The organism is Thalassotalea litorea, assembly GCF_005843925.1.
Taxonomy (GTDB): domain Bacteria; phylum Pseudomonadota; class Gammaproteobacteria; order Enterobacterales; family Alteromonadaceae; genus Thalassotalea_A; species Thalassotalea_A litorea_A.
In genome coordinates, this window is record NZ_VCBC01000006.1 from 115,344 (window position 1) to 173,014 (window position 57,671).

At 44.6% G+C, this 57,671-nt stretch carries 42 protein-coding genes (2 of these 42 cut by a window edge); 32 read left to right on the forward strand and 10 right to left on the reverse strand.

Annotated elements, in window-relative coordinates; genetic code table 11:
- From FE810_RS07400 to FE810_RS07410, 3 genes are all read left to right on the forward strand, one after another.
- Positions 1-617: the 3' portion of a LutB/LldF family L-lactate oxidation iron-sulfur protein gene (locus FE810_RS07400; protein ID WP_138319398.1), read on the forward strand. Its footprint begins 850 nt before the window's first position; 617 of the gene's 1,467 nt are visible here — the last part of the coding sequence; its start codon lies beyond the left edge, outside the window; the stop codon is at positions 615-617.
- Between the two features lie 8 nt (positions 618-625).
- Entirely contained in the window at positions 626-1,318 is a 693-nt protein-coding gene (locus FE810_RS07405) for a LutC/YkgG family protein (protein WP_212744484.1), read from the forward strand.
- 73 nt (positions 1,319-1,391) lie between these two features.
- A complete protein-coding gene (locus tag FE810_RS07410; protein WP_138319400.1) occupies positions 1,392-2,813 on the forward strand; it encodes an FGGY-family carbohydrate kinase in 1,422 nt (473 codons plus the stop codon).
- 121 nt (positions 2,814-2,934) lie between these two features.
- Here the strand turns inward: FE810_RS07410 and FE810_RS07415 are convergent, their stop codons facing one another.
- Entirely contained in the window at positions 2,935-3,771 is an 837-nt protein-coding gene (locus FE810_RS07415) for a DeoR/GlpR family DNA-binding transcription regulator (protein WP_246036972.1), read from the reverse strand.
- Between the two features lie 444 nt (positions 3,772-4,215).
- Here FE810_RS07415 and FE810_RS07420 point away from each other — a divergent pair, with 444 nt between their 5' ends.
- The 19 genes from FE810_RS07420 (at position 4,216) to FE810_RS07510 (ending at position 29,213) form a co-directional block, all read left to right on the forward strand.
- Positions 4,216-5,130, forward strand: a complete 915-nt coding sequence (locus FE810_RS07420) for a sugar kinase (protein WP_138319401.1) — start codon at positions 4,216-4,218, stop codon at positions 5,128-5,130.
- Complete coding sequence (locus tag FE810_RS07425; protein ID WP_138319402.1) at positions 5,130-6,119, forward strand: TRAP transporter substrate-binding protein; 990 nt, start codon at positions 5,130-5,132, stop codon at positions 6,117-6,119. The genes FE810_RS07420 and FE810_RS07425 overlap by 1 nt, the downstream gene beginning before the upstream one ends.
- Positions 6,116-6,652, forward strand: a complete 537-nt coding sequence (locus tag FE810_RS07430) for a TRAP transporter small permease (protein ID WP_138319403.1) — start codon at positions 6,116-6,118, stop codon at positions 6,650-6,652. The genes FE810_RS07425 and FE810_RS07430 overlap by 4 nt, the downstream gene beginning before the upstream one ends.
- On the forward strand, positions 6,645-7,937 hold the full coding sequence (locus FE810_RS07435; protein WP_138319404.1) for a TRAP transporter large permease: 1,293 nt from the start codon (positions 6,645-6,647) through the stop codon (positions 7,935-7,937). Before FE810_RS07430 ends, FE810_RS07435 begins: the two co-directional genes overlap by 8 nt.
- A 31-nt stretch (positions 7,938-7,968) precedes the next feature.
- Positions 7,969-8,742 (forward strand): 2-dehydro-3-deoxy-D-gluconate 5-dehydrogenase KduD, encoded by a 774-nt coding sequence (kduD, locus tag FE810_RS07440; protein ID WP_138319405.1) that lies wholly within the window; start codon positions 7,969-7,971, stop codon positions 8,740-8,742.
- A 44-nt stretch (positions 8,743-8,786) separates the two neighbouring features.
- Positions 8,787-9,617 (forward strand): 5-dehydro-4-deoxy-D-glucuronate isomerase, encoded by an 831-nt coding sequence (gene kduI, locus FE810_RS07445; protein ID WP_138319406.1) that lies wholly within the window; start codon positions 8,787-8,789, stop codon positions 9,615-9,617.
- A gap of 138 nt (positions 9,618-9,755) precedes the next feature.
- Positions 9,756-10,988: an NAD(P) transhydrogenase subunit alpha gene (locus tag FE810_RS07450; protein ID WP_138319407.1), complete on the forward strand. Its 1,233-nt coding sequence runs from the start codon at positions 9,756-9,758 to the stop codon at positions 10,986-10,988.
- Positions 10,985-11,260 carry an NAD(P) transhydrogenase subunit alpha part 2 gene (locus tag FE810_RS07455; RefSeq protein ID WP_138319408.1) on the forward strand — a complete coding sequence of 92 codons (276 nt, stop codon included), beginning with the start codon at positions 10,985-10,987 and terminating at the stop codon, positions 11,258-11,260. Before FE810_RS07450 ends, FE810_RS07455 begins: the two co-directional genes overlap by 4 nt.
- Before the next feature lie 9 nt (positions 11,261-11,269).
- Positions 11,270-12,640, forward strand: coding sequence for an NAD(P)(+) transhydrogenase (Re/Si-specific) subunit beta (locus FE810_RS07460; RefSeq protein ID WP_138319409.1), 1,371 nt, complete (start codon positions 11,270-11,272; stop codon positions 12,638-12,640).
- Between the two features lie 209 nt (positions 12,641-12,849).
- Positions 12,850-15,042 carry a bifunctional rhamnulose-1-phosphate aldolase/short-chain dehydrogenase gene (locus FE810_RS07465; protein ID WP_138319410.1) on the forward strand — a complete coding sequence of 731 codons (2,193 nt, stop codon included), beginning with the start codon at positions 12,850-12,852 and terminating at the stop codon, positions 15,040-15,042.
- Between the two features lie 26 nt (positions 15,043-15,068).
- The gene (gene rhaI, locus FE810_RS07470) at positions 15,069-16,361 is read left to right on the forward strand and encodes an L-rhamnose catabolism isomerase (protein WP_138319411.1); all 1,293 of its coding nucleotides are present in this window, start codon (positions 15,069-15,071) and stop codon (positions 16,359-16,361) included.
- Between the two features lie 97 nt (positions 16,362-16,458).
- The gene (fbaA, locus tag FE810_RS07475; RefSeq protein ID WP_171022293.1) at positions 16,459-17,535 is read left to right on the forward strand and encodes a class II fructose-bisphosphate aldolase; all 1,077 of its coding nucleotides are present in this window, start codon (positions 16,459-16,461) and stop codon (positions 17,533-17,535) included.
- 195 nt (positions 17,536-17,730) lie between these two features.
- Complete coding sequence (locus tag FE810_RS07480; protein ID WP_138319412.1) at positions 17,731-19,140, forward strand: sulfatase-like hydrolase/transferase; 1,410 nt, start codon at positions 17,731-17,733, stop codon at positions 19,138-19,140.
- A gap of 16 nt (positions 19,141-19,156) precedes the next feature.
- A complete protein-coding gene (locus FE810_RS07485) occupies positions 19,157-20,626 on the forward strand; it encodes a BNR-4 repeat-containing protein (protein ID WP_138319413.1) in 1,470 nt (489 codons plus the stop codon).
- 60 nt (positions 20,627-20,686) lie between these two features.
- Complete coding sequence (locus FE810_RS07490) at positions 20,687-21,913, forward strand: glycoside hydrolase family 88/105 protein (RefSeq protein WP_138319414.1); 1,227 nt, start codon at positions 20,687-20,689, stop codon at positions 21,911-21,913.
- Between the two features lie 112 nt (positions 21,914-22,025).
- Positions 22,026-23,042 (forward strand): ThuA domain-containing protein, encoded by a 1,017-nt coding sequence (locus FE810_RS07495; protein WP_138319415.1) that lies wholly within the window; start codon positions 22,026-22,028, stop codon positions 23,040-23,042.
- A 17-nt stretch (positions 23,043-23,059) separates the two neighbouring features.
- Positions 23,060-25,888, forward strand: coding sequence for a family 78 glycoside hydrolase catalytic domain (locus FE810_RS07500; RefSeq protein WP_138319416.1), 2,829 nt, complete (start codon positions 23,060-23,062; stop codon positions 25,886-25,888).
- Between the two features lie 79 nt (positions 25,889-25,967).
- Positions 25,968-27,410 carry a sulfatase family protein gene (locus FE810_RS07505; RefSeq protein ID WP_246036973.1) on the forward strand — a complete coding sequence of 481 codons (1,443 nt, stop codon included), beginning with the start codon at positions 25,968-25,970 and terminating at the stop codon, positions 27,408-27,410.
- A 90-nt stretch (positions 27,411-27,500) separates the two neighbouring features.
- Positions 27,501-29,213 carry a BNR-4 repeat-containing protein gene (locus tag FE810_RS07510; protein ID WP_138319417.1) on the forward strand — a complete coding sequence of 571 codons (1,713 nt, stop codon included), beginning with the start codon at positions 27,501-27,503 and terminating at the stop codon, positions 29,211-29,213.
- A gap of 118 nt (positions 29,214-29,331) precedes the next feature.
- Here the strand turns inward: FE810_RS07510 and FE810_RS17210 are convergent, their stop codons facing one another.
- Positions 29,332-31,062: a hypothetical protein gene (locus tag FE810_RS17210; protein WP_246036974.1), complete on the reverse strand. Its 1,731-nt coding sequence runs from the start codon at positions 31,060-31,062 to the stop codon at positions 29,332-29,334.
- Positions 31,063-31,176: 114 nt separating this feature from the next.
- Here FE810_RS17210 and FE810_RS07520 point away from each other — a divergent pair, with 114 nt between their 5' ends.
- The 5 genes from FE810_RS07520 (at position 31,177) to prsR (ending at position 40,871) form a co-directional block, all read left to right on the forward strand.
- The gene (locus FE810_RS07520) at positions 31,177-32,940 is read left to right on the forward strand and encodes a sulfatase family protein (RefSeq protein ID WP_246036975.1); all 1,764 of its coding nucleotides are present in this window, start codon (positions 31,177-31,179) and stop codon (positions 32,938-32,940) included.
- 245 nt (positions 32,941-33,185) lie between these two features.
- A complete protein-coding gene (locus FE810_RS07525) occupies positions 33,186-36,368 on the forward strand; it encodes a BNR-4 repeat-containing protein (protein ID WP_138319418.1) in 3,183 nt (1,060 codons plus the stop codon).
- A gap of 183 nt (positions 36,369-36,551) precedes the next feature.
- Positions 36,552-37,331 carry a 3-keto-disaccharide hydrolase gene (locus FE810_RS07530; protein WP_138319419.1) on the forward strand — a complete coding sequence of 260 codons (780 nt, stop codon included), beginning with the start codon at positions 36,552-36,554 and terminating at the stop codon, positions 37,329-37,331.
- 128 nt (positions 37,332-37,459) lie between these two features.
- Positions 37,460-39,535 carry an XrtA/PEP-CTERM system histidine kinase PrsK gene (prsK, locus tag FE810_RS07535; protein ID WP_138319420.1) on the forward strand — a complete coding sequence of 692 codons (2,076 nt, stop codon included), beginning with the start codon at positions 37,460-37,462 and terminating at the stop codon, positions 39,533-39,535.
- Positions 39,513-40,871 (forward strand): PEP-CTERM-box response regulator transcription factor, encoded by a 1,359-nt coding sequence (prsR, locus tag FE810_RS07540; protein WP_138319421.1) that lies wholly within the window; start codon positions 39,513-39,515, stop codon positions 40,869-40,871. The genes prsK and prsR overlap by 23 nt, the downstream gene beginning before the upstream one ends.
- 144 nt (positions 40,872-41,015) lie before the next feature.
- Here prsR and FE810_RS07545 read toward each other — a convergent pair whose 3' ends face one another.
- Genes FE810_RS07545 through FE810_RS07565 form a run of 5 tightly spaced genes read right to left on the reverse strand, consistent with a single transcriptional unit; the run spans position 41,016 to position 47,297 of the window.
- Positions 41,016-42,374, reverse strand: coding sequence for an ExeA family protein (locus tag FE810_RS07545; protein WP_138319422.1), 1,359 nt, complete (start codon positions 42,372-42,374; stop codon positions 41,016-41,018).
- A gap of 1 nt (position 42,375) precedes the next feature.
- Positions 42,376-43,995, reverse strand: a complete 1,620-nt coding sequence (locus FE810_RS07550) for a TIGR03016 family PEP-CTERM system-associated outer membrane protein (RefSeq protein WP_138319423.1) — start codon at positions 43,993-43,995, stop codon at positions 42,376-42,378.
- Positions 43,952-45,064 carry an XrtA-associated tyrosine autokinase gene (locus FE810_RS07555; protein ID WP_246036976.1) on the reverse strand — a complete coding sequence of 371 codons (1,113 nt, stop codon included), beginning with the start codon at positions 45,062-45,064 and terminating at the stop codon, positions 43,952-43,954. Before FE810_RS07555 ends, FE810_RS07550 begins: the two co-directional genes overlap by 44 nt.
- 1 nt (position 45,065) lies before the next feature.
- Complete coding sequence (locus FE810_RS07560; protein ID WP_138319424.1) at positions 45,066-46,667, reverse strand: XrtA system polysaccharide chain length determinant; 1,602 nt, start codon at positions 46,665-46,667, stop codon at positions 45,066-45,068.
- A 24-nt stretch (positions 46,668-46,691) separates the two neighbouring features.
- Positions 46,692-47,297 carry an XrtA/PEP-CTERM system exopolysaccharide export protein gene (locus tag FE810_RS07565; protein ID WP_246036977.1) on the reverse strand — a complete coding sequence of 202 codons (606 nt, stop codon included), beginning with the start codon at positions 47,295-47,297 and terminating at the stop codon, positions 46,692-46,694.
- A gap of 218 nt (positions 47,298-47,515) precedes the next feature.
- Between FE810_RS07565 and FE810_RS07570 the strand changes: the two genes are divergently transcribed.
- Entirely contained in the window at positions 47,516-48,898 is a 1,383-nt protein-coding gene (locus FE810_RS07570; protein WP_246036978.1) for a TIGR03013 family XrtA/PEP-CTERM system glycosyltransferase, read from the forward strand.
- A 144-nt stretch (positions 48,899-49,042) separates the two neighbouring features.
- Here the strand turns inward: FE810_RS07570 and FE810_RS07575 are convergent, their stop codons facing one another.
- From FE810_RS07575 to FE810_RS07585, 3 genes are read right to left on the reverse strand one after another with little or no spacing between them, the layout of a single operon-like run.
- The gene (locus FE810_RS07575) at positions 49,043-50,089 is read right to left on the reverse strand and encodes a polysaccharide deacetylase family protein (protein ID WP_138319426.1); all 1,047 of its coding nucleotides are present in this window, start codon (positions 50,087-50,089) and stop codon (positions 49,043-49,045) included.
- A gap of 1 nt (position 50,090) precedes the next feature.
- Positions 50,091-51,299, reverse strand: coding sequence for a hypothetical protein (locus tag FE810_RS07580; protein ID WP_246036979.1), 1,209 nt, complete (start codon positions 51,297-51,299; stop codon positions 50,091-50,093).
- Positions 51,296-52,444, reverse strand: coding sequence for a glycosyltransferase family 2 protein (locus FE810_RS07585; protein ID WP_246036980.1), 1,149 nt, complete (start codon positions 52,442-52,444; stop codon positions 51,296-51,298). Before FE810_RS07585 ends, FE810_RS07580 begins: the two co-directional genes overlap by 4 nt.
- Positions 52,445-52,658: 214 nt before the next feature.
- On the opposite strand from FE810_RS07585, the gene FE810_RS07590 reads away from it, so the two are divergent.
- The 4 genes from FE810_RS07590 to FE810_RS07605 all read left to right on the forward strand — a co-directional run.
- On the forward strand, positions 52,659-53,834 hold the full coding sequence (locus tag FE810_RS07590; protein WP_138319427.1) for a glycosyltransferase: 1,176 nt from the start codon (positions 52,659-52,661) through the stop codon (positions 53,832-53,834).
- Positions 53,834-55,885: an NAD-dependent epimerase/dehydratase family protein gene (locus FE810_RS07595; RefSeq protein ID WP_138319428.1), complete on the forward strand. Its 2,052-nt coding sequence runs from the start codon at positions 53,834-53,836 to the stop codon at positions 55,883-55,885. Before FE810_RS07590 ends, FE810_RS07595 begins: the two co-directional genes overlap by 1 nt.
- 5 nt (positions 55,886-55,890) lie before the next feature.
- Positions 55,891-57,411: a lipopolysaccharide biosynthesis protein gene (locus FE810_RS07600; RefSeq protein ID WP_138319429.1), complete on the forward strand. Its 1,521-nt coding sequence runs from the start codon at positions 55,891-55,893 to the stop codon at positions 57,409-57,411.
- A 75-nt stretch (positions 57,412-57,486) separates the two neighbouring features.
- A protein-coding gene (locus FE810_RS07605) for a phenylacetate--CoA ligase family protein (protein WP_246036981.1) crosses the window boundary here: on the forward strand, positions 57,487-57,671 show its 5' portion. The gene runs 1,210 nt beyond the window's last position; 185 of the gene's 1,395 nt are visible here — the first part of the coding sequence; it begins with the start codon at positions 57,487-57,489; its stop codon lies beyond the right edge, outside the window.

Here is a 57,671-nt window from a genome sequence, read left to right on the forward strand (position 1 = left end):
TCAATATGATCACCAAGCCGCGCCAATCTGATGAAAAGGATGGGCCTGAAGAGGTGCATCTGGTACTTCTTGATAATGGTCGCAGTCAAGCATTCGCTGACGAAGAGTTACGTCAAACCCTACAATGTATTCGTTGCGGTGCTTGTATGAATCATTGTCCTGTGTATACCCGAATCGGCGGGCACGCTTATGGTACGGTTTACCCGGGACCCATTGGAAAAATCATATCGCCACATATGCTTGGTTTAGAAGCGACCAAAGATTTACCTACCGCCTCTTCACTTTGCGGAGCTTGTGGCGAGGTCTGTCCGGTAAAAATACCTATCCCTAAAATTTTACAGCGACTAAGAACTGAAAGCGTTAAGGTGCATTCCGGCTCGCCTGATGAGCTTAAAGGTGCCGGTAGCAACCGTAAACCTATGGAAGCAACGATTTGGAAGATCTGGTCTTTTATTCACAAACATCAGGGTATGTATCGTTTTTCGATGTGGGTTGCGACACGGTTGAGAGGCTTGCTGCCATCTAAGTTAGGTGTTTGGACTCAGGTTCGCAGCGCCCCGCAACTTGCACCCAAAACATTGCACGAACGCATACAAGCGCGACAACCAAGAGGCTAAAGATGGTAATGGATATTTTTGAACGCTCCCAGGCCGCGAGAACGTCGATTTTAAATAAGCTAAAACAACAGGTAGAGGGTGCGGACTATAGTAAATTACCTGCTGAAAAAGGCTTTTGTTACCCGCAATTGCCGGTTGCTGACATGTTAGAAAATTTTGTCGAACATCTGCAGGCCAATCATGCCCAGGTGATTTCCGTTTCTGCAGAGAATGTGTATCAAGTAGCAATCAATCAGTTACGTGAACGCGGTATTGAAAAACTGCTGTGCGGGAAAGGCTCTGTGTTAGCCGAGCCATTGCAGGCCACACTGGACTCTGCACCGGAGCAAACGCTAAAACTCAGTATCTATGACTCGCATCTGGCGGATTGTAAGCAAGAGATGTTCTATGACATGCCGGCCAGTATTAGTAGCAGTCGTTGGCTCATTGCCGAAACCGGCACGCTTGTGCTCTGGCCTTCAGCGAGCGAACCACGGACGCTATCTTTAATTCCACCGGTTCATATTGTGGTTGCCTATGCGAGCACCTTACATGCAAACTTCGCGACGTTGATCCACAACAATCAGTGGCAAGCACAGATGCCCACGAATGTATTGTTGATTTCCGGACCGTCGAAGACCGCGGATATCCAACAAACATTGGCGTTTGGTGCTCATGGCCCTAAAGAGCTAATTGTATTGCTGGTGAACGATCTGATTTAACCGTTCCGGGAGTTGAATCTTCCTGGCGCAATTCTGCCGAGCAATGATAAGGCGCAGCTGAAATTTACTAATTATGAATAATGACAATAATCACCATACACTGATCATCGATATCGGTAAAACCCATGTAAAGATTCATGTTCTTAACAAGCGCTTTGAACCTGAATTTGCGAGGCAAATGACCAATAAAGTCAATACCGATGGGGACTACCCTAGCTTAGATACGGACGCTATCTGGCAATGGCTGTGCGAAACAATCCGCGCGGCATCGGCGCAATATCCTATCGAGAAAATGACGATTACCACCCATGGTGCGACCGCCGCATTAGTAAACCGAGAAAACTCGGGGGACAGTGGTTTGGTGTTGCCGATTTTGGACTATGAATATGACAGCATCTATGAGCAGACTCCTGACTATGAAAACCTCAGGCCTGATTTTGATACTACCTACTCACCGATGTTGCCAGCAGGATTAAACTTAGGGCGACAGTTATATTGGTTGCAGCGGCAGTTTCCGCAGCCATTTTCAACCGCCACCGATATACTGATGTATCCCCAATACTGGGTTTGGCGACTTACCGGACATTTGAGTTCGGAGATAACATCATTGGGTTGTCATACCGACCTATGGTCTTTACAAGATGACGACTTTTCCAGTCTGGTTGATACGTTGCAAATCAGGGATCTTTTTCCACCATTGCATCATGCCTGGTTCAATTGCGGTCAGGTAACGCCGGAACTAACCGAGCACTTAGGGGTACAACCCGGGTGTCAGGTGTTTAATGGCCTGCATGACAGCAATGCGAGCTTTTTACGCTATCGAATGACGCAAAAAGATGCGCCTTTTACCGTGGTTTCCACAGGTACATGGACAATTCTGATGGCCTCTAACGTGCCATTGAATTCGTTGCGCCATGACAAGGATATGTTGGCAAATATTGACGCGTTAGGAACGCCCGTGGCTTGTGCCAGGTTTATGGGAGGTCGTGAATTTGAACGGATTTGTGAGCAAGCCGGATCATGGCTGGGTGAGCAATTTACGGAAGCGGATATTCAACAGGTTATCACTGAGCAGGTGTTTGCTTTACCGGACTTTAGTCAGGGTAGTGGACCTTTTGGTGGCCATCCTTCAGGGTTTTCAGGGCCATTAGAAAAAATTAGCGGCATTGCTCTGGCTACCTTGTATAGTGCGTTGATGATTGATTACCAATTAACGATGCTACAAGCCAGAGGAAACGTCTATATTGAAGGGGCTTTCCTTAAAAACCCATTATTGTGCAGTTTATTAAACCAACTCCGACGTGAGCAAAACGTTTATCTTTCTTCAGATTCAACCGGCACTGTACTTGGCGCCGCATACCTTACGGATTGGCAAAATGCCGAGGGACAGATTGATATTCAGGATGCCGGACATACTAAGGTTGCGGGTTTGAATGAATACAAGCGCCAGTGGTTACAACAGATAGAACTTGGTCATCAGCCCTTGCGTGCTTAGGGCAATAAAAAAGAGTTACTTTAGTGGAAGTTTTTTCAACTAATGTAACTCTTGTTTTTCAAGCGTTGGCGTTTTGCCAAGAAAGTCGCGTTGACATCACAGATGTAATCGCGCCTTATTGCTACTCATCATCAGCCGCTTCCACCAAAATAACTTCAATCCCTTGCTCTTCAAAATAACGGACCGATTCCGGATCCGCTTTAGAGTCGGTGATCAAAATATCAACTTCTTGCAATGGGCACAGAATAAAATTACTGCGTTTGCCTACTTTTGAGCTATCCGCAAGAATCACCAGTTTCTCAGTTTGTTTTTTCAGTTTTTGTTCTGATCTTATTAGTAGAGGATCGGACTCCATCACACCAAACTTGCCGATACCAGGAGTACCCATAAACATCATGGTACCATGGTAATTCTCGGTACTGTCTTTTTCATAGGAACTAAGAATAATACCTTGCTCACGGTAAATTTCACCGCCGGGCAGGGTAACCTGGCTATCGCTATTTTCGGTAATGTAGCTGGCCAGCACGAATGAGTTTGTTAAAATGTTGAGGTGCATGTCTGACAAAAATTCACCCATCATATATGTGGAACTACCACCGTTTATGATGATTGAATCACCGTCTGCACACAGTTCGACGGCCCTTTTGGCAATCAACTTTTTCGTCTGCGCGCGCTTGGTTTTATCGACAATGAACGCCGAGCTGGAAAGGTGTTTCTTTTTCGGCTCACCATTTATGGATTCCGCGCCACCGCGAATTTTATTGATTTCACCGCGTTGGGACATTTTGGTAATGTCACGCCTGATAGTTGCTTCCGACGCATTTAGCTTTTCGGTCAAACTGCGGACACTGGCAAATTGCTCTTGATCCAAGATGTCCTTAATAAGTTGCTGCCTATGCTTTTCTAACATTGGTAAACCCTGTCCTGAGGTGTCGCTGGTTGCTTTTTGTCTGGTCATATTCTATCGGCAAAATCCATTGTGAGCAATTACCCGTCAATATAACATTATTTGATTGTTAAAGACAGTTATTGATTGCTTTCTGCGTTTTTGAAAATGGCGTGACAGCTTGGCTTTAGGCGTCATTAACGCGAGATAAAATCAACCGATTGTTAACAAACTGAATTGATGAAGAATAAACATTTATATCTGGCACGCTTTCAGCCTAAGACTTTTCACGAATTAAATAACTAGCGCTCATAAATAATCGATTCCGCTCATTTACAATCATGCCATCCGTGGTTAAAATGCCTCAAGGTGATATTTTTTCATCTTATACTCACGTGCCTTAGTTGGGTTAAGCAACAGTCAAGGTTACGCAACGTAGGTTTGGACATAGATAGGGTTGAGCAAAGCTCGCATTGACGATTGTCAGAAAATAAAAAGAAAGATTAAGGATGTAGAGTGGAAGTAGCAATCCTGGGTGAATGCATGGTGGAGCTGAGTCAACAACCGGATGGTCATTATAAAATGGGCTTTGGCGGAGACACGCTAAACACCGCTATTTATTTGAGTCGCAGCGGTGGACGTTGCGATTATTTTACCGCCATCGGAGATGACCTATACAGTGCACAAATGAAGGCGGAGTGGCAAAAGGAAGGAGTCGGCGTTAATAACGTTATCACGCGTGCTGGAGCAAATTCAGGTTTATACATTATCGAAAATGATGACCACGGAGAACGTCATTTTCATTACTGGCGTGACACTGCGCCAGCGCGGGAATTACTTACCATTGCCCCGGATATTTTCACCATATTGATGGATTACCCGCTACTGTTCCTTACCGGCATTACGCTTTCGATATATTCAGATGCGGATCGGGAAACGCTGTTTGCGTTTCTCAAGCGCTACCGCTTAAACGGTGGCCGGGTGGTGTTTGATAACAACTATCGTCCACGTAATTGGCATTCTCAGGCCGATGCAATTCACGCCTATCAATCGATGATGGAAAATACCGATATCGCGCTAATCAGTCTTGAAGATGAAATCGCTTTATATGGTGAACACCAGGTTGAAGCTTGTATGGAGCGCTGGATTAGTAAGGGTGTTTGTGAGCTGGTCGTCAAGAATGGCGAACAAGGCTGTACGGCGTATCACCAGCAACAATACGTGTTTGTACCGCTACCAAACGTCGTTAAACCGCTGGATACGACCGCGGCAGGCGATTCCTTTAATGGCGCATATCTGGCAGCGCGAATGCAGGGTAAACCGCTTGAAGGTTGCATAACCGATGCGCAACATTGCGCCGGGGTGGTGATCATGCATAAAGGGGCAATTATTGATAAAGGCATCCCCTTACAACCCGGAGACTTGGCGTGATGATTAAAAATATAACATCTCACCTGATTTTGGCTTTGGCGCTGGTTTTGAGTGGCTGCGGACAAGATCATCAAGCCAATGTGTCCATTCGCTTGGCTCATGGTCTGGACATTCAACATCCCGTGCACAAATCCCTGCAGTACATGGATCAGCAACTTCAAACGATATCATCTGGTCAAATGCGTTTAGAGATCTATCCTTCCGGTCAGTTGGGTTCGGAGCGGGAAATTATCGAACTTTTGCAGATTGGCACGCTCGGGATGACCAAGGTATCCGCCAGTTCTCTTGAAGCTTTTGTACCTGAGATGAAGGTGTTTAGTGTGCCGTACCTGTTTAATGACCAAGCACATTATTGGAAAACCTTAGACAGTGATATTGGTAAAGCGTTATTAGATGCGGGATTGGAATATCGGGTTAAAGGTCTGGGTTATTTTGACGCAGGCAGTCGTAGTTTTTATACAACGGCCAAAAAAGTAGAACAGCCAGCCGACTTAAATGGTTTAAAAATACGGGTTATGAACAGTCAGTCTGCTGTCGACATGGTGAATACGATCGGTGGTGCAGCAACGCCGGTGAGTTGGGGGGAACTTTATACCGCATTACAACAGGGCATTGTCGAAGGTGCGGAAAATAATCCGCCAAGCTTCTTTTATTCTAAGCATTACGAAGTAAGTAAGTACTTTCTTCTTGATGAACATACATCGATTCCAGACATTATCATTATCGGTACACATTTGTGGAACAAACTTTCAGAGCAGCAACGTCACTGGCTTAATGAGGCAATGACACGGGCGACTCATTACCAAAAAGAACTGTGGGCCGAATCGACAAAAATGTCATTGCAAAAAATCCAGGAAGCTGGTGTTGAAGTACTTGTCGCGGATAAAACCCTGTTTCAGAACAGCGTACAACCCATGTATCAACAGTTACAGGGGCAGCCGCTCGGCGAGCTTGTGAATGACATTAAAGCGTTGGGAGCATTGCAATGAAATGGTTAGACCTCAGTATAGAGGTGATTAATACCTTATTAAGGGGACTACTTGCGGTGATGATGACACTGCTCGTTCTTGTCGTAACCTGGCAGGTGTTAACCCGATTTATTTTGCCACAACCGAGTTCGTTTACAGAAGAAATGGCACGATTTTTACTTATCTGGGTCAGTTTACTCGGGGGTGCTTATGCCTATCGCCTGCACAGTCATCTCGGGTTCGATTTGTTGGTCAGAAATTTACCGCCGAAAAAAGCCATTACCTTGTATCGATTTTGTTGTCTTCTGGTCGCGATATTCGCAATATTGGTTCTTATTGTCGGTGGCAGCAATTTAGTTTCTCTGACCTGGTCGTTGGGGCAAAACTCACCGGTACTTAATGTACCGATGGCGGCAATCTACTCAGTGCTGCCGTTAAGTGGAGTGTTGTTTCTTATCTATAGCCTGTTTTTCTTTATTTATGCTGACCATCACGCGCCTTCTTTGAGGCGGGAAGTGAGCGTTGATCACCGTGAGGGTAACGCCAATGACTAGTTTGCTTCTATTTGGTGTATTTGCACTGTTACTACTGATTAATTTACCGATTGCTTTGGCAATCATCTTTGCGACGCTGGTCACTATGGTGGCGACCATTGATTCGCTACCGGCGCTGACCACCATAGCTCAGCGACTGGTTGCGGGTATCGATAGCTTTGCACTGTTAGCAATCCCGTATTTTATCTTATCGGGGTTTTTAATGGGCCAGGGTGGGATCGCACATCGGCTGATCGTCTTTGCTAAGGTCTTAGTGGGGCGATTACCCGGCGGCCTGGCGATAGTCAACGTTATCTCTTGTGCGCTGTTTGGTTCCATTTCTGGTTCAGCGGTCGCTGCAACGTCGGCGATCGGCGGTTTTATGATCCCGGCGATGGAAAAAGAAGGGTATAAAAAGTCATTCAGCACCGCCGTAACCGTTACTGCGGCGACTACCGGGATGTTGATCCCGCCCAGCAATATTTTGATTATTTATTCTCTGGCAAGTGGTGGTGTGTCGATTGCCGCGCTATTTATTGCCGGATATCTGCCAGGACTTTTGGTTACCTTGTTGCTCATCGTAGGTGCGGTGATTTATGTGAAGCGACATAACATTTCGCCTGTGTCAGCACAAACCATTGAGCCCTTTTGGCCGTCGCTATTTGGAGCAATTCCGAGTCTGTTCTTGATAGTGCTGATTATTGGCGGCATCATCGCAGGTGTGTTTACCCCTACCGAAGCCGGTGCAATAGCGGTTTTATATTCACTGTGTTTATCCTTGGTGTTCTACAAAGAACTGCAGCTCAAAGACTTATATCCGATATTAATAAAATCGGTATTAACAACAGCAATTGTAATGTTGTTAATCGGCGCATCCTCTGCAATGTCGTGGCTGATGTCCTATGAAACTATCCCGCAATCTATCAGTAACGTGTTGTTGACCTTGTCACAGAATCCGTTGTTGATTCTGCTGATCATAAATTTGACGTTGTTGATCATTGGCACGTTTATGGATATGACACCAGCTGTCTTAATTTTCACGCCTATCTTTTTGCCGGTCGCTGAGTCGTTAGGAATTTCGCCGCTGCACTTTGGCATTATGATGATTTTAAACCTATCGATAGGTTTATGTACGCCACCTGTGGGTAGTGTTCTATTTGTTGGCTGTAGCGTCGGTAAGGTGGGTATCAGTGAGATTATTAAACCAATTTTGCCTTTGTATGTGGCAATGATTTTAGCGCTTGTGTTGGTGACCATGTTCCCGGCAATCAGCGAATTTTTACCGAAATTGCTGGGCCTTATTTAGTTCAGTTGAATAACATTCAGGAATCAATTTTATGCACGAATATTTACAATCTCAGTTTGGCTTGGAAGGCAAAGTTGCAATCGTAACTGGTGCCAGCAGAGGCCTCGGGCAGGCGATGGCGATAGCCTTAGGTGAAGCAGGTGCTACGGTGGTTGCCGTAGGCTCAAAGCCGGAAAATGTTCAGGCAACGGCCGATATGTTAAGTGCCAAAGGAATCAAGCATATCGGGCTTGGTTGCGATCAGGGCGATGGTGCGCAAATCCAGAAAGTCATTAATGACACCGTCGCCGAATTCGGAAAAATTGACATTCTTGTTAATAACGCGGGGACAATCAAGCGATCTCCTGCTCATGAATTCAGTGATGAAGATTGGGAAGAGGTGATTAACGTTAACCTCAATGGCGTTTTTCGATTTTGCCGCGAAGCCGGTAAACACATGCTTAAACAAGGATCAGGAAAAATTATCAATATCGCGTCGTTATTGAGTTTTTCCGGTGGTATTACCGTTCCAGCTTATGCCGCGAGCAAGGGTGGAGTGGCACAAATCACCAAGGCGCTCGCGAATGAGTGGGCTCAGTCTGGTATTCAGGTGAATGCCATTGCCCCAGGATATTTTGAAACCGATAACACCTTCAATCTGCGCCAGGATCAAGAGCGATTTGACAGCATATCGGCTCGAATCCCAGCGGGCAGATGGGGCAAGCCGGATGATTTAGGCCCAGCAACGGTCTTTTTGGCCAGTAATGCGTCTAATTATATGAATGGCCACATCATGCTAGTTGATGGCGGCTGGATGGCTCGCTAACGCTAGCTCAAATTCAATTTAACAATCAGAGTTAAGGAGTTCTTATGGACTTTATGTTTTCTGCAGATATCAGAAGCTACAAAAATATGCGTAATGACGAGCTACGTGAAGCGTTTGTGACCAAACCTTTATTTAGCGCAGGTGCGATCAATCTGACTTATACCGATGTGGATCGTGGTGTTGTTGCCGGGATTATGCCTACCAGCCAGAGCATTGTCTTACCCACTCACAAAGAACTTGCCGCCGATTATTTTTGCCAACGACGCGAGGCTGGCGTCATCAATATTGGTGGCAATGGCACGATTACGGTAGATGGTGTTTCCTACCCAATGGCCAACAAAGATAGTTTATATATCGCCAAAGAAAGCAAAGATGTTGAGTTTTTCTCCGCAGATGAAAATGCACCTGCAAAGTTTTATTTGGTGTCTTATCCCGCACATCGAGTAACCAAAACCGTGCATGTGCCAAAGGAAGCGGCCCAGTCAATTGATTTAGGGTCGCAACAGACATCCAATGAGCGCACCATCTTTCAATCAATCCGTCCAGGGTTGGTCGACAGTTGCCAATTGGTAATGGGGATAACGGAATTGAAACCGGGTAGTGTTTGGAACACCAAACCACCGCATACGCATTTTCGTCGTACCGAAATATATATGTACTTTGACCTTCCTGTCGATGAACGTGTTTTCCATTTGATGGGTGAGCCTAAAGAAGTGCGCTCACTGTCATTGGAACCAGAAGTTGCAATCGCTTCACCAAGCTGGTCGATTCATAGTGGCGTTGGTACCACCAACTATACCTTTATCTGGGCTATGGGTGGCGAAAATCAGGAATTCGACGACATGGATCACCTTACCGTTGCTGACCTGAAATAATCCTACTTTGGATGGATAGGGACTGATCATTGATATGCATCTGTCCCATTATCGCGGTCAACTGGTTTTAAACTTTATTTTTGCGCTGGTGCTCAAATCAGTAACCAGGAATGTTACACCTTAAATTTAGGAATTGTTATGTCAATAATAGCGTTTCCCTGCGAGACATTAATTACCGAAAAGCGTTGCTCTTTGTTACCTGCAAACGTCAAAGCCTATTGTCTAATGGGGGCACAAGTTCACATTGAGCAAGGATTTGGTGCAAGACTGAACATCAGCGATCAGGAATATTCCGATGCCGGTGCGACGGTCGTACAAAGTAGACAGGAGCTATTAACAAACGCCGATCTTGTATTGACCGTTGATAAGCTACCAGAATCGCAACTGCGCTATCTCAATGGTAACGTTGTGGTGAGCTTCTTAGACCCATTTAATGATGTGAGTTACGTGCAATGTTTAAAAAAACATAATGTTACCAGCATCAGTATGGAGATGATCCCGCGTTCGACTCGTTGTCAGAAAATGGATGCCTTAAGTTCACAAGCGAGTCTGGCAGGGTATGTTATGGTCGCGAAAGCGGTGTCAGAGTTAAACCGTATTCTGCCTATGATGATGACCGCTGCCGGCACGATTAAACCGGCGAAAGTTTTTATTATTGGTGCCGGTGTTGCGGGCTTACAAGCGATAGCTACGGCAAAACGGCTGGGAGCTACCGTTACGGCTTTTGATACCCGCAGTGTGGTGGCCGAGCAGGTACGTTCTTTAGGCGCTAAATTTTTGGAAATTGATCTGGGCGAAACCGGCCAGACCAATCAAGGTTACGCGACAGCATTGACAGCGGAGCAGTTGGCCCGGCAACAGGCAGAGCAGGAAAAATGCATTATCGACTCTGATATTGTAATCACCACGGCGCAATTATTTGGAAGAAAACCGCCTAGATTAATTAATAAGCAAACCATTGAGCGAATGAAGCCAGGATCGGTGGTCGTTGATATGGCAGCAAAAAGTGGTGGTAATGTTGAAGGTTCCATCCCTGGCGATTATACATTGATCAATGGCGTAACTATCATCGGCACTGGAAACTGGACCAATGATGTTGCTTACAATGCTTCGCAAATGTATGCCAATAACCTGTTTAATTTAGTTAATGAGTTTTGGTCTGCAGAACAGCAATTGTTTGCCGTTGAACTGGAAGATGATATTCAGGCCAACGCCGTGATCACACATGCTGGAAATATTGTAAATACGTTAATTCAAAATCATTGCCTTGAACTTAACATGGCTCAAGAATCGATTCCTCCCAAGCCATCAATTACTACGTCGGGAGAAAACATTACCGCGAAAGCTGAACCTGTAGGGAGTATGTCATGACAGCTATATACCTTTTATTTATCTTAATGTTAGCAATATTTGTTGGCTTTGAATTAATCCGTAAAGTCCCTGCGACGTTACATACGCCGCTAATGTCTGGCGCCAATGCGATTTCCGGAATTACAGTGTTGGGTGCTATCAGTATCGCTGGCAAAGGCTATGAAGAATGGGCAACCTGGCTTGGTGCTGCCGCAGTATTGTTAGCCACCATTAATGTCGTTGGTGGTTACATGGTTACCGACCGCATGCTAGCCATGTTCAAAAAGCGTTAAGGGATCATCATGACCGATTACTCAATAATAATAAATTTTGTTTATGTTCTCAGTGCCACCCTATTTATTTTTGGATTAAAGCTTCTCAGCCATCCGTCGACGGCCAGAAAAGGCAATTTATTGTCGGCATTAGCAATGTTTGTCGCGGTTATCGTAACCTTGCTTGATCAGCAGATTATTTCCTTTGAATTGATTCTGGTTTGTTTTGTTATTGGTTCCATTCTTGGGGTGATTGCGGCCCGGAAAGTGGCCATGACCTCGATGCCAGAATTGGTATCGTTATTTAATGGTATCGGTGGTTTGGCTAGTCTTGCGGTTGCTTATGCGACGCTGGTGGGAGGTGAAAACCTGTCCGTATTTATCATTTTAGTCAGTTTTGTTGCATTGCTTATCGGTGCAATTACATTTTCAGGAAGTATTGTTGCCTGGGCTAAACTGAGTGAGCGCATGATTGGACGACCTATCGCTTTTAAGGGCCAGATCTTTGCCAACATCGCACTATTGTTAGGTATTTTGCTTAGTGCGGTTTTAATTTGTGCGCAGCCAGAAATTGCGACCTGGCATTATTTAGCCATCGGACTTGCGCTGTTGATGGGGGTTATGCTGGTTTTGCCAATCGGTGGTGCTGACATGCCAGTGGTTATTTCACTCCTAAATAGCTACTCCGGCCTTGCAGCTTGTGCCGCGGGATTCGCATTAGAAAATAACCTTCTGATTGTCGCTGGTGCGCTGGTAGGCGCGAGTGGCATTATCCTGACCAATATCATGTGTAAAGCGATGAATCGTTCCCTCATGAATGTAATGACGTCAGGTTTTCAAGCGGTACAATCCAGCGATATGAAAATTGAAGGGGAAATAAAGCCTCTTTCCGCTGATGATGCTTACTATGTTCTGGAAGCGGCCCAATCGGTTTTGGTAATTCCCGGCTATGGAATGGCGGTGGCGCAGGCCCAACACACGATGAAGGAACTGCAGGAGTTACTTGAGAGTAATGGTGCCGAAGTGTCTTATGCGATTCATCCTGTTGCCGGGCGTATGCCTGGTCATATGAATGTATTATTGGCTGAGGCGGATGTCTCCTATGAGCAATTGTTCGAAATGGATGAGGTAAACCCTAGAATCGAAGGTTATGACGTGGCAATCGTTATTGGCGCCAATGACGTTGTTAACCCGGCAGCCAGAGAGCTAAAAGGCAGCCCTATTTACGGCATGCCTGTGATTAATGCCGATCTTGCAAAAAATGTGTTTGTATTAAAAAGAGGCATGGCTACCGGTTTTGCCGGAGTCGATAACCCACTTTTCTTTAAACCTAATTGTCGAATGATTTTTGGGGACGCGAAAGAAACGTTAGGAAATCTGGTCAGGCAGTTTGCGGATTAACGATTCAGATGGTTAATTCATTCAAAAAGCACCGCTTAGCGGTGCTTTTTTTTGCTGGAAGTTTCGTGCAAATATCATTCAGATAGGATGCTTCTGACACTTAATGATTGAATTTGATTATTAATGCTTGACTGTGTTCGTTAGGTCGGTAGTATGGCATTTATTAATAATAACTCGCTTAAGTCTGTCAAAATGGAGAGACAAAACTGATGCAAAGCCAGAAAAATGATTTTAGACACGTTAACTACAGTTGGGATGATGCCGTTGCCGATGAGTTAACAGAATTAGAAAGTTTGGTCTATCGTTCAAACATACTCGGTGCTGACCAACGTATTACCAATACCGGTGGTGGTAACACCTCAGCTAAGTTAATGGAAATTGATCCTTTGACCGGTGAAAATGTTGAAGTGTTATGGGTAAAGGGTTCTGGTGGTGATTTACGCACGGCAAAGGCGGAAAACTTTTCTTCTTTATATCAGGGCAAGCTGGAAGCGCTCGACGAAACCTACCAGAAGCAGCCTGAAACGGGTTATAAATCGGCAGGCGAAGATGCCATGATTGGCATGTATAAGCACTGTAATTTTTGTCTTAATCCACGTGCTTCTTCGATCGATACACCATTACATTCAATGATTGCTGATAAACATGTCGATCACTTGCATCCCAATGCCGTAATCGCGGTTGCCTCGTGTAAAGATCAGGAATCATTAACCGAAACGATCTGGGGTGGCAAAATGGCATACGTGCCATGGATGCGTCCAGGATGGGAAGCGGCAAAGGTTTGTGAGCAAGCCTATGCAGACAAACCGGATAGTGTCGGTATCTTGCTGGGGCAGCATGGCCATACAAACTGGAATAGTGAAAGTAAAAGCTGTTATGAAACATCACTTTGGGTGATTGAAACCGCAGCGCGCTATATTGAACAGCATGACAAGGGTGAAATGACTTTTGGTGGCCCAAAGGTAAGCAGTTTAGCGGACGCAGAACGCACGGAGTTATTGGCTAAGTTTCTACCTGTTGCCCGTGGTTTGCTGTCAAACAAAGTCAAATTCATTGCCACAGTGCAAACCGATGAAAACGCCTTGCGTTTTGTCAATAGCGTTGATGCTCCGCGTTTAGCGAAACTTGGGACTTCTTGCCCAGATCATTTCTTAAGAACCAAAATTCAACCACTGTACGTTGACTTTGATCCTCAGCAAGATGATTTTGATACTTTGGTGACTAAGTTAAAGGCGGGTATCGAACAATATCGCATTGACTACACCGAATATTACAAAAATTGTAAACGTGATGATTCCCCTGCCATGCGTGATCCTAGCCCAACGGTAATCCTGATCCCTGGTGTCGGCATTATCGGTTGGGGGAAAAATAAAAGTGAATCTCGAGTTACTACCGAGTTTTATAACTGTGCTATTGAAGTCATGCGTGGCGCGGAAGCGATCAGTGAATACACCGCTTTGCCACAGCAAGAAGCCTTTGATATTGAATACTGGGCATTGGAAGAAGCGAAATTACAGCGCATGCCAAAAGAAGCGCCACTCGCACGTGACGTCGTGGTGGTGATCGGTGCCGGAGACGGCATTGGCAAAGAAACGGCATTTCGCGTAGCGAAAGAAGGTGCCCATGTTGTATGTGCAGACCTTCGATTTGAAGCGGCGCAAAAAACCGCCGACGAACTTACCGCAATTTACGGCCAGGGTATTGGCGTTGCTGGTACGGGGATTTCAGGTTGTGGACCGGCGATTGCACAGGACGTTGATATTACCAACCGTGAAAGCGTTGCCAAAATGTTTGAACAGATTACGCTGGCGTACGGTGGTATTGATAAAGTGATCGTTACCGCGGGTGTCTTTTTAGCACCGGGTCAAGCGGGTATGAGCAATGACCAGATGTTTGATATTAGTTTTTCTGTCAACGTTAAAGGCGGCTATATCGTCGGTACCGAAGCGAATCAAATCTGGAAAGCTCAGGGATTGACAGGGGCTATGGTATTAACCACCAGTGTAAATGCCGCGGTTTCGAAAAAAGGTTCGCTTGCCTACGACACGAGTAAAGCAGCGGCCAACCACCTGGTGCGTGAGTTAGCGGTCGAATTGTCTCCGTTGGTGAACGTAAATGGTTTGGCACCGGCCACGGTCGTTAAAGGCAGTACCATGTTCCCAAGGGATCGAGTTATCGCATCGTTAAGCAAATATAATGTTGAGTTTTCCGAATCTGATTCTGACGATGAATTACGGGATAAACTTGCAGGATTTTATGCCCAACGCACCTTGACCAAAAAGCCAATTACGCCTGCGGATCAAGCCGAAGCCGCGTATTTGTTAGTGTCTGGACAGTTGAGTAAAACGACCGGACAAATTATCAGTGTAGACGGTGGTTTACACGAAGCGTTCTTACGCTAAATCGAAGAATAAGAGTAGGAAAGAGCATGACTCAACGTATCGATAAAGCGCTTATTGCAGAAGAAAATGCAAAATTAGCAGGCTTTTTAAAAGAAGATTATGAGGCGCTGGGCAATCAATTAGCCCGTGACGATATCAATATTGAAGATATCACCGCCAAAGCCGAGCAATTTCAAATTGCGGTGCCTTCCTGGGGTACCGGTACCGGTGGTACCCGTTTTGCACGCTTTCCTGGCGAAGGTGAGCCGCGCAATATCTGGGAAAAGCTGGAAGATAGCGCGGTTATCAATGACTTATCACAGTGTACCGAGCGAGTATCGCCACATTTTCCCTGGGATAAAGTGGATGACTTTACGGAATTAAAGCAAACCTCGGACAGCTTAAACCTGAAATGGGATTCGATTAACTCCAACACGTTTCAGGATCAACCGGGCCAAGCGCATAGTTTTAAATACGGTAGTTTAAGCAACACCCGCGCGGAATCACGGGATTTGGCGATTCAGCACAACTTAGATTGTATTGAATGGGGTAAAGCCTTAGGTTCCAAAACGTTAACGGTTTGGGTGGGTGATGGCTCTAACCATCCGGGTCAACAACATTTTCAAAGTGCGTTTGAGCGTTATCTTGACAGCATGAAGCAGATTTATGCAGGTCTGCCGAGTGATTGGGAATTGCACATTGAACACAAGATGTTTGAACCTGCGTTCTACTCAACCATTATTCAGGATTGGGGCAGTAACATTCTTGCGGCGATGGAGTTAGGGCCACAGGCCAAATCTCTGGTGGATTTAGGGCACCATGCGCCGAACGTTAATATTGAAATGATCGTATCTCGTTTGATCCAGTTTAAAAAGTTGGGTGGTTTCCACTTTAATGATTCGAAATATGGTGATGATGATTTAGATAGTGGCAGTTTACATCCGTATCAACAGTTTCTTATTTTCAATGAGCTTGTCGATGCGCAATACCGTAACCAGGAAGGTTTCGGACCGAACTATATGTTAGATCAATCGCACAACGTAACCGACCCAATCGAAAGTCTGATGAATTCAGCGGCGAGTGTTCAGCGCTCTTACGTTGCGGCATTGATTGTAGATCGTAAGAAGCTTAGCGGCTATCAACAGGACAATGATGCGTTGATGGCGAGTAACACGTTAAAGAAAGCCTTTACGACGGATGTGTCACCAATTCTTGAGATGGCACGTTTTAACCGAGGTGGGGCGATTGATCCCATCGCTGTGTATCGAGCATCGGGCTACCGGGCTCAGGCTGGCCGTGAACGTCCTAATAGTGGCGGTAACGGTTCAGGCATCGTGTAACGAATTTTACTATCCCTGTTGTTGTTTTTACACGAAGGAGTATTCCTTCGTGTTTTTTTTTAAGTCATTGCCCCATCACATTTTATTAGGAATTAATATGAATCTTTCCGATATCGTGCCCGCTGGAGTGGTCAGTGGTGAGCACCTCGAAACGCTTTATCGGGTAGCAAGAGAAAATGAATTTGCATACCCAGCCGTCAATGTCATCGGCACGAACTCTATTAACGCGGCATTGGAAGCTGCAAAGTTAGCCGGTTCTCCTGTCATTATTCAACTCTCTTATAGTGGTGCCGCATTTTTCGTCGGCAAAGGCGCAGATTTAACAGGACACCAACCGAGTATTCTTGGCGCTATTTCGGCCGCACATTATATTCATCGCGTGGCGAAATTTTATGGTGTGCCGGTCATATTGCACACCGATCACGCAGCAAAAAAACTACTGCCCTGGATTGATGGCCTGTTGGATGCTGGTGACGCGTATTTTCAGGAACATGGCAAGCCATTATTTAGCTCGCACATGCTCGACTTGTCGGAACAACCCCTCGAAGAAAATATTGAGATTTGCCGACGCTACCTTAAACGTATGGCGCCTTTGGAAATGGCGATTGAAATTGAGCTTGGTTGCACCGGTGGTGAAGAGGACGGTGTGGATAATACCGAGATAGACAATGCCTTGCTGTATACCCAACCTCAAGATGTCGCGTATGCCTATGAGCAATTATCTACCGTCAGCAATGCGTTTACGATAGCAGCCTCCTTTGGCAATGTGCACGGAGTTTACAAGCCGGGAAATGTCAGATTGACACCCGAGATATTGAAAAACTCTCAGGCGTTTGTCAGTGAGGCATTTGAACTTGCGCAAAAATCGTTAAACTTTGTATTTCATGGTGGCTCTGGATCCAGCGCCGAAGAAATCAAAGAAGCGATCGGTTATGGCGTTATAAAGATGAATATTGATACCGATACGCAATGGGCATCCTGGTCGGGAGTGCACCGCTACTATCAGAATAATAAAGGTTACCTGCAAAGCCAAATTGGTAATCCTGACGATGAAAATGCGCCCAATAAGAAGCATTATGATCCGCGAGTCTGGTTACGAGAGCTCGAGCAATCAATGGCTGCGCGCCTGCAACAGGCTTTTGCCGAACTTAATTGTCTATCGCGCTACAAATAATGAACAGTGATTGTGGCGGGATCTAATCAATCATTTAGAAATACATCGCATCAAAAACAATCATAAAGGGTCATTATATGTCTTTGGGATCGCTTGGTGTTGATGTAATATAAATCGAAAATAATTAAACAATATTTTCAGTCTACTGGAAATGCGTACCTGGTTAGACAGGTACATTGAGTTTTGGGGAAACATATGAAAGCAAGAATAAGTCATTTGCTTAGGAATTTTTTAAATATTGCTTTGTTTGCTGGGGTGTCAACGAGTGCCCTGGCAGCAGACAAACCAAATATCATCTTTATTCTCACCGATGATCTAGGTTTTAATCAGGTTGGAGCCTACGGTAATACACCGATTAAAACACCAAACTTAGACCAAATGGCAAGCAACGGTATTCGTTTTGATCAAGCCTATTCGGGCAACACCGTCTGTTCGCCATCCCGAGTGTCATTGTTCACCGGCCGTGACGGCCGTTACATGGCAAACAACTCCAATACTGTCGAGCTTAATCATAAAGACATTACGCTTGCACATGTCCTGAAATATGCCGATTACGATACGACCTTAATTGGCAAATATTCTATCGGCCAACAAATGGGCGTAACCGATCCATTAGCGATGGGGTTTGATACCTGGTATGGCATGTATTCCATCCTCGAAGGGCATAGACAATACCCACAGATTTTGTGGCGAGACGGACAGAAGATCCGTATTAAGGAAAATGAAGGTGGTCGCAAAGGTGCTTATGCACAAAGGCTATTCACCGATGAAGCGATTAGTTACATCAAACAAGAACGAGAAAACCCCTTTTTCATGATGCTGACTTATTCCTCTCCGCATGCGGAACTCGGCGTTCCTGAGCAGTTCAGTGAGCAATATCAGTTGTCAGAGAAACCGTATCATGGCATGACTGGAGGAACGCCAGCGGACAAGTATGCGGCCTATTACCCTGAGCCTGTAGAGCAACCGAATGCCGTACTTGCGGGCATGGTCTCGGCATTGGATCATTATGTTGGGGAAATCCTCGACACCCTGGAGCAACAAGGTCAACTCGATAATACGATTATCATTTTTACATCTGACAATGGGCCACATGATGAAGGTGGTGCGGATCCGGAATTTTTCCAAGCCTCTGCACCGTATAAAGGTCAAAAACGAGATTTGTACGATGGCGGTATTCATGTACCTATGATTTTGCAATGGCCAGAAAAAATTAAACAAGGGCGAATCGACAATACGCCTTGGGCATTTGCGGATGTATTGCCGACGTTAGCGGATATTGCCGATGTTAATCTGAATATGGTGCCAAGAGTCAGCACTAATGGCGTGTCCATTAAGGGATTGTTAAGTGATAAACCAACGCCCATGCAAGAACGGATTCTATATTGGGAGTTTTCTAAACAGGTTGGCGATCCCAACTCAGGCATTATTGGCGATACCTATCAGGCTGCCCGAAAAGGCGATTGGAAAGCCGTTCGATATGGCTTTGATGCGCCACTTGAACTCTACAATATCATCGCTGATCCCAACGAGTCTAAGAATCTTGCCAAAGATCAAAGTGAATTAGCAGAACAATTTTTGCAGTTATTTGAACAGTACAAATAACGGCACAGAGGTAGTCATGCAATCTATAAACGTTAATAAATTATTCCGTAAAAATGGGTGGTTCTTAAGCAGTGCCTTGATCCTGATTTCACTTTGTAGCGGTTGCGCTAACGATCAAGCGCCTGAACCGGACAATGCTGCGGTGCAATTAGTGGATTATTTCGCGGACAATGGTACCGGCAACCCATTAGCCATAGTTCAGCACCCTGCGGGTGAGCACCACAATGGTGTTACTTATGTATCTTATCAGGGGCCTTTCGAAGATCCTTATGTTGCAGCATACAATCATCAGACAAAAGAATGGCTCGGACCTTTCCGAGCCGGTACGAGCGAACTAGGGCGACGTGCAGAGCGCACGAAGTTTGATAATCATGGCAAACCCACATTATTGATTGATGATGCGGGCTATATTCATATTTTTTATGGCGGGCATGGCGGTGACAAACATCACGGCGACAACCCCTTAGGCAATGTTCATCATGGCGCCAATAAACATTCCATCTCTAAAAAGCCTCTGGACATCAGTGAGTGGGAAGAAATTGATAATATTTCTGTGTTTGGTACCTATAATCAGGCTTTAAAAATGGACAATGGCGATATCTATCTGTTTTATCGCCATGGCGCGCATCGCAGTGACTGGGTTTATCAAAAATCGACAGATAATGGCCGAACTTTCACACCACCGGTTTCTTTTTTGAAACATAAACGACGCGATGATGTAAACGCCGTTGATAGCTGGTACCCCTGGGTGGGTCATGGTCAGGGCAATGACATTATCGTCAGCTTTGATTATCACTTGTGCCGCGATTCAAGCGAACATAATCAAGGCCGGGGCCATACCGCAGAACGCCATGATATCTATTATATGAGCTTTGACACAGAGTCTGGAGACTGGACTAATGTCGAAGGCGAATCGCTATCGATACCTCTGACTCGCGAAGATGCAGAGCAAAAGACTTTGGTCAAAAGCATCGACGATCTGTGGACATTCAATGGGTCTGTTCATCTCGACTCTCAGGGCTACCCGCATATTGCGGTTAATGCTGGTGAAGATAAAGGTGCGAAATCCGGCGGCCCTAAGCTAACTCGACATTTTCGTTGGGACGGCAAGCAATGGCTTGGCGGGGAGACAGTTAATGGCAGGGAAAGTGGTCAGTCACGAGGCGACTTTATGTTGTCAGCAACTAACGAAGTCAATTATATACTAGCCAGTGATTATGACAAAGCTGGGGTAATCGCCTGGTGGCACAGCAAAAATGGTGGTGACACCTTTACCCAGGGAAAAACGCTTTTAACGCGCAAAAACTCGAGTTTTGCGATCACTTCAATAATCAAAAACGCCCATCCCGACGCTTTGGTTTTGGTTGCTGAAAAAATCCAGGGCAACGCGGATCGAAAAATCTATCTGCTGGGCGAGAATGGGCCGGTGCCAAGAGCACGGCAAGAAGCAACATTAGAAAAAGATAAATCCACTTTTAAACAATGATCCAACAACAATAAAATGATTAACAAATCGATGATAAATGAAAGAATTTAGGGTGTATTCATGCTTAATAAAATAACTAAGATGGCAATGTTGCCATTCGCTATAACATTCGGCTTAACTGGGTGTGGTGAAGCCAATCAACCGGCAAATGAATTATCGCAGCCCGTTGCACAAGTCACTACAGCATCGGCCGAATCCATACGTCAATCGGCCTATGACATCGCTAAGCGCGCAGGGCATTGGCAGATTGAACAGTTTGGTAATTTGTCGTATATCCCCGAGTCTCACCGTGAAAAATCGGAGAATCCGAAATTCTGGATTCAGGCAGCCTTTTATATTGGCCTGACAAAGTGGACCGAAATATCCCAGGATAAAGAATTTCTGACCTATATGGAAAAAATGGCAGCAGAGCAGAACTATGAATTGTTGGTCGACAGACCCTACCATGCCGATGACCATACGATTGGACAAACATATCTTTGGTTAACCGAGCAAACCAATAATCAACAGGCCTATAAGCCAACACAAGCGCATTTTGACTGGATTTTGGCGAACAAACCGGACGTTGGACTGACCATGTTAGACAGTACAGCAAGCGGTTCTGGAAACGTACATCAGGAAGGCAATTGTCAACTTCGTTGGTGTTGGGCTGATGCCCTGTTTATGGCGCCGAGAACCTGGCTTAAACTGTCAAACGTAACGGGTGATCCCAAATATTTTGAGTATGCCGATGCCGAATTCTGGGCGGCGGCAGACTATTTGTTTTCTGATCATTATGGTTTGTTTTTTCGCGATAGCCGTTACTTCGATATGAAAAGTGACAATGGCGAACCGGTTTTCTGGGGACGAGGAAATGGTTGGGTATTTGCAGCGCTACCATTGATCATTGATGATCTACCGCAAGGTCATCCATCGAAAGAGCGTTATTTGGCCCTTTACAAGAAAAATGCCGCGAGCCTGTTGAAGTTGCAAACGGCAGAGGGCTATTGGCCGGCATCCTTGATGGATCCCGAGAAAGTCAAAACACCTGAAGTTAGTGGTACTGGGTTTATCACCTATGGCCTTGCCTGGGGTGTTAACAACGGTATCTTAACCGAACCTGATGCCAAAGCGGTGGTTGAGAAAGGTTGGGCGGCGTTGACCAAAGCGGTAGAGCCAAGTGGACGTGTAAATTGGGTTCAGCATGTCGGTAAATCACCGGATCCTGTAAAGAAAACAGACTCTCAATTATATGGCGTAGGTGCGGTGCTGTTAGCAGCCTCCGAAATGTCTAAGTGGCAAGAATAAGCAGATAAAACCTGTTGATGGCTAGTATTCACTAGCCATTTTTTTATCTAGATTTCCCGGTCATCGGCATTGATAGCCGTTACCCGCTTGATATCGAAAAGCGAGAAACATAATGAAAATACGCGCTTTGCTTAACATCGTCGGTTTATCTGCCCTTGTGTACAGTTTGACCGGACTAAGTCCATCGACTGCGCTGGAAGCGGAAGCCAATAAACTTAACGTGTTGATTGTCGATGGTCAGAATAACCATAAAGTATGGCCAGTCAGTACGGCAATGATGAGACAATATCTGCTGCAAACCGGATTGTTCTCCGTCGATGTTTATCGCACGGAGCCAGTCTGGCGCTTTGATTTTGAACTATCGGATAACGCTTTTCGCCAACACGCACATAAATCCCATTTTAAAGTTGATGAACCAATCTCTGATCCGTCATTCAGGCCTGATTTTGATCGCTATGATGTGGTCGTTTCAAATTTCGGCTACAAGGCTGCACCATGGCCCGAAGCGACGCAACAGGCATTTACAGCGTTTGTTGGCAATGGTGGTGGCTTTGTTTCGGTACATGCCGCCAATAATGCGTTTCCAGACTGGCCCGAATATAACCTGTTAACAGGGCTTGGCGGCTGGGGCGATCGTGATGAGCATGCCGGACCTTATGTGTATTTTGATGAGCAGGGTCAAAAGGTTATTGATCATTCAAAAGGTCCTGCGGGTGCGCATGGCAACAAACATGAATTCCAAATCCGTCAACGGAATGTTCATCCAATTACCGCAGATCTGCCGCAAGTCTGGATGCATAGCAAAGACGAGTGTTATGGCAAGCTTAGGGGCCCTGCAGTAAATATGAACATTATCGCTACCGCTTATTGCCCTGCAGAAGAGCAGGGAACGGGACGCCATGAACCCGCACTGATGACGATTACGTATAAGCAGGGGCGTATATTCCATACCACGTTAGGGCACCAGCAGGAATCCTTTGAGAGTGTCGGCTTTATTGTCACCTTTACCCGAGGCGTGCAATGGGCCGCTACGGGCGAAGTGACACTGGCAAAACCGCAGGATTTTCCTAGCGAAAATGCTTCGTCCCGCCGACCATTTATCATCGATACATCAACCCATAATAATTAATAAAAGTATCAAAGATTATGAACTTGACCCGATTACCCTCAGTACTATTATTGCTTGCCCTGTTGAACGTTACGATGCTCTTACAGGGTTGTCAGTCAGACGATGCTCCCTTATTAGGTAAAGCTCCTGTTGAGCTAAGTGTCGGAGAGGGGGTGACGAATCCCCTTGGCTATTATGAGTCTGAACCTCGATTTTCCTGGCAATTAGCCAACGATGCGATAGGCAATTTTCAATCCGCTTATCAAATACAGTTAAGCAAACAAAATCCTGAATTCAGCAAGGCAAATGTTTACTGGGATTCTGGCAAGGTGGATTCAGAACGAAACAGCTGGGTTCGCTATTCAGGCAGCAAATTACGGTCAAGAGATAAGGTCTTTTGGCGGGTCAGGATCTGGGATGACAAACAACGAGTCTCGAACTGGAGTCAGGTACAATCGATGGAGCTTGGACTGCTAAATAATTCCGATTGGCAGGCACAGTGGATTGGCCACCCAGATACGGCAATAGAAAAACAGCCTGAACAAGCATTACTGGCCAAAGCTCAATATCTTCGTACCGAGTTTAATTTGAGTGAAAACGTCAAAAAGGCCCGTTTATATGTCTCTGCGAAAGGGCTGTTCAAGGCATATCTCAATGGTAGTGAAATTGCGCCCGAAGATGTCATGACCCCAGGCTGGACACCTTATCAAAAACGTATCGAAACCCTGACATACGATGTTACTGACATGCTCGCGAAGGGCCGCAATGTGATCGCAGGGAATATCGCAGGCGGTTGGTATGCAGGACGAGTGTACAAATTTAAAGACAAAGAACACCGTTTGCCGGCGCGCTTTATTGCGCAATTAGAAATTGAGTTTGAGTCCGGACAAACCAAGATAATTGCGTCGGATCAGAACTGGCTCAGCTTCGTCGATGGACCCATACAGTTCGCTAGTATTTACGATGGTGAACACTATTACCAGGCGCGGGAAATAGATGGTTGGACGCAGCCTTCTTTTACGCCGGATGGCTGGCAACAAGTCGTGACTGCAGCGATTCGTGATGAGGTGAAACTGGTCCCCAAGCAACATGCTCCAGTACGGGTAATTGAAAGCTTAACCAAGCCTGCAATTGTTGCGGTTGAAAATGGCAAAGTCATTTATGACTTTGGTCAGAACATGGTCGGCGTGCCGCAGATCCAGCTTCCCGTAAAAGCTGGCCAGACCGTACAATTAAGATTTGCTGAAGCGCTCCATAAGGGGGAATTTTATACGGATAATTATCGCAGTGCGGAATCCACCGTTTTTTATCACCCTAATAAAGATGGGATAGTGAGCTATCGTCCAAGGTTTACCTATTTTGGCTATCGATATATTGAAATCACTGGTTATGATCCGGAATTTATCCCGAGTGAGGACTGGTTGTCGGCTTTGGTACAGCATTCTGATGTGACCATTAATGCCGATTTTGCCACGTCTCAACCGAAATTAAATAAACTGGCGGAAAATATTGTCTGGGGGCTACGCAGCAATTTCTTTGATATTCCGCTGGATTGTCCACAACGAGATGAACGCCTGGGATGGACCGGAGATGCTCAGGTATTTGCAATGTCTTCTATGTATATGGCGGATGTTTATGGTTTTTGGTCGGCCTGGCTTCGAAGTGTGCGCGAAGAGCAGTCTGAGGACGGCATGATCCCGCTTTATATCCCCTTCGTTGAGTGGATAAACTGGGCTTCGTCCGGTTGGGGCGATGCGGTGACAATCATTCCCTGGGATCTTTATGTTGCGACTGGCGATGCGTCTGTGTTGGCGGATAACTATCCGATGATGCTGAGTTGGCTCGATTACCATGAGAGTCAAAGTCGTGATTATGTTTCACACATGAAAACATTTGGTGATTGGTTACAGCCATATCCCGAGGCAACAAATAAAAATGCCAACAGAGGTGATACTGATTTTCAGTTAATTTCTACGGCTTTTTATGCCCATTCCGTAGCTTTAACCCTGAAGGCTGCGCAAGTACTGGATAAAAATAAAGATGCTGAACGATTGCAGGCGCTGCTCGGGAATCTGAAATCTAGTTTTCAATCTCATTTTTTTGACGAACATTTAAATTTAACCGACTCGCAAGCGACTCAAACCGCATACCTGCTGGGGCTGGCATTTGACCTGTTTGCTGAGTCGCAACGTGGCACGGCAGAGAATAAACTCATCGCGTTAATTGATGAGGCCGATGTTCATTTGCGAACCGGCTTTCTGGGTACACCGCTATTAGCTGAGGTACTGCAAAACGCCGGTCGCAGTGATTTGGTTTACCAGTTGCTGTTTAAGGAAAGTTACCCGTCCTGGTTTTATTCCATTAACAATGGTGCGACAACCACCTGGGAACGATGGAATTCATATTCTTTGGCTGATGGCTTTAATCCCGAAGGGATGAATTCGTTAAACCATTATGCCTATGGCAGCATCTCCCGATGGTTTTATGAAGGGATTTTAGGAATAAAACCTGCGGCTCCAGGCTTTAAACATATCCTTATTGAGCCGCAGCTTAACAAAAAATTGACGTCGGCCAGTGGCTCCTATCATACCCCTCAAGGTAAAGTTTCGGTGCAATGGTCGGTGAATGAACAACGTTTCACCCTGGTACTGAAGGTCCCCAAAAATACTCAGGCCGAGGTGAAATTGCCGACGGTTACGCTCTCCAATGTGTCCGCAGAGGACGGTGCGGTAAATAACGTTGATTTATCAACATTAGGCCCGGGCCAGTATGTTATCGAAGGCACTTTGAAGCCGGAATTTACAAATTCAATGGCGCGTTTAAATGTCGTTAACTCGGATTTGATCACCCAGAAGGTTGGCAACTAAAACCAATCTTCGACTAAGCAAAACACAAGGCTTAATCAATAAAGCCATCATAGTTAAAAATTTCGTAAGGGGAAGTAAGGTGTTAGTCCATAAAGTATGCCAGGCCTTGGGCCTTTTCAACCTTTATCAGCGCTGCGTAATCAGCAGCGCTGCAGCTTTAGTGTTTGTTGCCGGTTGTGCGACGCCTGCCACAGAGCAACAAGACAAGCAAAACTCAGAAAGTGTCGGCAATACCCCGCCTAATATTTTGCTGATCCTATCGGATGATCATGCCTGGAATGATTATGGTTTTATGGGACATCCGATTGTACAGACGCCAGCGTTGGATCAATTAGCCAGCGAATCGGTCACATTCAAACACGGCTATGTGCCTACATCATTGTGTCGTCCGTCATTGGCGACCATTGCCACCGGTTTGTATGCACATCAACATGGTATTACAGGCAATGATCCTTCTCGCACATTACCCGGTGGTAAGTCCGGCCTGGAATATCAGCGACAGCGCGCCGAAATTATCAAAAAAATAGATGCGTTAGATACGCTTCCTGAATTACTGAAACAGCAAGGATATCTGTCATTGCAAACTGGAAAATGGTGGGAAGGAAGTTTTCAACGGGGTGGGTTTGATGAAGGAATGACCCGGGGCTTCCCTGAAAAAGGTGGCCGACATGGTGACGATGGTTTAAAGATTGGTAGGGAAGGTATTGTGAAAATCACCGACTTTATGGACAGAGCCAAAGCGGTGAATCAGCCATTCTTCGTGTGGTACGCGCCATATATGCCACACACGCCGCACAACCCTCCAGAACGCTTATTGCAGAAATATCGTAGTAATGCTTTGCCAATTTCAATTGCTAAATATTATGCCATGATTGAATGGTTTGATGAGACAAACCAGCAATTACTGACTCATCTTAAAAAGACAGGTTTAAAAGATAATACCTTAATCGTTTATGTTTCCGATAATGGCTGGGTATCAAATCCTACTCAAACAGGACGATTTCTCCCCAGATCCAAGCAAAGTCCTGGCGAAAGCGGCGTCCGCACCCCGATCATGTTTTCACTACCAAATCAATTCGTGCCACAGATGCGTGATGAATTTGTCAGTAGTATCGACATCGTACCAACGATATTAGCGACTGCGGATATTGAGGTGCCCAAACACTTACCAGGATTGAATTTATTTACCGCAATGCAACAACAGACGCCAATTGCTCGCGAGGCTATTTTTGGCGAAGGGTTTGCGCATGATATGCATGACATAAACGAACCAGAATCCACATTGTTATATCGCTGGGTGATCGATGGTAAGTGGAAACTCATTCTCAGTTATGATGGCAAGAATGTCAGCTATCAGAAGTATCACGATGGCGTACTGGCCGGCCCGCGTCTTTATAATTTGTTGGAAGATGAGCATGAAACCAACAATCTGGCTGACCAGTATCCGCATATCGTTGACCAGCTTGGAGAAAAATTGTCGCAATGGTATCCGATTAAAAACCGGAAAATATTGCCGCACTAATTAGCCTGGCCCATGACATCGTCCTGGGTGGCTTAAGACGTTAACCACCCGGGGGTGGCGGGTAAAACCAAAAATAAGAGGATAGCTTCCATGAATCGCACAATCATTTATCGGGCCAATGACCATCGACTGGCGCAGTATTGCAAAAGTTGCACCGTATGGCTGGTATTACTATCGGCGGTGTATTTTTTTTTCATGGCGGAGACCCGCGCTGAAATCACCTTGGAACAACAGGTAAAAATCACCGATTTAGGATTGCATTTTGATGGTGAAAAAGTCACAAGCTCGGCACAAACCAGCGATACACCAACCTATGATTATTTCTTTGGTCCTAACATTTCAGCCCATGGAGACAGCGTAAAAGCTTATAAAAACTATGTGTTTATGACCTGGTATCGTGGTGGAAAATTTGATCGTAGGGTGATGCTAAGCCGATACAATCTGGATACGGGAAGCTTGCAAACTATCGAGTTTCCCCATCAACATACGGGGTTTAATAATATCTGGTGGATCGGTGAATCTCATAATACGATTGCGGTTGGGATCAGTCCTGTAGATGAGTCCATTCACCTTTTATACGACATGCATGCCTATGGTAATCACAGACCTGCAGACGGTAGTTTATCAAATGACTATTTTCGGTACTCTTTTTCGGTGGCCGGTGCTGCGACTGTGGTCGATAGCGAGTTTAAGCTTAGTCAATTCGTCAAAGATACAAGTATCGTTAGTGAAGGGGTTAATGACTATAAACATTTAGCATTAACCGGTGACGAGGATCATAGCCAATATTCCGGATTGACGTATCCTAAATTTTTTACCAATACCGATGGTACCCTGTTGATGTATATGCGCAAAGGCGGCAACGATAACGGGGGCTATGTATTTTCTCGCTATGATGCTGGTACCAAAAGCTGGTCTGAATTTAACCAATTTAATGTCATCAATGCGAAAAATTACGGTCAGCCATACAATTGGGGATTGTACGGCAATATGAAGTACGTTAATGGCAAACTACGGGTCGGCTTTCAGCGACGTTCGGGCAATAAAGAAGATAAATATCAATATCAAAATGGATTCTATTATGCTTATTCGGATCACCCTGAAGGAGCAAGTGACTGGCAAACGCATGATGGCCAGCCTATGACTTTTCCGTTGCAAAATGCTGATGATATTAAGATATCTGAACCCGGAGATTTAGTGTCTGCAACGGGCAAAGATCAGGTTTACATTGTCCATGGGTTTGACTGGAATGTAACGGCACAAGGCGATGTCCATTTCATTGGTAAAGTGAAAGATACCGCCGCGAATCAAACGGTGTACATGCATACCTACAAACCGGCTGGCGCCGAAGAGTTTATCACGGCAACCGACTTTGCCGGAGCCGATAAGCTTTATACTGCCGGAGATAATCTGTATATCATTGGTCTTACATCCAGCGGTTATCCCTATGTTGAGAAAGCGGCAGGCGGAACAAACGATTTTACCCGGGTGTTTGAACTCAAAGATGGTCCATCGTTTCATCATGGTTCGGTATATATCGAATCGGGTAAGCTTTACTACTATTTGATGGAAAGAGGGGCAGGCAATGCATTGCCTCTGTATCTGCTGATTATCGATTTGGATATTGATACCGATAGTAGTTCGCAAAACGATAGTGACGTTGCAACCGATGGTAGTAATACCGATACAAGCACTCAGGAATCTTCGGTCAAAGATGGGAGAGGCTCTGGCGCCGGTATCCATTTTAGCCTGTTGATGCTGCTATTTTGCACTGTGATGATGCGCAGGAAAATCGATTTATGACTTATACCAATCACATTAAATTATTGCTCTCTCAGTGTGATTGGTATTATACATCAGGACAATAACCAATAAGGCAAATCAAGCGCTAGCGATTTGCCTTTATCTATCTTGCTCCTATCTAGTTGTTCTCTTTGAGGTGCAACATCTTCTGTATATCATTGGCGGTTGCGAAATTATTACCCCCCTGATCGGCTCCGGTAATCCACCAATAAACCATGCCTGCATCTGAACAATCAAATTTATTGGTTTGAAACGGGACGATTCCGTCCTGTTCGGCATAGGCAAGCATTTCCCAGATAAACTTATAGCCAGGATTATCGTGATGTTTAGCCCAGTCCCATTGATGAATGGAAGTTTGCAAGCCAACATTTTGGTCGCCTATTTGATGTTCGGTAATGCCAAAGTCTAAAATCTGCTGCCAGGTAAAAAAGTCACCGCTGTTATCGTTTGCCGGATGATGAGAAACAATATGCACAAATTGAAGGGCTTGTGGGTTTGCCGCCGCAAGTGCGAAACCAATCAAATCCGGTTCACCAGCTTCAATTATCCAAAGCGGACTCTCAGCCGTGGAATCATTGATCGCATTCACTAGATCCTGGCTGGCAGCGGCTTGTTTTTCGCGACAGTTATAATGGTCATGTAAATGTTCAAATGGCCCAAATAGAGCAATACTTTTATCCGTCAGCTCATTGAGTATGCGTTGGCGTCTTTGTTCATTGTCTTTATCAATTTGGTATCTGGCTTTGTTGGTGAATGGATCGAGATCACAAGAATGAGAAACGTGCACCAACCTCTGCTCAAGCCCTGAGTGGTGTAATAGTCCAAAGATTACCGGCGTTGCACCAATATCATCAGGATCTGGAGAATTGCCGTCGATCACAATGGCCAGGCGACCTTCTGGAGGATTGACATGGTCTAATGGCACATCAGTAACATAGCGCTGCCAGAACGCGTTTACAGATACGGCATCCTGACCAAGATTTAGTATCCACCAAACAGCAACGGTATCTGAAAAGTCCACGCCGCCATTGGGGATCACGGAATAGTCGGCAGTAAAATTGCTGTCTGCAATAATCGCATCAGCTACCTGCCAAAGGGTTCTGGCATGTTGGTTGGTGTTGCGTTTGTCGATGGCAGCTTTGAGCCATTTATCGCCATTTTCTACATAGATAGGAGTGGCCGGGCCGCGACGATTTTTGCGAATGTACAAACGTTTTGGTTTATTACCATCACCGATGGCAATGTAGTGTGTGTATTGTTTAACGAAAGCAAGCGCCTCTTCACTCGTTTGTTGTTCATTCCAGGCGCTGTGCTGAACGACAATTACGTCACTTTTTAGCGAGGACTTGTTTACGCCTTGTGCGATCAAACCGGCAAGCCATTGTGCGGTAAAGTCGGACTGACCAGCTTCCTGCACCCAAACACGCCCGCCACTATCCAGTATGTCTTTAGCGGTTTTTTGCACGAGCTCTACCGAGCCTTGCCAATGGGTGTTCGCATCAGTCCAGGCTTTGCCTGCGGGCCCAAAGGCTAGGGAAAACAAACCACTAGCATCGATGTATTTACCCTGTTGGCTACCAATCGTGCCGTTAACGGCCAGGTGAGAGATATTGTTGAAATCTGGGTCAGCCAATAAGGAGCCCAGCGCAGCTACGGAATGGACATCATCAGCATCTGGTTTAACGTCAAATTGAGAAATTAAGATGTCTTTATCAGGATTGAAATAAGGTCTAGGGGCTTGTTGAGAACCTGCTGCGAAAACCAAATTGCTTGTAGCACACAGGGCGATGACCAGATACGCGATAAACCGTCTGGTATTTACGGAGTGGTTTCCAGATTTAAAAAACATTTCTGACTTATTATTGTTGAATTTGATTGAAGATGATAATTTGTGGGGAGATGTTAATCAAGGTCGGAATGTGGTTTGTGTATTTATTCTGACTGACCAACAAAACGAGTAACCATGCATAAGCTATCTAAACGAATGTACATCAACCTTGTGGTGATGATTGTTTCTTTTCTGCAATTAGGTGTAGTCGCAAAAGCAAAACCAAGCGCTGCATTCGGAGCAGACGAAGTTTCCCAACCTAATATTCTCTGGTTAGTGGTAGAAGATATGAGCCCGATTATTGCGCCGTATGGTGATCATACGATTGCGACACCGACCATAAGCCAGTTAGCGAAGGAAGGCGTAACCTACACCAATGTATATTCCACTTCCGGTGTCTGTGCCCCAAGTCGTGCAGCACTCGCTACTGGCATGTACCCGTCAGCGTTTGGTGCTAATCACATGCGCACCCATTCCGATACAGACATAACCGGACTTCCCGCTTATGAAGCAATACCTGCGGCTGACGCTCGAATGCTGAGCCAATATCTGCAACAGCACGGATATTACACTGCCAATAATTTGAAAACCGATTATCAATTTAAAGCCCCGAAGTCGGCCTGGAATGAAAGCGGACCATATGCACACTGGCGAAAACGTCCCGCTGACAAACCTTTCTTTGCGGTTTTTAATTTTACCACGACCCATGAATCCGGATTGTTTGAGCCTTATGGTTTCAGGAAGATTGAATCGCGGCATTACTTTTCCGATGATGTAGCCAAAATCGCCAGATTACCTCAGCATCCATCGGCCAAGTCGGAACCAGCGAATACCGCCATGCATGTGCCGAAAAATACCGTATTCGATATTCCTCCTTACCTTCCAGATACTCCGTTGGTCAGACGAGATATGTGGAAGATGTATAACAATCTTGCGGAAACAGACAGGCAAATAGCGGCAATTATTCAGCAGCTCAAGGACGATGACCTATATGATCAAACCGTTATCCTCTTTTATTCCGACCATGGCGGCCCCTTGCCAAGGCAAAAGCGTTTAATTTATGACAGCGGATTGAAAGTACCACTCATTATCCGGTTTCCAAACGCCCAGCAGGGCGGAACTTCGGATCAGCGGTTAATTAGTTTTGTGGATTTTGCCCCTACCACTCTGGCGCTTGTCGGGGCACCTATACCTGGTCATATGCATGGTCAGAATTTTATTGGCAAGAGAAATGGCAGCGTTGCGTCAATGCCAAGGGAGTATATCCACGCAGCAGCAGACCGGTTTGATGGTTTTACCGATGCCATACGAGCGGTTAAAGATAAGCGCTTTAAATACATTCGTAACTATCGGCCCGAGCAAGGCTATTATTTGCCGGTCAGTTACCGTGAAAAAATTCCGACGATGCAAGAATTACTCCGACTTCGGGATGACGGCGCTCTTGATGAATTTCAGCGGCAATGGTTTCGAAGCCGAAAACCTAAAGAAGAGTTATTTGATACGTTAACCGATCCGCATGAACTCCACAATCTCGCTGAAAATGAAGAGTATAAACAACCATTATTGCGATTACGGCGGGAAATGGATCGTTGGCTAACCGCCATTAAGGATACGCCTAATTTGCCTGAGAGGGCACTAATCGACAAATTATGGCAGGGGGCTGATGTTCAGCCGAAAACAGCATCGCCTGAGGTGAGCTTTTTAAAGGGCAGAGTTATAATCAGCAGCCAAACACCTGGTGCGAGTGTTTCTTATCGAATACTGGATGAGGCGGCCAGAGAAAGTGCCTGGTTGATGTACCAAACGCCAATCAAGGCGCAATCGGGGATGAAGATTGAGGTTGTCGCCCATCGCATCGGTTTTCTGGAAAGTGATATCGTGACGGTTTCCGTGCCTTGAATCTCCATCTTGAGTCTTATTGATTCTAGCTGATTTATTATGAGCGATCTTGATCTGTTATGGTTTTTTAGTATAGTTATCTAAGTTTTGTGCGCTGATAGAAGCGATAATTGCCGCTGTTAGCCAAAAAGCGAATCAATGTCGGTGTAAACAACCATAAGGCATGACATAAGAATAGATAACAAAAATAAAAACAAGATAACAATAAGGTCAATATGATACTCACGAATAATAAAATAGCCTGTATGGCTAAGCCTGTGTTGCTTGCGATTGCATGTCTGGGGATAGCGATGCAAGTAAATGCTCAGGTAACGCTTGAAGAACAAGTAAAAATTACCGATTTCGGTCTGCATTTTGATGGCAAAGATCTTGATCATGGCAACGTTAATAATCCCGATACCGGTGATAAATATGATTTCTTCTTTGGTCGTAACATTTCAGCTCATGGCGATGCCGTAAAAACCTACAAACACTATGTTTTTATGACCTGGTATAAAGGTGGTAAAAATGAGCGCAATGTCATGCTGAGTCGATATAATTCTCAGACAGGTACATTGGCAACCATTGAATTTCCCCATCGTCATACTGGTTTTCGAGGTGACCCATTAGTCGGTGAATCTCATAACACCATAGGCTTAGCGGTTAGCCCAATCAATGGCACCATCCATATGGTGTATGATATGCACGCCTATGATGATAATAATCACGGCGGCAAATTTGTTAATGACTTTTTTCGCTACTCATTCAGTTTAGCCGGTGTGGCAGATCTGCCAGATGCAGAGTTTACTCTGGACAAATTTGTCAAAGATACGAGTGCTGTTAGTCAGGGCGACGATGATTATAAGCATCTCACCATGACAGGAAATTTAGCGGACAAAGGTAATTTTGCGCGTTTAACCTACCCCAAATTTTTCACCAATACCGACGGTACGCTGTTGCTATACATGCGCTTAGGCGGTAACAACAACGGCGCCTATGTATTTAATCGATATGACGCCGAAAATGAAAAGTGGTCGACATTTACCAAATTTAACTATAACAATCAGAAAACTAGCCACGACAACGAATATAACTGGGGCTTGTATGGCAATATGAAGTATGTCAATGGCAAGCTTCGAGTTGGCTTCCAGCAACGTAGTAGTGATAATGCCGATAGGTATACCTACCAAAATGGTGTTTATTATGCGTATTCAGAACACCCGGAAGGCTTTGGCGATTGGAAAAACCACAAAGGCGAACCGATGACCTGGCCATTGGTCAATTCAGATGAAATCAAGGTGTTTGAACCCGGTGACTATATTGACCATACCGAAGCAAACTCGGTGTATATCGTTGGCAGTTTTGACTGGACCGTAACGAAAAACGAAGATATTCATATCATCAGTAAAGTTCGTTCTTCCGATAGGAGTCGACCAGACTATCAGGAAATCTATCTGCATTCATACAAACCCTCTGGCGCTCAAGACTTTATTGTATCGTCTGATTTTGCGGGCGCTTCATCGATATACACCTCTGGCGATAATATTTACATTATCGGATTAGATAATGGTTACCCATATGTGGAAAAAGCCAAGGGTGGGACCAATGACTTTGTTCGTGTATACGAACAAACACAGGGCACTAAGTTCGATCATGGAACCATATACATCAATGACGGTAAGGTCTACTTCTACTTAATGGAGCAGGCGTCTGGCAATGCGATGCCACTGTATTTGCAAATCATTGATTTGGACCTAGAGGGTGAGGCAAATGCACCACGGGTAGCGTTCCCGTCATCGGCGATGTCCGTTGAAGAGGGCTTTGAAAAATTAACCTTGACGATTAATGCTGAAAGTCCGGTTGCAGGTCGTAACATTGAATCTGTCACCTTATACCTGAACGATGCAGAAGTTCGCACCGATACGTCACTTCCATACTTATTTGGGCATGGTTCAAAGCCACATGAAACAGGGGCGATGGGCTGGTTAGCAACCCATTCACTTAACCCAACGCCATTAACGGTTGGCACGCACGTATTTAAGGCGATAGCAACGGACAGTGAAGGTGAAACGGGTATTGCAACAATGACCCTGACCGTGAAGTCAAATGGCCCGACGGTTGCGTTTCCGGCTCCGACAATGACGGTTGATGAAGGCTATGAAAAATTATCTATTATGTTAGACGCAGCAACTGCCGTTGACGGTGGTGAGATTGAATCGGTTGCGCTATATATTGATGAACATTTGGTGCGCGTTGATACGTCGCTTCCGTACCTGTTTGGCCATGGCTCAAAGCCTCACGAAACAGGTGCCATGGGTTGGTTGGACACCCACGGTGAAAACCCTGCGCCATTGGGTCCTGGTGTCTATACGTTCTCAGCAATTGTCACCGATAGTGCAGGGGACGTAGGTGAAGCGAGCATGGTGCTCACCGTTAAAGGCGAGCCAAAACCTCCAACGGTTTCGTTTCCGAATGACGTGGTCACCGTATATGAGGGATATGAAAAGCTGGGCATGACGTTGCAAGCCGATACCTCTGTAGAAGGGCGAACGATTAAATCTGTTACCTTATATCGGAATGAGCAACTTGTGCGCGTAGATACTCGACCTGTCTGGAACTTTGGTCATTCCTTTGCTCCCTATGAATTTGGCGCAATGGGGTGGTTAGAACGACATGAGCCAAACCCATCTCCACTTACGGTTGGTACCCATACGTTTACAGCAATCGCAACGGATAGTGCGGGTTTGCAGGGAGAGGCAACGATGACGCTGATTGTTAAGGCCGTGCCACCACCAAGCATAAGCTTTGTTGAGTCCGATATTGAGTTACGTGTTGGTTATCAGTCGTTATCATTATCTGTGAATGCTTTGTCTGAGTTGAGTTGGGTGGATATTGGACATGTCGACTTATACTTAAATGACACACTCATTCGCGATATTTATGATGCGCCATTCACTTGGGGTGGAGAAAGCTATCCGGCTGAGTTGTTAGGCCTCCCGGCAGGAATCCATACCATCAAAGCGCTTGCTACGGATAGCTATGGAAATACATCCGAGGCACAAATGACAATGCTAGTCAGGCCATCGGTCGTGTTTGTCGATTGGGAACAGCAACTTCATTTAGCCAGTAACTTACTTGACGGCGATGTAAGTGATGAATCAAGTTGGGGCGCTGCCGAAAACGGTACCAAGGAAGTCATCATCGACTTAGGCGAGTCAAAGCTTATCACTGGGACGAAACTATGGACCACTGCTGGCGAGCAGATTAACTATCAGGTTTATGTATCAGACGGCCCAGGATTCGCGTTTGTGAAGGTGGCTAAACATCAAAATAAACACAGCGATGTTCAACCGACATTAACCGAATTTGTTGCGCAGGGACGATTGATTAAACTTATGGTGATCGGTAACTGGCCGAATATCAATGAATTTGAAATTTTAACCCAGTAACTTACACAATCATACGTGCAATCGTTCGTGCAACGATAGGCATGGAGATCTCAGGCTCACTCTCGCGCTCACATCACTCGTGGTGTTGATGCGACGGTGAGCGTACTGTGTTTCAGGTGAATATATTTATCATACCTTAATCAACTCAAAGCGTAATTGAGGTATTCTGCCAGGACGTTAACAATGAAAATATGTGGCAAATTTTTTACGATTTCCCTCTTGCTCTGGGCCGTGTCGGTATCTGGCTATGCTCAGGAAAACCAATCACCGAAACAGTGGAAGGCTATTTTTGACGGTAATTCTCTAAATGGCTGGACCCCAAAATTTGCAGGGTATGCGTTAGGGACTAACTATAAAAATACATTTCGAGTCGAAGATGGCTATTTAACAACAAACTACGACCAGTATGACAGCTTTAACTTTGAGTTTGGCCATTTGTATTACCAGAAACCGTACTCTCATTACCGCTTACGGGCGACATACCGATTTTTACCTCAACAGTTACTGGGTTATCGCAATGCCTGGAAAAATAATGGTTTTATGATCCATGCGCAACCGCCAGAATCGATGACTCTAGAACAGCGGTTTCCTGCAAGTATTGAGGTTCAGTTACTAGGCGCCGATGCCGATACCGAATTCCGACCAACGGCGAATATCTGTACGCCAAATTCTCATGTTAAAATAGCTGGAGCATTAATCACCAAACACTGCATCAAATCTAACTCAAAAACGTACCGAGGCGAACAATGGGTAACCATTGAAATTGAAGTTAAAGGTCATGAAATGATCAAGCACTGGATCAATGGTGAATTAGTGATGGAATACCATGAGCCGGTACTGGATGAAGAATCACAACATCTAAGTAAATTTTACGACGGCGGCGCAATGAAATCCGGCTATATCGCCATACAAGCAGAAAACAGTAGGGTGCAGTTCAAATCGATTGAATTGAAAGAGTTATAATACCGTGAGGCTTGCAACCGATATACCTTAAGTCAGCATTGAGCAATTGTCCGCCTGATGAGCAAATTGGTAATTATCGACTAGTATTAAAGTTAGTTTAATACCGATAATAATAAGCTCGAGTTTACATGGAATTGTTAGGCTTGATAGGTTACGGACTCAGCTGTCTGGCTTATCTTATTTTTTTCTTGTTATTACTGGCATCGCGCCAGCAATCTCTCAGTGGTACTCTGACACGTGTGTTAGGGGCTGTTCTCTGCATTTCTGCGCTTATCAGCTGTTGGCAACTGTATCAGGGCTTCAGCCTGTTATATGTCTTGTATTTCGAGGGCGTAAAGAACTTTCTGGTCACGATACTCATCCTTGGGGTGAAACTCCGCTCTCCATCTTTTAAAGAATTGATACGCCATAAAGAAACGCATCAATATTTGGCCGTAGTCACTGTTTTAGTATTCGTTTCTGCTTTCAGCATTGTGACAAGGCAAAATTTTGTTTGGGTTTTTATTAGCTTTATGGCGCTAAATCTCTGGCCGCTTGTGCTGTTAGAGCAAGTATTTCGCAATGCCCAAAAACGAGCTCGTTGGGCGGTGTGGCCTTTTGTTTTTGGCCTTGGCAGTATGCTGGTGTTCGATTTCGTTATCTTTGCCCAAGGCGCTCTAATTAACCAGTTGGATTTTAATTTTTGGTATTTGCGGGGTTACTTAAGCGCGGCAATGATGCCGTTTATCTTGTTGAGTTCTAAACGAATTAAAAATTGGTCTTCTGATCTCTTTGTCTCCAGAGACGTCGTATTCTACAGTTCCATTTTGATGTTAAGCGGCGCTTATTTGCTATTGCTTGCCCTGGCGGGGTATGTAATTCGTTTTCTCGACGGGCAGTGGAGTGAACTATTGAGCATTGCGTTTATGTGCCTGGGTTTGCTGGTTCTGTTTGCCGTGTTATTCACCCAGAATTTTCGTAATCGAATTCGGGTGTTTATATCAAAACACTTTTTTGCCAATCGTTATGACTATCGCCTTGAATGGCTCAATTTAATCGCGGCACTTGAGCGAGATAATAGCCAGGACATTTATGAAAGTGCCTGTAATGCGATAAGTGAAGTTCTGCAACTGGATGGTTGCATTTACCTGCAATTAAATAATGTAAGCCGACTGGAAGTTATGAATTTTGGGCAGCTTAAGCCCGACGCTCGTTCGCGCGAACAGCTGGATGGCTTAGTAAGCTATTTTCAAACTCAAAACTGGATCATCGATTTGGCTGAGTTTCAGGTTTCACCGGATATTTATAAAGGCCTGCAGTTAGATGAGGCGCCGCTGATCAACGACAATATTGAGATATTAGTGCCAGTGAATTTTCAACAGCAACTGACCGGTGTTTTCGCAATGACGCGGCCGGCGAATAAAGGATTGCTGAATTGGGAGGATCGTGATTTTGTATTTGCGCTCACGAAACAGCTTGGCAACTATCTGTCGTTGCAGGAAATCCAGCAACAACTTTCCCAGACCCAGCAGTTTGCGGTATTTCATCGTATGTCAGCCTTTGTGCTTCATGATTTGAAAAATATTCAGGCTCAACTGAGTTTGATTAATGCAAATGCCGAACATCACAAGGGGAATCCGGAGTTTATTGACGATGTTTTTGACACCGTGGAGTCGGCGAGTTTGCGCCTACAAAAAGTCGTGCGCCAGCTTGCTAATAAGTCGATGGAAAAGATAAAGGAACCCAAACAGCAAGTCGAAATTAAGTCATTATTGCAAGATGCGATTAAACTCGCCAACATGAATCGCCCTCAAGTCATTCTTGATTGTCAGCCCGGACTGTATGTTTATGCCGACAGAGAAAGATTTGCCGGCGTTATGATGCATTTGATCGAAAATGCACAACAAGCAAGCAACCCCCAGGATAGTGTGCAACTTATTGGAAAAAAACAGGAAAATAGACTAATCCTTAGTATACGTGACAAAGGTTGCGGGATGACTCAATCATTCATTCGGGACAAGCTATTTACTCCATTTTCAACCACGAAAGGCAATGCTGGAATGGGAATTGGCGTGTATGAGGCGCGCCAGTTTTTTGAAGAAAATTCAGGGCTCATGTCTGTTCAAAGTGATGTAGGCAAGGGTACAACTTTTACCATTGAAATGTCGCTCAGCGAATATCAGGAAATTGGATATAACAACCATGGAAAAATTATTAATTGTTGATGATGATGAAGGCATCCAAAAGCAGCTGAAATGGAGCCTATCAAATTATCAGACTATCTTTGCCGCCAACCGCCAGGCAGCCATTAATGCGCTGAGGTTACATGAGCCAAAAGTTGTGCTTTTGGATTTGGGCTTACCACCTGATACGGCCAATGCCAGTGAAGGGCTAAAAACCCTCGAAGAAATTATTGCTCTGGCGCCATTTACCAAAGTGGTGGTGATAACCGGCAATGATGATCATCGAGTGGCGTTACAAGCTGTAGCTAACGGAGCCTATGACTTTTATCAAAAGCCATTAGATGCGGATGTGATTAATGTCATTGTTGATCGTGCCAATAATGTTTCGTCCATTGAGAAAGAAAACCGGATTATCCGGGAGTTGGCGGGTGTTGATTCTGGGATCATTGGCAGTAGCGATGTTATGGAGAATCTTCGCACTCGTATTAAGCGGATTGCTCCTACTGAAATCACGGCATTACTATTGGGTGAAAGCGGAACGGGCAAAGAAGTTGTTGCCAATGCCATTCACAAATTAAGCAACCGTAAGAAAAAACCATTTGTTGCCATAAACTGTGCATCGATTCCCGATACTCTGCTGGAAAGTGAGCTCTTTGGGTTTGAAAAAGGTGCCTTTACCGGCGCTCATCGAACCACCAAAGGCAAGATTGAGATGGCGCAGGGCGGCACCTTATTTCTTGATGAAATCGGCGATATGCCTTTTAATCTGCAAGCAAAATTATTGCGCTTTTTACAAGAAAGGGTAATTGAACGAATTGGTGGACGTGCTGAAATTCCAGTGGATGTAAGAGTCGTGTGTGCCACCAATCAAAACCTTGAGGCCATGGTCGCTGAAAAAACATTTCGCGAAGACTTGTATTACCGAATCAGTGAGATGGTGTTCTCTATTCCACCATTAAAGGATCGAGAATTTGATGTGCTGATCCTAGCCCAATATTTCCTATTGCAATATGCTAAAGACTACAATGTCAGAGTGCAGGGTTTTTCTGATTCGGCTGCCAATGCACTAAAAATTTACCACTGGCCAGGAAATATCCGAGAATTACAGAATAAGATCAAGTCTGCGGTGATCATGGCAACTACGGGGCAGGTTTCTGCGGACGACCTAGGGTTTGAGGATGTCGATGAAAATGCCTCGCCACTGGAGTTGAATCTACGTGCGGTAAGGGAGCGCGCGGAATCTGGGGCCGTAAGCAAAGCGTATGCTCTTGCGGATGGCAATATGAGCCGAACTGCTGAGCTTTTAGGGGTAACAAGACCAACGCTTTACGCTTTGGTTGAAAAATATTCGATGCAGTTAAAATCTCAGGAAGCCTGATCGCGTTTGCGTTCATACATGAAAAAAGGGTCCTCATAAGGACCCTTTTTTATGCACTCTGTTTTTTAATTTTTGTATAGGTATTTCTGGTGTATGATGTTTGCGTGAATTAAGTGCTCAATTTTGTTGTAGCGAATGCCCAAGCTACAATCCAAGACGTTTGTCATTATCATCCATATGCTTTTCGAGAATCGTAAGCTGCTCTTCATTAAGCACAATTTCTTCTTTATTAACCTTTTCTTCCAAGGCTTTCACCCGTTTTGAGTAGTTTTCCAGATTGTGTTTAAGCCAGATAGAACGAACCGCAGATCCCGAGATAAACACCCCTTCTTCGCGCAATGCATCACTGGCTTTATACTGTCCATCATCTGGGTGTGAGATGGCATATTCGATAACGGCACGCTCAGCAACCGGGTCGATGGCTTTTTTAAAAGCCTCTTGTTTTAGCTGTGGCGGTCGCTCTGTTGCCAACGCCACCTTTTGTTCGATTAACTTATCCAAGTCCCTACTAATACTCATTTTATTGTCGATACTTTCTTGCAGGTAATCGGCAATCTTTTTCAAAGACTTGAGAATGCGCTTATCGGTTAGGCGTGCATCTTTACTGATGGTTTTAACTTTTTGATTGGCTTTTGGTTGCCCCGATGCTTCCACTGCCACGCCATTGCTTTCTTGATTCGGTTGGGAAGTACTGAGTTCCTCGGCGAATTCTTCGCTCACCGCTTGCAGATCTTCACGAATTAAAAAGCGCTTATTATTTAAAAAGCCATAGAGTAATACTCGGTCGACAAATAAATTGATTTTGCGCGGGATGCCCAGGGTTTTTTGCTTGATGTATTCGTAGCAATCATCATGGAATATTTGTAGCGGCTTTTCACTGACCAGTTCCAATCGGTGCTTGATATATTGCGATATTTCTTCGGTCGTTAATGGTTGTAAGTGACAGGATGCGATAATACGTTGCCTAAACTGCTCCATTCCCTGACTTTGAATGATTGGTTTAAGCTCCTCCTGACCTAACAAGAAGCTTTGCAATAACGGCTTATTATTTCGTTGGAAATTCGACAGCATCCTTAATTCTTCAACGGTTTCTGCAGGTAAGTTTTGTGCTTCGTCAACCAGCAGTAAAGCCCTTTTCCCTTGGCTATTTAGCGCCAATAGGTGCTGCTCTATGGATTGCAATAAACTTGCCTTACTGCGGTTTTCAACCGGCATCTTGAATTTGCGAACAATTGCTCGCAACAAATCGTCCGGAGATAGTTTACTCGTCACAATTTGGATGGCTTCAATGGAAGAGTCTTTGATGCGATGCAACAAACTTTGCGCCAGCATGGTTTTACCGGTGCCAATTGGGCCGGTAATTACGATGAAACCCTCACCCTGCTCCAAACCATATTGAAGGTAAGATAGCGCTTGAGTGTGCTTTGCTGAGCCAAAAAAGAACTTGGGATCAGGGTTTAACTGGAATGGTTTGGATTTAAATCCATAAAAATTTTCGTACATATCAGAACTCTTTAACCAGTTTTATGCCAATGCGATTTTCATTGTAGTTCAACAAATCACGGTTAGAATTTCGGTTTAAATGTTGGCCATATATCGTTACGGTAAGTGCAGAGTTTAAATCTTCTACCCATTCCGCGGACCAGATTCGATAGTGATCAATCTGCTCTTCAGCTTCATCATAATCACGGTCAAATTCGTTTTTAAAAAATGTAAAGCTGGCATCCAACGTGGCGTTGCGAGTGACTTCTCGAGAAGCACCAATATTCAGATAATGATAATTATCGTCATCGCCAAACTCCAGCTCAGTACGTTTAGTCTTTCTTAGGCCTAATCGATAGGTTGTTCTCTTTAGAGATAATGAGGTGCTAAAATTTAGCGTTTTATTGAGGCTGTAAGTCTCAGATTGACGTAAGCCCACATCAGAGGCAAAGCCAACAAAGGTGTAGCCTGTTAAATCAAAAGAGTCATCTGGACCAACGATACAACTTGATAAATCGTCTGGAGTCAGGCCTAGACACCAAACCTCCAACTCCTGATCGACAAAGTTATAGCGATCAAATAATTCAACCGCCTCGTTATAGCTCAACGTTGTACTTAGCTTACGCACCCGGTGGCGAAACGAAGCTTGGTATGCATCACCATAAAAGCGCTGGAAATATTTCGCTTTTAATTGTGTTCGGGCAGACGGTTGCCAGTTGATGGAGCCACTGACATAGTCTTCAGGCGGATCTAAAAAGTCCACTTCAGGTATTTCTGCAGAGTCTTCATCTACCTGATTCCAGGCAACATCAATATCTAAGCTATTTGTGACTTTCCAACGTATACCGGCACCAATTGAAGATGTGCCCTGAATCTGCGTATCAAGTAAGTTGCCATCGGTATCTTCATCATAAAAGCGCACAAAAGGATTGAGTTTAAAAGGTGTGATCCAACCAATAACGATATCCGCATTCCAGTATTGACCAGAGCGGCGATTGTTTGAGGTATCAAGTATCTGCCCACTGGCATCCCAAAAAACATTGCGAGCTGCGCTGCCACTTTGGGTATTGAAAAATCCACTGTAGCCTTCTCGATCACCAATGGCATCTTGCGCCGTGTCATAGAGGTAAGCGAGCTGCGCCGAAGTGATAACAGATGTAGAGGTGACGTTGTAATCAATTCCCGCACGAAAGCGCTGGAATTGAACCGTGTTACCGGCCACCAGATCAGCTAGAGCATTGCGAGCGCTATTTTCGGCAACATTATCAATAGAGTATGATGCAAACGCAGCAAAACCTTCAGGCCAAAGTTCGATGCGACCAAACGCTTCCATTTGATTGAAATTATCCCTGGCGCCTAAATCATGGCTATATAGAACCTGGATAAATTCATAATCAATATCAGCAATGGCCCCACCAGAAACATATTGGGCATTGATTCCGGGTGAGATTAGCGTAACAAAACTTATTGTCTCATCATTAGGAGACAGCTCAACGTTATCCGTAACGACCTCTTCAACAGAAACTCTCGGGGTGATAATCCAAGGTTCTGCGTAGGAAGAAAAGGTTAAAACAGTGCATACAGCGAGTACAGATAACTTATAGAATAGTTTTATTATCGTATCCGTAACTGTTAGTACCATATAATTCCTTATGCGATTGTAATGCTTTATTCAACACCAGTCCTTTAGCTAAATCTTCATTTAACATGGCACAGGCTCGATTTACTTTTTGTATCGATGTTTTATTTTCTTCGACCGCGATAATGGCTTGTCCCATCAATTGCGAGAGTGCAGCTGTTTCCGTTAACCCAAGAATCGGCGGGCAATCAAAAATAACGATCCGATCCGAATAGCGGCTTGCCAGTTCTTCGATTAAAGCCGTCATTTTTGCACTCGCCAAGAGTTCGTTCGCTAGATAGTGGGGAGTCCCCGTTGGCATGATCGTTAGCTTGTCCACATTGGTGGAATAAATGATATCGCCTGGCTCTTCAATATTGCCAAGTAAGTACTCAATTAATCCTTTGCGGGGTTTAATACCGCAATGGCGCAAAACACTTGGCTTGTAGACGTCCGCATCAACCAATAAAACGGTTTTATCCTGTTCAGCAGCAATGCTTAATGCAAGATTAATGGCGATAAATGTTTTGCCTTCATCAGCAAGAGCACTGGAAACCATTACCAGATTCGGGTGTTTCACGGCATTTGCTTTGGAGGTCAATGCATTGCCAAGTAAGCTACGTTTGATTTCTCGAAATTCTTCCTGAATACAGTGATTTTGTGAATTGTCCTGAGCGGTCAAAAACCCAAGGTTATCCAACATTTCCAGATCAAGTTGCAGGACGTTGTTGTCCAAAACTGGATCTTCAGTTGGCGCGCTAATCGGTTCAACGTCGTCTACAGCAACCGCGGCATTATCCACGAGCATAGGTTCACTGACGTCTGGTTCGGCACCCGAAGTCGCCACCGTTTCTTCAATCTCTAACGGTTGAGCTTGTTCTTTACTGGCGGATACGGCTTCAGCTTTTGTGGTATTTGATTTTGCTGCCGGTGCCGTTGGGCTCACTTTTTGACGGGCAGAGGTTGCTGGCGTTTTGGCGCGCTTTTTCACGGCTTTCTTTTTCACCGGTGGCTTGGCGTCTACATGCTCTTGTTTCGCTTTATTGGCCAAGTCGGCTTGTTTTTTTGCTAGGGCTTGTTCAATAGTAGACATATCAATACACCTTGGTTTGTTGAGTTTGCGGAGCTTGACTGGAGGTTGAGTAACCAATAAATCCAGCGAGCAATACCAGGAGCAAAATATTTGAAATGATAAACATTCGAGTTTTGCGTTTTTCTTTATCTAACAAGCCGATAGCACTTGCCGCGGTCACAACACCCATTACAGGTATATTAAGGGCTCGAGATAGCTGATTGGATGATACCGCCACAGGGTTTGCCTGAGTCATCATAAATGCTGCACCAGTGCCTGCGCCTAATCCCAATACCAGTACACCAAGATAGAACAGAATACGATAGGGTCCGGTAGGCTCCAGAGGAACTTGCGGTGGATCGATGACGCGAAATTGAATTTTATCGGATGTTTCATCATGTTGTTTCGCCATCAGCGCAGTCTCTTTGCGTGACAACAATTCTTCATATTTATTTTTATTGATTTCATAGCCACGATTGAGCGCTACGAGCTCAGCTTCTACATCTGGCAATGTTCTAATTTTTTCAGTTAATTCATCGACTTGTGACTGATAGTTGTTGGCGCGCACCTGTAAAGATGCAATTTCATTTTCAATTTGATTAACTAAAATGCGCATTTCCTGATACACGGGGCTGGCGTTTGCAGCGCTAAGGTTGACACTTTCGCCACCCTCGCTATCCGCAGTTAGCGCAACATAGTATGCTTCAATTTCCTCTTTGCGCAGGCGACTTAGTTCATCCAAACGGCGGCGTAACTCGATCACATCGGGGTGTTTTTCTGTATAACTGATTAGAGCGGTATCTAAATTGGTGTTTAATCCTTGAATTCGCTCGTCATAAGTTGTGGATATCGCGTCGTTGTCGAGGATGTTTTCTGACAATGCCTGACCCGAGACATCTTCTTTGGAGAGTTGCCCTTGTGCAGATTCTAAGCGACTTTGCGCTTCCATCAATTGCAAATTGGTTTCTCTTTGTCGAGTCTTAGCTGCATTCAGCGCACTATAGAAGCCACCGGTATTGCTTGGTAAAACACCGGTATAACGTTTTTTGAATTCCGTCAGGCGTTTTTCAGCAGTAACCAATCGGTTTTCATAATCGCGAATTTGTTTATCCAGGAATTTTTGTGCGGTATCGGTGTCGCTTCGGGTTTCTCCCAACGTATTTTCAATAAATACTGTCAGCGCAGCTTGAACTATGTCTTTGGCAACCTGAGGGTCTTGACCGCGATAGGAAATATTGAATATGTTTTCTTTGCCGACAGGGTCAATCGTCATATTGCTTTTTAAATCATCAATAATCTCTTCAAACTCTTCGGAGTCCTCCGCCTGCAAATCAAGATCGGTCATACGCGCAATCTTGGTCAGGTTTGGGCGACCCAGTAAAGTTTTCACCATCAACCGAACTTGATAGTCAGGGTCGGTTTCTACCATCAAACCTTCCATCAAGGGACGAAGTAATGATTGAGTGTCAACGTAAACCTGTGCACTCGCCTCGTATTTGTCGGGCAATGCACTCACTGCTAACCAACCAACCGGACAAATTATCCATGTCGCTATCAAGATGTAATGTTTTTTCGCCCATACACCTAGAAGTATTTCCTTAATTCTTTCAATTTGTTCGTACATGATGTGAGTTCTTTTTATTGAAAATTAAAACCATGCTTCCGGAATCACGATGATATCGCCCGGTAACACATCGACGTTAGCGCTAATGTCGCCATCTCTAATCAGATCTTCGATATTGAGCAAATACTGCTTTTGCTCGCCATTCTCAACACGGACCAGAACCGACTGATTGCCATCGGCAAATTGTGTCAGGCCACCGACCGCAATCATGACATCAAGCAGAGTCATGTTCTTGCCATAGCTAACTGCCCGAGGCTGTGCGGCTTCGCCAATGACTCGGATCTGCTCGCTGTAAGGGCCAACAAAACGGTTTACCGTGACCGTGACGATAGGTTCCCTTAAATAGGTAGATAGCTGCTCTTCAATGGTTCGAGCAAGTTGAGTAGGGGTTTTACCCGATGCCATAATATCTTCCACCAAAGAGGTGGTGATCTTGCCATCTGGTCGAACAATAAAACTTCCAGAAACGTCTGGATTTCGCCAGACAAAGATATTCAATTGGTCGCCAGGACCGATTAAATAGTTGTAGGAATCCGCAGTTTCGGTTTGTGCGGGGTGGACTGTTGCCGAGGGTAATGATTGATTTGAACTACATCCAGTTATTATCCCTAAAAAGACAATAGCAACCATTATCTTCCTTATAGTCAAAGTTCCTTGCGCCATAACTTAATGCCTTCATTGCTAAAGATTATTTTTGGTTTATACAAATGTTAGTTAATAGATTTAAATTTTGCGCAAATTTTGATTGAAAAATAATCTAGGGGGTTAGTTTTCTTGAACTATAGTTAAGTGGAAAAAGGGATTTTCCCAATCTAACCAAAACAATAAAGGTATCCGGGGTAGCACTCGTGCAAAATAAAAACACTAATTACTATTCAGTCTTATTAAGGCTGCTGATCCTCATCGACTTTTCAATTTTCTTTATTACATTTGCTGTTAGTAACAAGTTTGTACTCCAACACTTTAATAATTTAGAGGTATTGGGGTTTTCGTTGTTCTTTGCGTTTGTAATGCAGCTCGCGTTTTTAGGTTTAGGTCTTTATAAGCCGAAACTAAGAGACAAATGGTGGGGGATGCTGCGGCGGCTAATATTGGCCACGGCGCTTAGCTTTCTATTCCTGATGCTGGTACAGACAATATTTCAGCAGTCATATTATCTGACCCAGACATTATTCAATGCCTGTCTTTATAGCTTATTGGCGACATTGTGTTTACGCACCTTAATGTTAAAAATAAATTTCCTTGGCTTTGCTAAACGAAATGTCCTGATTATGGGCTCTGGCGAGAGAGCCATGATTATTGAAAACCGAATGCGTCGTAAGATTGATCGCCAGGGCTTCAACTTAATGGGTTACGCGCAAATGCCTGGAGATGCAAGTTCATCAATTCCGGCAAATAAAATAATTAAACTTGAGCAATCGTTGGTAGAATATGTTGCGCTTAACAATGTCCACGAAATCGTTATTGCCACAGATGAGCGGCGTGATAACCTGCCAGTCGAAGCGTTGTTTGCCTGTAAACTCAGAGGTGTTGTTGTTTCGGATATTCTTGACTTTTTTGAGCAGGAAACAGGTCAAATCGCCGTTAATCTCATTTATCCTAGCTGGCTAATTTTCTCCGATGGTTTTTCCTCCACCAACGAAATCAGGAATAATCTGGATTGGCTGTTTAACGCGTCACTGGCTTTTCTATTATTTTTGATAACCTGGCCAATAATGTTACTTACTTACGTTGCCATTAAACTCGAAGATGGGTTTCGGGCGCCAGGGTTTTATTGGCAGGAGAGAGTGGGGTTAAATGGTCAGAATTTTCGCATTGTAAAATTTCGAAGTATGAAAGTCGATGCCGAGCGCCATGGCATAAAGTGGTCTTCTGCTGAAGACGACAGGGTAACTAAGGTCGGTCGTTTTATCCGTAAATATCGAATCGATGAGCTTCCACAAATCTATAACGTCATCGTTGGTGATATGGGGTTTGTCGGCCCCCGACCAGAGCGCCCTGAATTTGTCAGCCATTTACAGCAGGTGATTCCTTATTATTACGAACGCCATAATGTTAAATCCGGATTAACCGGGTGGGCACAGCTCAAATATCCATATGGTTCGAGTGATGAAGATGCACAGGAAAAGTTGAAGTACGATTTGTACTACATTAAACATCGTAGCTTTCTAATGGATTTGCTTATCCTGATACAAACCGCCGAAGTCGTTATTCTTGGAAAAGGACGTTAGGCTCATTTGAGCGTCACCTGTGAAGCTCTGCTTTACACGTGGCGCAACAAACACAATCTGCCGTTCTGATGATTGTTTTAATGCGGGATATTCGTACAACGTCATTTTTTTACCATTCTACAAGTGAGTAACGTATCAACCGATTTATTTATCCTGATACAAACCGCTGAGGTTGTTATCCTTGACATAGGGCGATAGCTTCTGATTCAGCATGTTCTTGCAGATATTGAATTTCAAATCATCCACAGTACACTGGTTGTCGACGGAAAACCTCGGCAGTTCAAAGCGATTTTCAAGGATGTTGTTACAGGAGTTGTGCAAGAAAGTGAAAGCTAATTGATATCCGCTCTTTCGCAATAGGTTCGTGGTTGTCTCATTGTAGGTACTTTCCCCGCCTACGGGATAGGCAAACGTGCTTATCGTTGTATTTAACTGTTCTTCCAGTCGTCGTTTCGATTCTACTATTTCACGAGCCTGCTGCTGTTCTGTTAAGTGGGAAAGGATCTGATGACTGCATGTCTGTGAGCCAATCGACACTCCGTTTGCCTGAACTTCGCGCAGCATATCCCAATCCATAAATAACGATTCAGACACCGTGATCGCATTTTCTGCAATGCCGCAGGCCTGGCGCAGTTGAGCAAGTTTTTGTGGCATGCTTACACGATGGTTTTGTTTCATATAACGCAGCATCATGCGAATTTGCTCCGTAATCGAGCTATTCGGCCAGTTAATCGGAAGCTGCCACTTGCGCAGTAGTTCATAATCAACCTGGGTATTTTTCAATAACCAGGCGATTTCATCCCACCAGGGGACGGTTGGCTTATCGATAAAATCGGTGGCAATAAAAAAAGTCGAAGGCAAGCCCGCGGCTTTTAAGAGCGGATAAGCATACTGATAATTATCCTGGTAGCCATCGTCAAAGGTAATTATCGCCAGACGCTCTTTAATCGGGGTGTCGTTGCGCATTAATGCAATTAATTCATCGCTACTAATCACGTCGAAATTACGTTTGTAAAATGCCAGATGGGTTTCAAATTGTTCGGCACTGCAACTGAATAAGTTGGGGTCGAACTGGGTATCATCTGGTTCGCCGATTCTGTGGTAATTAAAACCATATAGGCCGTTTGGCCTGAACTTCCATGTTAACCAACCAAGACCGGAATACTTAAATAAGTCTGCTTTATAATCCATTTTATGCCTTATGCTTTAATTCTTCTTTGAAAATATCGGCGACTTTATATTCTGGTTTGGGAATAATAAAATCGCGATAGTCGCCCGGCTCTCCTTGCACGTCGGCTTCCGCAGCTTTAATTATGTTGTACATTTCGCGGGCAGAAACATAATGCAGTTTGTATTTTTTACCATCATTGTACTTATTATCCAAGTATTCACACATATCGACAAAAGGTTTGCCGAGCAAAGTGTCCATAGATTCTTCCTGAGTACCATGGGTGTGAATTTTGATAAAAAGCCAATCTTCTTTATTTTTGACACTGATTTGAGTATTGACCCATAAATCGATTCGGTCCGCTGATGGCGGCATATTGCCACGAATATCGGAGTTTTCTATTTGAGGAAAAATTTTCTTTTTTAGTCGGCGCCAGTTTAACGCCAGCGGCCCGGTTATGATCATTAGATCTCCCCATGAGGAGCCGTTGCGTTCAACGGGGATGCCGGTGTTGTGTGAATTGGGTTTGCCAGGATTGTCTTTGGCATAATAGATTTCGTTTGCAAACGCTGGTTGTGTATCGCTTGGAGCGCTGGGAAATGTCAAATCGGCAAAGCAGCCAGTTTCCTTTAAAATAATGAGCTCGTCGTTAACGCCGCATAGCTTTCCGTCGGGGCGGGAATTATTCAGACACCAATTTCCATGAATAAAGGCATATTCCAATTTACCTGAGGAAGGGTTACGGCAAAACGCACCATGGTTTTCATGGAGAGTTTCGGTAAAGCGCTCAAGTGTGGTTCGTAGGTTATCGCTGGTGTCATCATGATGATGTAAATGGACTTCAATTTCGCCATATCCCTGAGCACAAATATAGGCGATTTTATCTAAATGCTCTTGACGATATTCCTCTTCGGGATAGAAGAAACTGTGTTTTGGCGGGTGGCCATCTGCATCTTGAAATTTACTGGCGACCTGAGGGTAATCATATAACCAGCGATCGACCCGTGCCCGTTCTTGTTCCAGACTAATGTCTTTTCCCCACTGCGGTTCATAATGGTCGACAAAGCATAACATCACGTGAGTTAAAGAATCTGATTGGCCGTATTGATGCCATTTGCCGGCTAATTTTCTGCGGAGAAAATGACCAAGCCAGAGGTTGAGATTTTTCTTGTAGATGACCGCAGTTACGCATGCCAGAACTGCTATTGTGAAAGCGAAAAGCCAATAAATCATGAGCGGGAAGTCCTTTGCCAGGTACCGGTTAAATTTCGACGACTAAAGAGCACAAAGCCTTGCATTAAGGCGGTGTTCAAACGTAAAAAGAACGCAATAAATGTGATAAACCAGGGAGTGTTTTCACCCTCGTCAATTTTTCGATTCCCCCAGATGCCAAGTGCGTAGATAATGATTTGCAACAGCAAAAAACCAGCATAAAACGTTTGCTGGGCAATAAGAATATTGCTAATTAATGCGATTAACATCAGGTGCGGCGTAAACCAACGCAACACTTTGTGAGAAAAGTAAGTAAAGCAACGCCACCCTTGATTGGGGTTCAATAACCAGAGTAAATTACTAAACGCTTGATAATTTCCAGCGCCAATTCTTACTCTTCGTTTAGCTTCTTCTAAGGTGCTAGGAGCGATTTCTTCGCGCGCTCGGGCACCTCGATGATAAATAACGCGACAGCCCTGTTTGGCGATATTCATTACAATTTGGAAATCATCCACTATGGTATTCGCACTAATCGGAACATAAAGTTCTGTTCGAATCGCATAAATAGCCCCATTAGCGCCAAGCAAGGCATCCAGTTTACTTTCCTGAAACTTAATAAACTGCTCATAACGCCAATACAGGTTATCTTTATTGGCGTTAGAACCGGAGTTATAGAGATCGAGTTCACCACAAACCGCGCCCACATTTTTATCTTTAAACCCGGACACTAATTGTCGGATGGCATCAGGTTCAAATTCGGTGTTGGCATCGGAAAATACCACAATGTCGGTGCTAACCTGCTGTAGTAAATCATTTAGAGTGCTGGCTTTACCGCGGTTAGGCTGAAATAGCGAAATATTTACAAACGGGTGATGTATCGCTTCCAGAATTTGGTTGGTCGCATCGCTACTACCGTCCGAACCGATATAAATGTGTAATTTATCATCTGGGTAGTCTTGCGCGATTAGATTTTCAATTCGTTCGGCGATGCAATGCTCTTCATTGTATGCCGCGATAACCACGCTGACCTTGGGAAGTTGCTCATCAGCGAGTACTGGAATGGGTTGTTCAGAGCCAAATAATTTCGCAAAAAAGAAACAAAGGGCAGGGTAAATCAGGTAACTGTATGCAATCCCTAAAACGGCTATCCAAAACACCACTTCCATTTTCATCCCCTGATTATTCATTGTTATTCAATAAAATATATATCAAGAAATGGATTTTAGTAGGGCGCTGAGAAAATAAATATTGGTGAGTGGCACTAACGGTCCAGCAATGAAAATTACGGATAATTATTTTTCAATGAAAGTAGCAGGTTTTTAGATCTGCCATATACTCAAATGTAACTTACTCATAAAAACAATTAAGAATTCTCCAGCAATGAATAACAAGTGGGACGTTATTTACATCGGCAATGAATACAGCACGGACAATCGCACCAGCAGTCATCACATCGCCAAACGACTCGCCGCACAGCATAATTTACTTTATGTTGAGGCCGCTGGGTTGCGTTTACCTCGTTTTTCCCTGTCTGATTTAAAAAAAATCTGGAGTCGCCTCAATAAAGCCTTTAAAGCCAAGCCGAAAACCATGGTCAGTGACTTTACAGTCTTGTCATTGTTTCTCTTACCGTTTCCTTCAAGCTGGTGGATTAGTCGGGTAAACAAAAAGCGAGCAATTGCCCAAATTAAACGCAAGGCCGAGGCATTAGAGTTTTCAGAACGGCCGATAGTCTGGTGCACTGTGCCCACGCTTGCTGAAGTCATTGAGCAACTCTGCCCACAAGCGATTATCTATTACTGTGTGGATGACTTCTCAGCCCTACCTGGGGTCAATCAGGAACGAGTCATAGGTCTGGATAAACAGTTAAGCAAACAAGCGGATCTGATTTTTACTCCTTCAATGCCGTTATTTGAGCGCAAGCGCAAAGAATACGAACAAGTGTTGCTCAGCCCGCATGGTGTTGATGTTGCACACTTTTCTCAAGCCAACCTACCTGGGCCGATACCACCGGAACTGGCTCAGATTCAGGGACCTGTTGTTGGTTTTTTCGGGTTAATTGAATATTGGATTGATATTGAACTGGTGTGTTTTGTGGCACGACAGTTACCCGATGTAACTTGTGTCTTAATTGGCCGTGTTACCGTTGATTTGCGCCAGTTTGATATTCCGGAAAATGTTCGTTTTATTGGCCAGCGCTCATACGAGCAACTGCCAGATTTTGCCCGTCGATTTGATGTGGCCATTATCCCTTATGTACTTAATCAGCAGGTATTTAATTCGAATCCGCTTAAGCTTCGGGAATATCTGGCTACGGGTAAGCCAGTCGTCTCCGTGAGTTGTCCGGAAATCGACAAATATCAAGATGTCGTGAGTATTGCCCAGGATTATCAGGAGTTTGCTAATTTAGTCGCAATGGCTATCGCCAATGATGATCAGCAGGCAAGTAACAAGCGTCAGCGAGTCGTCGCAAAAGATACCTGGGAGTCACGCTATAACAAGGTTTGCCAACATGTCGAGGCAATTCTTAAAAACAAAAAAACCATGGAGCAATAATGAGAACCGTTATTATAGGATGTGGGAATCTGGCGCGTATACATGTGCAAAAACTACGTAAACTAAATCCTCAAATTTCATTGGCAATTGTCGATATTGATTTACAGCGCCTGGAGCAATTCGCACAGGAGTTGGATATTCAGGCTAGTTTTGTCAATATTGCGGATATGCTCAGTACATTCCAGCCGGAATATGCGCATATCACCACTCCCCCGGGAAGCCACTTCGGGCTCTGTAAACAACTGTTAGATAATCACATTCATTGCTTAGTTGAAAAACCGTTGGCGATGACGAGTGAGCAGGTAGAAATCTTGCTTAACCAGGCTCGTGACCATGACGTGAAATTAACCGTGAATCATATGCGTAGCTTCGACCCTATGGTTGCTGAAGCGAAACAATTGATTGATAAAAAAGAGTTTGGCGCGGTAAAAACGGTAAATGGGCGTTACAGTTTCGACTATTTTGATAACCGTAAATATGATCCTACCAGTCGCTGGATGGACAAGTTACCAGGAGGCCCGGTTTTTGATATCGCGCCACATGTATTTAGTGCCATGGAGCAATTTACCGGAGCTTTGGATTATCAGGCAAGTCAGGTAACCACTGTAGAAGGCAAGGTGCACGACTATCAGTTGCTGCTTGCCAATCAGTCGAGCATTTTTGCCAGTGCACATATGAACCTAAATACTCTGCCTTTAAAAAATGAATTAGAGATTGAGTGTGAGCGCGGTTCGGTACATCTTGATTTTCGTAACTTCATTATCAGTTATCAAAGCGTGAGTGCCCTGCCCAATGCGGTCTCGAGAGTGACGGCTAATTTGCATGGTGCCTGGCAGTTACTTTGGGGTACGACAAAGGCGGTTGGAAAATTTGCGTTAAAACGACTCGACCCTTATGCCGGTCTGGATGCCGTCATCAAAGATTTTTATTCCGATAAAATGACCAATGGTTTCGCTCAGGATGCTTTTCGCTATTTGCAAATCATGGAACGAGAAGTGGCATTTTTACCACAACAGGAACAACCAGAAGAGATCTGCTTACCTGCTGCCGATGTGCTAGTCACCGGTGCTCGCGGATTTTTGGGGCAAGCATTGGTGTTGCGCCTGTTAAAACAAGGGCGAACAGTACGCGTCTTACTGCATTCGAATAAGCCACTACCGCAAAGCTGGTTGGATTATGAATCTCAGATTCAAGTAGTCATTGGCGATATTTATGATCAAAAACTGGTCGCGAGTGCCTGCGAAAACGTGAAAAAGGTATTTCACCTAGCGGCTGCCATGCAAGGAAACTGGCACTACCACCTTGATACCACAGTTACCGGGACCAACAATCTATTGGCTGCTTGCAGTACGCATAATATTGAGCAGTTAATTTATATCAGTACGTTAAATGTTTATCATGGTGATGATTACCGCCATAGTTATAAAATTGATGAGTCCTTCCAGTTTGAGCGAGAACCCCAACATCGAGGTAACTATTCTCATGCAAAATGGCAGGCAGAAAATGCGGTGCGTGATTTTGCCAATGACAATGCGCAGACTCAAGTAACCATATTTCGCCCTGGACTTATTTATGGCCCTGGTCTGGACCCCTGTCTGAATGACCTGGGAATTTCCGTTGGTGATCGTTATTTGCTATCGATTGGCATGGGTGATCGTCGTTTACCTTTGGTTTATGTCGAAAATGTTGTCGATGCCTGTATGGCTGCCTTGAAGCAGAGCGAAGGGGCGATGAAAATTTACAATCTGGTGGATAATGATTATCCAACGCAACGTGAATACATTGAGATCCTTAATCAAAATGGCAAACGCAAGCACTTAATTCCGGTTCCTCTGGTCGTATACAAATCCGCCTTTTGGATGCTCGATAACTTGTGCGCTATCGGCTTGAAACGCAATCCTCATTTGTCGTACCGATTACGGTCTATTTCATCGTCGCCGGTGTTTGATACCAGCGAGGCGCAACAGGTTCTACACTGGCAACCGCAAGTGGATCTAAAGCAGGGCGTCAGTGCTGCGATTTCTGCGGGTAATCAGGAAAAAAGTTCTTAAATTATATGAAAGAGCTTCTTCTTAAGAGTACCGTATTTCGCTTCCTGGAAAGGTTTGTATTACTCGTCATCTCTTTGTTGCTTACACCTTTTATGATCAAGCATCTGGGTGAGGACGGTTATGGTCTTTGGATCCTGATTTTATCCGTGCTTACCTGGTTTAATGTGGTTAATTTAGGTTTTCCAGTTGCGGTACAACGCAATATTACTTTGGCTCTGGAAGAGAACGATCAAGGGAAAGTCAATCAGGTCTTTTCGACATCGATAGCGCTGTTTTTTGTGCTTGGAATATTCGCTGCTGGCGGCTTGTTAATTTTGGCGCAATTTCCACAATGGTTAGGTGTTCCAGGGCCTATGGAAGTTACGGTGACCTATTGCTTTTATTTTTTAACCCTGAAAATTGTTTGGGGTTTTTTGATGAATTGCCTACATGGTTTTTACGCCGCCGTATTGCGTTTTGATATTGACGCCAATATTTCTTCATTAAATGCATTATTGAAGGCGGTTGGTGTTTTTATATTTTTGCCAACGCTGGATATTTTTGGTGCTGTGGCGGCTACGTTGGCGGCGGATGCAATTACGAATACCTACAAATTATACTGGGTAAAGAAGAATTATCCGCAATTGAGGTTTAGCAAAGCGCTGATCAGCCGAGCACAGTTTTTCAATCTATTCCATTTTTCAAAACATGTTGTGGCAATGGGTATTGCCCGAACCATTAACGCGAAATCCGATCCGGTTATTGTCACCCGTATATTTGATGTCGCAGCGGTAACTATGTTTAGTATTGCGAATCGCCTGGCCCATCATGTTGAAGCATTTGTCGGTTCGGTTTCTGGCTTGTTTCAGCCGGTATTCACTCGTATGGTTGCCCGCGGCACTAACATGGAGCGATTCTTTCACCAGGTTACCAGTTTAAATATTTTTATTTGTGTCACTTTTTTTATGCCGCTGTACATACTCAGCCCGTTATTCATTCCTCTTTGGGTTGGTGAGCAGTTTTTGCCCGCAGCACAACTCATCGGATTTTTTGTGTTTGGCTATTTGTGTATTGCGGCCGGCAGTGGCATCAAAAATGTGTTGCTTGCTCAGGCGAATCATAAATGGCTATCCGTTGCGAATTTGATTGGTGCGATTGTCCATATCGCTTTGTCGATTTATCTGGCAAAAGACTATGGATTGATGGGAGTCGCTATGGGAACGCCGATAGGATTCTTTGTTTCTGAGTTGATAATCAAATGCTATTTATTAAAACACTACTGTCAGTTCAGGCTGTGGCCGATCTATATTCGATTTGTGTCCGCGGTGATTATTCTCTATGGGTTTGGTTATCCGATTAAAACCTGGATATTACAATATAGCTCTCCCAGCTGGCTGTCATTATTGATATTTGGCGCCGTACTATTTCCGTTAGTGGCGTTAATGAATTATTTTTTGCTGCTGGATCGAGGCGTTAAAGACAAACTAGGGGCAATGCTCACCCAGTTCAGGACGTCGCAACAGGAATCTAAAGGGGTGGTTAAGTAAGCGTGTTGCAGAAGTTTACTTAATCGCAACGCAAGTTGTAATAAAATTCGCTTTGCACCAGCAAGTTAACTTGAATTGTCTATACTCAATGAACAAGTAACCAATAATAATCACATCGTAGAAATGGACATTTACAGTACTCTATTTAAGTCAATTTTATTTCCAGGGTATGAGCGAATTAAAGGGCGTCGGACTTCCTCTTTGTTGACCGAAGCTGAAGATCGCTTGCAATGGCCATTGGAAAAAATCGAGCAATACCA

Excerpts from the sequence above, each read along its gene's own strand:
- FE810_RS07405 (WP_212744484.1), top strand. The coding sequence starts at position 626 with ATGGATATTTTTGAACGCTCCCAGGCCGCGAGAACGTCGATTTTAAAT.
- FE810_RS07410 (WP_138319400.1), top strand. The coding sequence starts at position 1,392 with ATGAATAATGACAATAATCACCATACACTGATCATCGATATCGGTAAA.
- FE810_RS07415 (WP_246036972.1), bottom strand. The coding sequence starts at position 3,771 with ATGACCAGACAAAAAGCAACCAGCGACACCTCAGGACAGGGTTTACCA.
- FE810_RS07425 (WP_138319402.1), top strand. The coding sequence starts at position 5,130 with ATGATTAAAAATATAACATCTCACCTGATTTTGGCTTTGGCGCTGGTT.
- FE810_RS07430 (WP_138319403.1), top strand. The coding sequence starts at position 6,116 with ATGAAATGGTTAGACCTCAGTATAGAGGTGATTAATACCTTATTAAGG.
- FE810_RS07435 (WP_138319404.1), top strand. The coding sequence starts at position 6,645 with ATGACTAGTTTGCTTCTATTTGGTGTATTTGCACTGTTACTACTGATT.
- kduD (WP_138319405.1), top strand. The coding sequence starts at position 7,969 with ATGCACGAATATTTACAATCTCAGTTTGGCTTGGAAGGCAAAGTTGCA.
- kduI (WP_138319406.1), top strand. The coding sequence starts at position 8,787 with ATGGACTTTATGTTTTCTGCAGATATCAGAAGCTACAAAAATATGCGT.
- FE810_RS07450 (WP_138319407.1), top strand. The coding sequence starts at position 9,756 with ATGTCAATAATAGCGTTTCCCTGCGAGACATTAATTACCGAAAAGCGT.
- FE810_RS07455 (WP_138319408.1), top strand. The coding sequence starts at position 10,985 with ATGACAGCTATATACCTTTTATTTATCTTAATGTTAGCAATATTTGTT.
- FE810_RS07460 (WP_138319409.1), top strand. The coding sequence starts at position 11,270 with ATGACCGATTACTCAATAATAATAAATTTTGTTTATGTTCTCAGTGCC.
- FE810_RS07465 (WP_138319410.1), top strand. The coding sequence starts at position 12,850 with ATGCAAAGCCAGAAAAATGATTTTAGACACGTTAACTACAGTTGGGAT.
- rhaI (WP_138319411.1), top strand. The coding sequence starts at position 15,069 with ATGACTCAACGTATCGATAAAGCGCTTATTGCAGAAGAAAATGCAAAA.
- fbaA (WP_171022293.1), top strand. The coding sequence starts at position 16,459 with ATGAATCTTTCCGATATCGTGCCCGCTGGAGTGGTCAGTGGTGAGCAC.
- FE810_RS07480 (WP_138319412.1), top strand. The coding sequence starts at position 17,731 with ATGAAAGCAAGAATAAGTCATTTGCTTAGGAATTTTTTAAATATTGCT.
- FE810_RS07485 (WP_138319413.1), top strand. The coding sequence starts at position 19,157 with ATGCAATCTATAAACGTTAATAAATTATTCCGTAAAAATGGGTGGTTC.
- FE810_RS07490 (WP_138319414.1), top strand. The coding sequence starts at position 20,687 with ATGCTTAATAAAATAACTAAGATGGCAATGTTGCCATTCGCTATAACA.
- FE810_RS07495 (WP_138319415.1), top strand. The coding sequence starts at position 22,026 with ATGAAAATACGCGCTTTGCTTAACATCGTCGGTTTATCTGCCCTTGTG.
- FE810_RS07500 (WP_138319416.1), top strand. The coding sequence starts at position 23,060 with ATGAACTTGACCCGATTACCCTCAGTACTATTATTGCTTGCCCTGTTG.
- FE810_RS07510 (WP_138319417.1), top strand. The coding sequence starts at position 27,501 with ATGAATCGCACAATCATTTATCGGGCCAATGACCATCGACTGGCGCAG.
- FE810_RS17210 (WP_246036974.1), bottom strand. The coding sequence starts at position 31,062 with ATGTTTTTTAAATCTGGAAACCACTCCGTAAATACCAGACGGTTTATC.
- FE810_RS07520 (WP_246036975.1), top strand. The coding sequence starts at position 31,177 with ATGCATAAGCTATCTAAACGAATGTACATCAACCTTGTGGTGATGATT.
- FE810_RS07525 (WP_138319418.1), top strand. The coding sequence starts at position 33,186 with ATGGCTAAGCCTGTGTTGCTTGCGATTGCATGTCTGGGGATAGCGATG.
- FE810_RS07530 (WP_138319419.1), top strand. The coding sequence starts at position 36,552 with ATGAAAATATGTGGCAAATTTTTTACGATTTCCCTCTTGCTCTGGGCC.
- prsK (WP_138319420.1), top strand. The coding sequence starts at position 37,460 with ATGGAATTGTTAGGCTTGATAGGTTACGGACTCAGCTGTCTGGCTTAT.
- prsR (WP_138319421.1), top strand. The coding sequence starts at position 39,513 with ATGGAAAAATTATTAATTGTTGATGATGATGAAGGCATCCAAAAGCAG.
- FE810_RS07545 (WP_138319422.1), bottom strand. The coding sequence starts at position 42,374 with ATGTACGAAAATTTTTATGGATTTAAATCCAAACCATTCCAGTTAAAC.
- FE810_RS07550 (WP_138319423.1), bottom strand. The coding sequence starts at position 43,995 with ATGGTACTAACAGTTACGGATACGATAATAAAACTATTCTATAAGTTA.
- FE810_RS07555 (WP_246036976.1), bottom strand. The coding sequence starts at position 45,064 with ATGTCTACTATTGAACAAGCCCTAGCAAAAAAACAAGCCGACTTGGCC.
- FE810_RS07560 (WP_138319424.1), bottom strand. The coding sequence starts at position 46,667 with ATGTACGAACAAATTGAAAGAATTAAGGAAATACTTCTAGGTGTATGG.
- FE810_RS07565 (WP_246036977.1), bottom strand. The coding sequence starts at position 47,297 with ATGGTTGCTATTGTCTTTTTAGGGATAATAACTGGATGTAGTTCAAAT.
- FE810_RS07575 (WP_138319426.1), bottom strand. The coding sequence starts at position 50,089 with ATGGATTATAAAGCAGACTTATTTAAGTATTCCGGTCTTGGTTGGTTA.
- FE810_RS07580 (WP_246036979.1), bottom strand. The coding sequence starts at position 51,299 with ATGATTTATTGGCTTTTCGCTTTCACAATAGCAGTTCTGGCATGCGTA.
- FE810_RS07585 (WP_246036980.1), bottom strand. The coding sequence starts at position 52,444 with ATGGAAGTGGTGTTTTGGATAGCCGTTTTAGGGATTGCATACAGTTAC.
- FE810_RS07590 (WP_138319427.1), top strand. The coding sequence starts at position 52,659 with ATGAATAACAAGTGGGACGTTATTTACATCGGCAATGAATACAGCACG.
- FE810_RS07595 (WP_138319428.1), top strand. The coding sequence starts at position 53,834 with ATGAGAACCGTTATTATAGGATGTGGGAATCTGGCGCGTATACATGTG.
- FE810_RS07600 (WP_138319429.1), top strand. The coding sequence starts at position 55,891 with ATGAAAGAGCTTCTTCTTAAGAGTACCGTATTTCGCTTCCTGGAAAGG.